Source organism: Paucibacter sp. XJ19-41 (genome assembly GCF_028462495.1).
GTDB lineage: Bacteria > Pseudomonadota > Gammaproteobacteria > Burkholderiales > Burkholderiaceae_C > Roseateles_E.
In genome coordinates, this window is record NZ_JAQOWX010000013.1 from 1 (window position 1) to 52,299 (window position 52,299).

Annotated in this window: 59 protein-coding genes, 1 pseudogene and 1 riboswitch (1 of these 61 only partly in view); of the genes and pseudogenes, 26 read left to right on the plus strand and 34 right to left on the minus strand. The window is 68.3% G+C overall.

What is annotated here, in order from left to right; genetic code table 11:
• Positions 1-182 (plus strand): hypothetical protein (locus PO768_RS05125; protein WP_272645182.1); only part of this gene is annotated, 182 nt, incomplete at its 5' end.
• Positions 183-260: 78 nt separating this feature from the next.
• Positions 261-818, plus strand: a complete 558-nt coding sequence (locus PO768_RS05130) for a DUF7482 domain-containing protein (RefSeq protein ID WP_272645183.1) — start codon at positions 261-263, stop codon at positions 816-818.
• Between the two features lie 7 nt (positions 819-825).
• Here the strand turns inward: PO768_RS05130 and PO768_RS05135 are convergent, their stop codons facing one another.
• Positions 826-1,293, minus strand: a complete 468-nt coding sequence (locus PO768_RS05135) for a tellurite resistance TerB family protein (protein ID WP_272645184.1) — start codon at positions 1,291-1,293, stop codon at positions 826-828.
• 80 nt (positions 1,294-1,373) lie between these two features.
• Between PO768_RS05135 and PO768_RS05140 the strand changes: the two genes are divergently transcribed.
• Positions 1,374-2,000 (plus strand): LysE family translocator, encoded by a 627-nt coding sequence (locus PO768_RS05140; protein ID WP_272645185.1) that lies wholly within the window; start codon positions 1,374-1,376, stop codon positions 1,998-2,000.
• Positions 1,997-2,197: a BBE domain-containing protein gene (locus PO768_RS29260; protein ID WP_442953178.1), complete on the plus strand. Its 201-nt coding sequence runs from the start codon at positions 1,997-1,999 to the stop codon at positions 2,195-2,197. Before PO768_RS05140 ends, PO768_RS29260 begins: the two co-directional genes overlap by 4 nt.
• Here the strand turns inward: PO768_RS29260 and PO768_RS05145 are convergent.
• A complete protein-coding gene (locus tag PO768_RS05145; protein WP_272645186.1) occupies positions 2,124-3,296 on the minus strand; it encodes a Fic family protein in 1,173 nt (390 codons plus the stop codon). The genes PO768_RS29260 and PO768_RS05145 overlap by 74 nt on opposite strands.
• A gap of 138 nt (positions 3,297-3,434) precedes the next feature.
• On the opposite strand from PO768_RS05145, the gene PO768_RS05150 reads away from it, so the two are divergent.
• The gene (locus PO768_RS05150; protein WP_272645187.1) at positions 3,435-3,680 is read left to right on the plus strand and encodes a type II toxin-antitoxin system ParD family antitoxin; all 246 of its coding nucleotides are present in this window, start codon (positions 3,435-3,437) and stop codon (positions 3,678-3,680) included.
• A 13-nt stretch (positions 3,681-3,693) separates the two neighbouring features.
• A complete protein-coding gene (locus PO768_RS05155) occupies positions 3,694-4,032 on the plus strand; it encodes a type II toxin-antitoxin system RelE/ParE family toxin (protein ID WP_272645188.1) in 339 nt (112 codons plus the stop codon).
• A 7-nt stretch (positions 4,033-4,039) separates the two neighbouring features.
• On the opposite strand, the gene PO768_RS05160 is transcribed toward PO768_RS05155, so the two are convergent.
• A complete protein-coding gene (locus PO768_RS05160; RefSeq protein ID WP_272645189.1) occupies positions 4,040-4,519 on the minus strand; it encodes a DUF4124 domain-containing protein in 480 nt (159 codons plus the stop codon).
• A gap of 145 nt (positions 4,520-4,664) precedes the next feature.
• Here PO768_RS05160 and PO768_RS05165 point away from each other — a divergent pair, with 145 nt between their 5' ends.
• From PO768_RS05165 to PO768_RS05175, 3 genes are read left to right on the plus strand one after another with little or no spacing between them, the layout of a single operon-like run.
• Positions 4,665-5,195: an NUDIX hydrolase gene (locus PO768_RS05165; RefSeq protein ID WP_272645190.1), complete on the plus strand. Its 531-nt coding sequence runs from the start codon at positions 4,665-4,667 to the stop codon at positions 5,193-5,195.
• A 20-nt stretch (positions 5,196-5,215) separates the two neighbouring features.
• On the plus strand, positions 5,216-6,280 hold the full coding sequence (locus tag PO768_RS05170; protein WP_272645191.1) for a 2-hydroxyacid dehydrogenase: 1,065 nt from the start codon (positions 5,216-5,218) through the stop codon (positions 6,278-6,280).
• Positions 6,261-6,653, plus strand: coding sequence for a DUF1801 domain-containing protein (locus PO768_RS05175; protein ID WP_262971878.1), 393 nt, complete (start codon positions 6,261-6,263; stop codon positions 6,651-6,653). Before PO768_RS05170 ends, PO768_RS05175 begins: the two co-directional genes overlap by 20 nt.
• Positions 6,654-6,665: 12 nt before the next feature.
• Here PO768_RS05175 and PO768_RS05180 read toward each other — a convergent pair whose 3' ends face one another.
• Entirely contained in the window at positions 6,666-7,691 is a 1,026-nt protein-coding gene (locus PO768_RS05180) for a GGDEF domain-containing protein (RefSeq protein WP_272645192.1), read from the minus strand.
• A 226-nt stretch (positions 7,692-7,917) separates the two neighbouring features.
• On the opposite strand from PO768_RS05180, the gene PO768_RS05185 reads away from it, so the two are divergent.
• Complete coding sequence (locus tag PO768_RS05185) at positions 7,918-8,382, plus strand: GNAT family N-acetyltransferase (protein ID WP_272645193.1); 465 nt, start codon at positions 7,918-7,920, stop codon at positions 8,380-8,382.
• Between the two features lie 16 nt (positions 8,383-8,398).
• On the opposite strand, the gene PO768_RS05190 is transcribed toward PO768_RS05185, so the two are convergent.
• From PO768_RS05190 to glpD, 10 genes are all read right to left on the minus strand, one after another.
• The gene (locus tag PO768_RS05190; RefSeq protein WP_272645194.1) at positions 8,399-9,277 is read right to left on the minus strand and encodes a dienelactone hydrolase family protein; all 879 of its coding nucleotides are present in this window, start codon (positions 9,275-9,277) and stop codon (positions 8,399-8,401) included.
• Between the two features lie 118 nt (positions 9,278-9,395).
• The gene (lepB, locus tag PO768_RS05195; RefSeq protein ID WP_272645195.1) at positions 9,396-10,085 is read right to left on the minus strand and encodes a signal peptidase I; all 690 of its coding nucleotides are present in this window, start codon (positions 10,083-10,085) and stop codon (positions 9,396-9,398) included.
• A 108-nt stretch (positions 10,086-10,193) separates the two neighbouring features.
• A complete protein-coding gene (locus tag PO768_RS05200; RefSeq protein ID WP_272645196.1) occupies positions 10,194-10,640 on the minus strand; it encodes a CAP domain-containing protein in 447 nt (148 codons plus the stop codon).
• Between the two features lie 414 nt (positions 10,641-11,054).
• Positions 11,055-12,791: an ABC transporter substrate-binding protein gene (locus tag PO768_RS05205; RefSeq protein ID WP_442953179.1), complete on the minus strand. Its 1,737-nt coding sequence runs from the start codon at positions 12,789-12,791 to the stop codon at positions 11,055-11,057.
• Positions 12,792-12,954: 163 nt separating this feature from the next.
• The gene (locus PO768_RS05210; protein WP_137943883.1) at positions 12,955-13,263 is read right to left on the minus strand and encodes a DUF2160 domain-containing protein; all 309 of its coding nucleotides are present in this window, start codon (positions 13,261-13,263) and stop codon (positions 12,955-12,957) included.
• Between the two features lie 10 nt (positions 13,264-13,273).
• On the minus strand, positions 13,274-14,086 hold the full coding sequence (locus PO768_RS05215; RefSeq protein ID WP_269839909.1) for a carbohydrate ABC transporter permease: 813 nt from the start codon (positions 14,084-14,086) through the stop codon (positions 13,274-13,276).
• The gene (locus tag PO768_RS05220; RefSeq protein WP_269839908.1) at positions 14,079-14,960 is read right to left on the minus strand and encodes a carbohydrate ABC transporter permease; all 882 of its coding nucleotides are present in this window, start codon (positions 14,958-14,960) and stop codon (positions 14,079-14,081) included. Before PO768_RS05220 ends, PO768_RS05215 begins: the two co-directional genes overlap by 8 nt.
• Positions 14,957-16,078 carry an ABC transporter ATP-binding protein gene (locus PO768_RS05225; protein WP_269839907.1) on the minus strand — a complete coding sequence of 374 codons (1,122 nt, stop codon included), beginning with the start codon at positions 16,076-16,078 and terminating at the stop codon, positions 14,957-14,959. The genes PO768_RS05220 and PO768_RS05225 overlap by 4 nt, the downstream gene beginning before the upstream one ends.
• Complete coding sequence (locus PO768_RS05230) at positions 16,078-17,160, minus strand: ABC transporter ATP-binding protein (protein ID WP_272645198.1); 1,083 nt, start codon at positions 17,158-17,160, stop codon at positions 16,078-16,080. The genes PO768_RS05225 and PO768_RS05230 overlap by 1 nt, the downstream gene beginning before the upstream one ends.
• Before the next feature lie 3 nt (positions 17,161-17,163).
• A complete protein-coding gene (glpD, locus tag PO768_RS05235; RefSeq protein WP_272645244.1) occupies positions 17,164-18,738 on the minus strand; it encodes a glycerol-3-phosphate dehydrogenase in 1,575 nt (524 codons plus the stop codon).
• A 210-nt stretch (positions 18,739-18,948) separates the two neighbouring features.
• Here glpD and PO768_RS05240 point away from each other — a divergent pair, with 210 nt between their 5' ends.
• Both PO768_RS05240 and glpK read left to right on the plus strand, forming a co-directional pair.
• Positions 18,949-19,713 carry a DeoR/GlpR family DNA-binding transcription regulator gene (locus tag PO768_RS05240; RefSeq protein WP_137943878.1) on the plus strand — a complete coding sequence of 255 codons (765 nt, stop codon included), beginning with the start codon at positions 18,949-18,951 and terminating at the stop codon, positions 19,711-19,713.
• Positions 19,714-19,732: 19 nt separating this feature from the next.
• Entirely contained in the window at positions 19,733-21,226 is a 1,494-nt protein-coding gene (gene glpK, locus PO768_RS05245; RefSeq protein ID WP_137943877.1) for a glycerol kinase GlpK, read from the plus strand.
• 15 nt (positions 21,227-21,241) lie between these two features.
• Here the strand turns inward: glpK and PO768_RS05250 are convergent, their stop codons facing one another.
• The 4 genes from PO768_RS05250 to PO768_RS05265 all read right to left on the minus strand — a co-directional run bounded on the left by PO768_RS05250 (position 21,242) and on the right by PO768_RS05265 (position 26,490).
• Complete coding sequence (locus tag PO768_RS05250) at positions 21,242-22,816, minus strand: esterase/lipase family protein (protein WP_272645199.1); 1,575 nt, start codon at positions 22,814-22,816, stop codon at positions 21,242-21,244.
• 72 nt (positions 22,817-22,888) lie between these two features.
• On the minus strand, positions 22,889-23,470 hold the full coding sequence (locus PO768_RS05255) for a TMEM165/GDT1 family protein (protein WP_272645200.1): 582 nt from the start codon (positions 23,468-23,470) through the stop codon (positions 22,889-22,891).
• Between the two features lie 12 nt (positions 23,471-23,482).
• A riboswitch (yybP-ykoY riboswitch) is annotated at positions 23,483-23,659 on the minus strand.
• Between the two features lie 27 nt (positions 23,660-23,686).
• Positions 23,687-25,150 carry a M16 family metallopeptidase gene (locus tag PO768_RS05260; protein WP_272645201.1) on the minus strand — a complete coding sequence of 488 codons (1,464 nt, stop codon included), beginning with the start codon at positions 25,148-25,150 and terminating at the stop codon, positions 23,687-23,689.
• The gene (locus tag PO768_RS05265) at positions 25,147-26,490 is read right to left on the minus strand and encodes a M16 family metallopeptidase (protein WP_272645202.1); all 1,344 of its coding nucleotides are present in this window, start codon (positions 26,488-26,490) and stop codon (positions 25,147-25,149) included. Before PO768_RS05265 ends, PO768_RS05260 begins: the two co-directional genes overlap by 4 nt.
• Positions 26,491-26,580: 90 nt before the next feature.
• On the opposite strand from PO768_RS05265, the gene PO768_RS05270 reads away from it, so the two are divergent.
• Entirely contained in the window at positions 26,581-26,970 is a 390-nt protein-coding gene (locus PO768_RS05270; RefSeq protein ID WP_272645203.1) for a VOC family protein, read from the plus strand.
• A 7-nt stretch (positions 26,971-26,977) separates the two neighbouring features.
• Here the strand turns inward: PO768_RS05270 and PO768_RS05275 are convergent, their stop codons facing one another.
• The 4 genes from PO768_RS05275 to PO768_RS05290 all read right to left on the minus strand — a co-directional run bounded on the left by PO768_RS05275 (position 26,978) and on the right by PO768_RS05290 (position 31,806).
• Positions 26,978-27,640 carry a PEP-CTERM sorting domain-containing protein gene (locus tag PO768_RS05275; RefSeq protein WP_272645204.1) on the minus strand — a complete coding sequence of 221 codons (663 nt, stop codon included), beginning with the start codon at positions 27,638-27,640 and terminating at the stop codon, positions 26,978-26,980.
• 32 nt (positions 27,641-27,672) lie between these two features.
• Complete coding sequence (locus tag PO768_RS05280) at positions 27,673-29,859, minus strand: phosphocholine-specific phospholipase C (RefSeq protein WP_272645205.1); 2,187 nt, start codon at positions 29,857-29,859, stop codon at positions 27,673-27,675.
• A 129-nt stretch (positions 29,860-29,988) separates the two neighbouring features.
• A complete protein-coding gene (locus tag PO768_RS05285) occupies positions 29,989-31,290 on the minus strand; it encodes an NAD(P)/FAD-dependent oxidoreductase (RefSeq protein ID WP_272645206.1) in 1,302 nt (433 codons plus the stop codon).
• A 33-nt stretch (positions 31,291-31,323) separates the two neighbouring features.
• On the minus strand, positions 31,324-31,806 hold the full coding sequence (locus tag PO768_RS05290; RefSeq protein WP_262971897.1) for a GNAT family N-acetyltransferase: 483 nt from the start codon (positions 31,804-31,806) through the stop codon (positions 31,324-31,326).
• Positions 31,807-32,005: 199 nt separating this feature from the next.
• On the opposite strand from PO768_RS05290, the gene PO768_RS05295 reads away from it, so the two are divergent.
• Positions 32,006-32,479, plus strand: a complete 474-nt coding sequence (locus PO768_RS05295; protein ID WP_272645207.1) for a DUF1203 domain-containing protein — start codon at positions 32,006-32,008, stop codon at positions 32,477-32,479.
• A gap of 3 nt (positions 32,480-32,482) precedes the next feature.
• Here the strand turns inward: PO768_RS05295 and PO768_RS05300 are convergent, their stop codons facing one another.
• On the minus strand, positions 32,483-32,965 hold the full coding sequence (locus PO768_RS05300; RefSeq protein ID WP_272645208.1) for a GNAT family N-acetyltransferase: 483 nt from the start codon (positions 32,963-32,965) through the stop codon (positions 32,483-32,485).
• Positions 32,965-33,810, minus strand: a complete 846-nt coding sequence (locus PO768_RS05305) for a 2OG-Fe(II) oxygenase (protein WP_272645209.1) — start codon at positions 33,808-33,810, stop codon at positions 32,965-32,967. The genes PO768_RS05300 and PO768_RS05305 overlap by 1 nt, the downstream gene beginning before the upstream one ends.
• 69 nt (positions 33,811-33,879) lie before the next feature.
• Here PO768_RS05305 and PO768_RS05310 point away from each other — a divergent pair, with 69 nt between their 5' ends.
• The 4 genes from PO768_RS05310 (at position 33,880) to PO768_RS05325 (ending at position 37,219) form a co-directional block, all read left to right on the plus strand.
• Positions 33,880-34,560: a helix-turn-helix transcriptional regulator gene (locus PO768_RS05310; protein WP_262971901.1), complete on the plus strand. Its 681-nt coding sequence runs from the start codon at positions 33,880-33,882 to the stop codon at positions 34,558-34,560.
• Between the two features lie 126 nt (positions 34,561-34,686).
• Positions 34,687-35,679, plus strand: a complete 993-nt coding sequence (locus PO768_RS05315; RefSeq protein ID WP_272645210.1) for a cupin-like domain-containing protein — start codon at positions 34,687-34,689, stop codon at positions 35,677-35,679.
• Positions 35,657-36,637, plus strand: a complete 981-nt coding sequence (locus tag PO768_RS05320; protein WP_137943862.1) for a hypothetical protein — start codon at positions 35,657-35,659, stop codon at positions 36,635-36,637. The genes PO768_RS05315 and PO768_RS05320 overlap by 23 nt, the downstream gene beginning before the upstream one ends.
• A gap of 54 nt (positions 36,638-36,691) precedes the next feature.
• Positions 36,692-37,219 carry a lipocalin family protein gene (locus PO768_RS05325; protein ID WP_269839891.1) on the plus strand — a complete coding sequence of 176 codons (528 nt, stop codon included), beginning with the start codon at positions 36,692-36,694 and terminating at the stop codon, positions 37,217-37,219.
• A 23-nt stretch (positions 37,220-37,242) separates the two neighbouring features.
• Here the strand turns inward: PO768_RS05325 and PO768_RS05330 are convergent, their stop codons facing one another.
• Both PO768_RS05330 and PO768_RS05335 read right to left on the minus strand, forming a co-directional pair.
• Positions 37,243-38,322: an acyltransferase family protein gene (locus PO768_RS05330; protein ID WP_272645211.1), complete on the minus strand. Its 1,080-nt coding sequence runs from the start codon at positions 38,320-38,322 to the stop codon at positions 37,243-37,245.
• A 51-nt stretch (positions 38,323-38,373) separates the two neighbouring features.
• The gene (locus PO768_RS05335) at positions 38,374-39,030 is read right to left on the minus strand and encodes a MerR family transcriptional regulator (protein WP_272645212.1); all 657 of its coding nucleotides are present in this window, start codon (positions 39,028-39,030) and stop codon (positions 38,374-38,376) included.
• Positions 39,031-39,132: 102 nt separating this feature from the next.
• Between PO768_RS05335 and PO768_RS05340 the strand changes: the two genes are divergently transcribed.
• From PO768_RS05340 to PO768_RS05360, 5 genes and pseudogenes are all read left to right on the plus strand, one after another.
• Positions 39,133-39,501 carry a thiol-disulfide oxidoreductase DCC family protein gene (locus PO768_RS05340; RefSeq protein WP_137943858.1) on the plus strand — a complete coding sequence of 123 codons (369 nt, stop codon included), beginning with the start codon at positions 39,133-39,135 and terminating at the stop codon, positions 39,499-39,501.
• 104 nt (positions 39,502-39,605) lie between these two features.
• On the plus strand, positions 39,606-39,941 hold the full coding sequence (locus PO768_RS05345; RefSeq protein ID WP_442953177.1) for a high-potential iron-sulfur protein: 336 nt from the start codon (positions 39,606-39,608) through the stop codon (positions 39,939-39,941).
• A 7-nt stretch (positions 39,942-39,948) separates the two neighbouring features.
• Positions 39,949-40,128, plus strand: a complete 180-nt coding sequence (locus PO768_RS05350; protein WP_272645213.1) for a DUF2256 domain-containing protein — start codon at positions 39,949-39,951, stop codon at positions 40,126-40,128.
• Positions 40,121-41,666: pseudogene (locus PO768_RS05355) on the plus strand (cryptochrome/photolyase family protein). The gene PO768_RS05350 and the pseudogene PO768_RS05355 overlap by 8 nt, the downstream one beginning before the upstream one ends.
• Positions 41,663-42,634, plus strand: a complete 972-nt coding sequence (locus PO768_RS05360; RefSeq protein ID WP_336297746.1) for an FAD-binding domain-containing protein — start codon at positions 41,663-41,665, stop codon at positions 42,632-42,634. The pseudogene PO768_RS05355 and the gene PO768_RS05360 overlap by 4 nt, the downstream one beginning before the upstream one ends.
• Before the next feature lie 187 nt (positions 42,635-42,821).
• Here the strand turns inward: PO768_RS05360 and PO768_RS05365 are convergent, their stop codons facing one another.
• The 6 genes from PO768_RS05365 to PO768_RS05390 all read right to left on the minus strand — a co-directional run bounded on the left by PO768_RS05365 (position 42,822) and on the right by PO768_RS05390 (position 49,202).
• Positions 42,822-43,373 (minus strand): CoxG family protein, encoded by a 552-nt coding sequence (locus PO768_RS05365; protein WP_272645214.1) that lies wholly within the window; start codon positions 43,371-43,373, stop codon positions 42,822-42,824.
• The gene (locus PO768_RS05370) at positions 43,364-44,548 is read right to left on the minus strand and encodes a vWA domain-containing protein (RefSeq protein WP_272645215.1); all 1,185 of its coding nucleotides are present in this window, start codon (positions 44,546-44,548) and stop codon (positions 43,364-43,366) included. Before PO768_RS05370 ends, PO768_RS05365 begins: the two co-directional genes overlap by 10 nt.
• Positions 44,541-45,410: an AAA family ATPase gene (locus PO768_RS05375; protein ID WP_272645216.1), complete on the minus strand. Its 870-nt coding sequence runs from the start codon at positions 45,408-45,410 to the stop codon at positions 44,541-44,543. The genes PO768_RS05370 and PO768_RS05375 overlap by 8 nt, the downstream gene beginning before the upstream one ends.
• Before the next feature lie 146 nt (positions 45,411-45,556).
• Positions 45,557-46,345, minus strand: coding sequence for an FAD binding domain-containing protein (locus PO768_RS05380; protein WP_272645217.1), 789 nt, complete (start codon positions 46,343-46,345; stop codon positions 45,557-45,559).
• Positions 46,346-46,360: 15 nt separating this feature from the next.
• Positions 46,361-48,715, minus strand: coding sequence for a xanthine dehydrogenase family protein molybdopterin-binding subunit (locus PO768_RS05385; protein WP_272645218.1), 2,355 nt, complete (start codon positions 48,713-48,715; stop codon positions 46,361-46,363).
• A gap of 13 nt (positions 48,716-48,728) precedes the next feature.
• Entirely contained in the window at positions 48,729-49,202 is a 474-nt protein-coding gene (locus PO768_RS05390) for a (2Fe-2S)-binding protein (RefSeq protein WP_272645219.1), read from the minus strand.
• A 385-nt stretch (positions 49,203-49,587) separates the two neighbouring features.
• Here PO768_RS05390 and PO768_RS05395 point away from each other — a divergent pair, with 385 nt between their 5' ends.
• A complete protein-coding gene (locus PO768_RS05395) occupies positions 49,588-50,580 on the plus strand; it encodes an XdhC family protein (RefSeq protein WP_272645220.1) in 993 nt (330 codons plus the stop codon).
• A gap of 14 nt (positions 50,581-50,594) precedes the next feature.
• Here the strand turns inward: PO768_RS05395 and PO768_RS05400 are convergent, their stop codons facing one another.
• On the minus strand, positions 50,595-50,717 hold the full coding sequence (locus PO768_RS05400) for a hypothetical protein (RefSeq protein ID WP_262971916.1): 123 nt from the start codon (positions 50,715-50,717) through the stop codon (positions 50,595-50,597).
• Positions 50,718-50,868: 151 nt separating this feature from the next.
• Here PO768_RS05400 and PO768_RS05405 point away from each other — a divergent pair, with 151 nt between their 5' ends.
• Together PO768_RS05405 and PO768_RS05410 are read left to right on the plus strand one after the other, a co-directional pair.
• Positions 50,869-51,516: a glutathione S-transferase family protein gene (locus PO768_RS05405; protein WP_272645221.1), complete on the plus strand. Its 648-nt coding sequence runs from the start codon at positions 50,869-50,871 to the stop codon at positions 51,514-51,516.
• A gap of 4 nt (positions 51,517-51,520) precedes the next feature.
• The gene (locus PO768_RS05410; protein ID WP_272645222.1) at positions 51,521-52,144 is read left to right on the plus strand and encodes a histidine phosphatase family protein; all 624 of its coding nucleotides are present in this window, start codon (positions 51,521-51,523) and stop codon (positions 52,142-52,144) included.
• Here the strand turns inward: PO768_RS05410 and PO768_RS05415 are convergent, their stop codons facing one another.
• Positions 52,145-52,299, minus strand: partial view of a ComEC/Rec2 family competence protein gene (locus tag PO768_RS05415; RefSeq protein WP_272645223.1) — the 3' portion only. It continues 1,324 nt past the right edge of the window; 155 of the gene's 1,479 nt are visible here — the last part of the coding sequence; its start codon lies off the right edge, out of view; the stop codon is at positions 52,145-52,147.

A 52,299-nucleotide genomic window follows, 5' to 3' on the forward strand; every position in this document is an offset into this window, starting at 1 on the left:
TGGAGGTGGTGCGTCGCACCTTGGGCGGCCATGCGCCGGGCCTGCTTGGCCGGGTCTGGGTCGAGGATGGCGGCGCTCGCACCCCGTCCTGCGACGCGGTGCTGCGCACGCTGGACCAGGCGGCCGCGCTGCCGGTGGCGCAGCGCGAGCTGGCCGAGCGGCTGCTGCTGCAGCGGCTCTGAAAGACTCCAGCCCGCAGCCGCGTAAGCTGAGCAGGCGCAGCCACGACCAAGCGGGCTGCGTCATCACCAGGAGCTCCCATGCCCACCCGACCCTTCCGAGGCCTGCCTCTGTCTCTCCCCGCGCTGCGGTTGGGCGCCGCGCTGACGGCCCTGGCCCTGACCGGCTGCGCCCAATGGCCCACCGGCTATGCCGCGCTGCCGCTGCAACAAGCCTGGTTCGAGGGCCAGCGGGTGCAGTACATCAGCACCGACGTGAATGACGCCGCGATGGCCCAAGCCCTGGGCATCAACCATGCGCCTCGCCTGGGCGACGCCCTGCCCGATGAGCCGCGCCGCCCCGGGCAACGCAGCGTGCTGGAGCGGGTGTACAAGTTTGTCGACAAGCAGCAGGCCAGCGTGTTCGCCTCGGTGCCACGTCCGGTAGGCCCGGCCAGCAAGGACAGCAGCTACAGCCCGCTGTGGCGCATCGTCGAGGTGCGCTGGCGCGACGGCCGCACGGTGCGGCTGCTGGATTCCGAGGAGGCCGTACTGGTCGCCGAAGAGCGCGGCGAGGTCAGCCTGACGATGACCCCCATCATCATCAACTGCCCGGTGCTGCGCACCGAACGCGGCGGGGCCTTGCCGGCCCTGCGCTGAGTGGCTCTCAGGCGGCGCCCGCCTCGGCCTGCACCCGCAGCCGCGCGTTGACGTAAGCGCCCTGCGGCACATGCAGCAGATCGGCGATGCGCCACAGCACATGGCGCTCGTGTGCGCTCAGATGGCCGTCGGCATAGGCCACGCGCCACATATGCTCGACCATGCGCAGCTTCTGCGGCATCTCGAAGCGCTCGTTGATGCGCGAGGTGAAGCCGAACAGATCGGTGGCATCCTTGGCCGTGACCTCGGCCAGCTCGGCCAGCCGGGCCGCCTCGTCGGCATCGAGCGCGAACTTGTCGCGCAGCGCCGCCAGCACCGCCTCGCGCTCGCCGGCATGAAAGCTCGGGTCGGCGCGCATCACCTCGACCAGCATCACCGCAGTGGCCAGCTGCAGCGCGTGCTCCGTGGCGGCCGGATCGGCGTTGGCTGTCGGCGGCAGCAGGCTGTCGAACAGGTCTTTGAGGGTTTTCAGCATGGGCCGGATGATGGCATGGCGGCGGGCCGCGCTGCGGGCCGAGGTATAAGCGCGGCGTCGCCCCTCCCCCGATCGCCGCCATGTCACTCAGCGTCCTGACCCTGTACCTGTTCGCCTGTTTCGTGGTGACGCTGACGCCCGGCCCGACCACCCTGCTCGCACTGGCCAATGGCACGACGCGCAACTGGCGGCTGGCCGCGATGGGTATTGCCGGCGCCGCGCTGTCGGACCTGGTGCTGATAGCCGCCGTCGCACTCGGGCTGGGCGCCCTGCTGGCCGCCTCGGAGACCCTGTTCCTCGCGCTGAAGTGGCTGGGCGCGTTCTATCTGCTGTGGCTGGCCGTGCAGCTGTGGCGCAGCCAGCCGGTGGCCCTCGCCAACCGGGCCGCAGCGCCGGCCACCGCACCCCGACAGGCCTTTGTGCGCAGCCTGACGGTGGCCCTGTCCAATCCCAAAGGCCTGCTGTTCTTCTCCGCCTTCCTGCCCCAGTTCATTGATCCGGCCGCCCCGCAGCTGGCCCAATACCTGCTGCTGGCGGCGACCACGATCGCGCTGGATGTGCTGGTGCTGACCCTCTATGCCGCCGGCGGCGCGCAGGTCGCCCGCTATTTGAGCGTCCACGGGATGCGCTGGCTCAACCGGCTATCGGCCGGCACCATGCTGGCGCTGGCCGCATCGCTGGCGGCCTATCGGCGCGCGGATCGCTGAGGCCGCCAAGCAACTACGGCAGCAATCTGGCGCGGCTGCAGCAGATCAAGGCGCATATCGATCCGCAGCGGGTGTTCGGGCAGGCGCAGGGGCTTGTACGGGCTGGCCCTGGCTGCGCAGCATTCAGGGCTGTCGAGCCGGCTCGACCAGGGCCGCCAGCACATAGTGGCTGCTGCGGCCAGCACCCTCGCCCTTGATCAAGACCTGCTGCGCCAGCAACTGGGTGATGTCGCGCAGCGCGGTATCGGCCGAACATTTGCACAGCGCCGCCCATTTCTTGTTGCTCAGATGCCCATCGAAACCGTCTAGCAGACGGTTCAGCACCTTGAGCTGACGCTGGTTGAAAGCCACGCCGGACCAGTGCTGCCAAAAGCGCGCCTTGGTCAGCACCCTGTCCAAGGTCGCGCCTGCGCTGGCAACGGCCTCGCCCAGCTCCTGGAGAAACCAGCACAGCCACGGCGTCACGTCCAGCGTGCCACCTTTCTGGGTGCGCTCCAGCACCTCGTAGTAGTCCTTGCGGCTGCGTTGAATCTGGCCCGACAAGCTGTAGAAGCGCTGGCTGCTGCCATCGGCCCGCGCCAGCATCAGATCGCCGATGGCACGGGCGATACGGCCGTTGCCATCATCAAAGGGGTGCAGAGTCACGAACCATAGATGCGCCAGACCCGCCTTGATCAGCGCAGGCGTGGCGTCCGTCACATCCTCTGCCCAGGCCATGAACTCCGCCATCTCGGCAGCCAGGCGGGCTGCGGGCGGCGCCACGAAATGAACCGTCTCGCGGTAGTCCGGCCCCGAGACCACGCGCATCGGGCCGTCCGCATCGCTGCGCAGGACGCCGACGGCAATCTTCTGCAGGCCGCTGCGCCCGGTCGGGAACAGCGCCGCATGCCAGCCGCACAGCCGCTCCAAGCTCAGCGGGGCCTGGGCCTTGCCGGTAGCATCCAGCACCATGTCCACCACGCCCTCGACATGGTGATCCACCGGCAGCAGCGCACCGACATCGACACCCAGCCGCCGCGCCAGCGAGGAGCGCACGGTCTCCAGGTCCAGCAGCTCGCCCTCGATCTCACTGGTCTTCAACACGTCTTCGGTCAGCGCCGTCAGGCAGGCGCGGTCGCGCAGCCCCAAGCCCACATCGGCCAGCCGGCCCAGCAAATGCCCCTGAGCCTGACTGACCCGGGCCAGCGGTGCCGCCAGTTGGGCCAGGTCGTAACGCCAGTGAGGCCACTGTGGGTGCTGCCAGATATAGGCCCGAGACGCCAAAACCGTCCAGGCCGGGGTTGATTCGCCGCTCATAATGCGGCGATTGTGAGGGTTAATTGCCGCAGCGGCAATTAACACCGCAAATTCTGCGGTCAATCAAGAAGCCAATCCCCGCACAGCCCGTCTTTTTGGTCATTTGCCAAAATTTGCCAATCTCACTATTCTCGGGCCATGAGCACGATGAATATCTCCCTGCCTGACTCGCTCAAGTCCTTTGTGGACGAGCAGGTCAGCGAGCGCGGCTATGGCACCAGCAGCGAATATGTACGCGAGCTGATACGCAAGGATCAGGACCGGCTGCAGTTGCGCGCGCTGCTGCTGGAGGGCGCCAGCTCGGCGCCATCCGACACTGCCGCGGACGGCGCCTACTTTGATCGGCTGCGGGAGCGGGCACGCCAGGCAGCCAAGCCCCGTTAGCCCGCCCGGCCGCATGACAGCCAAGCCCATCATCGCGCGCGCAGCGGCCGAGCGCGATGTCGACGAGGCTTTGAGCCACTATTTGAACGAAGGCGCGGAGTCCGCCGCGCTCGGTTTTGTCGACGCGCTTGAGCAGGCCTATCGCCACATCGCACACTACCCGGCCACCGGCTCGCCGCGCTATGCCCATGAGCTGAACCTGCCCGGGCTGCGCTCATGGCCGCTGACCCGATATCCCTATCTGGTCTTCTACCTTGAGCGCGCCGACTACATCGATGTGTGGCGGGTGCTGCATGGCAAACGGGATGTGCCGGCGTGGATGCAGCCGGCCGATGGCGACGACATCGCCTGACTCGCGACTAGCAGCGCAGATCCTTGAAGGCCTTGCGGGCGCGGAACAGACTTACTTCGGCCTGTGCTTTCGCGGACTCGGTACCGGCGCTCGCCTCGGCGGCCTTGAGCTGCGGCAGCTGCTGATCAAGCTGGCGGCAGGCGCGCTGGGCCTCGGGGCTGAGCGGCTGGCGATGAACCAACTGATCAAAGCGCTTCTCGTCCATGCGCCCATCCAGCGGCTTGAGCGCCTGCACCAGCTGGCGCCGATGCTCGTCGCGCCGCACCTCGGCGCCCTTGCGGCTGACGCCGCTGGACTTGTCCAGGCCCTGGGTCGGCGTGACATCGACCTCCTTGGCACCGACGCAGGGCTCATCGGCATAAGTGATCTTGCCTTGATGCTCGCAGCGGTAGACGATGCGGGACTTGTCGAGCGTCTGGGCTTGGCCGGTGCAGGCCGCGAATGCCAGGGCGGGAAGGCAGTACCGAAGCGTCTTGATGGGGAACATGGGCGACGGCCTCCTTGGGTCCGTGTAGGGACGGCTCTTGTTTGGGTGCTTCAGCGGATTCTGCCCGGCAAATATCGAGATGCACTTGCACCCAAAACAGCAGCACGGGGATGTGTAGCATCCCGACTCGATGACAAACCACTCGATGATCTCCTTCGACGCCGGCCCCTGGCGCTTCCATCTGCGCGCGGCCGCCATCATCCGCGACGGCGAGCGCGTACTGCTTCATCGCGTCGGCGACGATCCGTTCTGGGCCTTGCCAGGCGGCCGGGTCGAGATCGGCGAGACGGCGGAGGCGGCGGTGCGGCGCGAAATGCAGGAAGAACTCAGCAGCGAGGTTCGGGTGGAGCGGCTGGAGTCGGTGGTTGAGAACCTGTTCAGCTATCGCGGGCGGCAACAGCATGGGCTGGAGCTGCATTTCGCGGTCGCCCTGCCGGACGAGTCGGCATTGCTTAGCATGCCCTCGTTCGAGCGCTGGGAAAACAGCGGCGGTCTCAACGGCGACCCCGCCACTGCAGTCCGCCTGAGCTTCCGCTGGTTTCAGCGTCATGAACTGGCCGGCCTGGATCTGCGCCCCGCCTTCCTTGCCGGCCAACTGAGCAAGCCCAGCAGCAACGCCGCCATTCAACACATCGTGCACGACGATCACCCCCCCACCGCACCGACTTCGCACTGAGCCTCGTGCTACGGTGCCGCATGAACCTCACCATCTTCAGCGCCCGCCCCTCCGACCGCGAGTTCCTCGAACGTGCGCGGGTGGCCGCCGATCCGGGGGGTGCGCACTACCAGTTCACCTATCTCGACGCGGGCCTGGACCTGAACACCGTGGCGGCCGCGGCCGGGGCGCAGGGGGTGTGCGCCTTCGTCAATGACCGGCTGGACGCGCCGGTACTGGAGCGGCTGCAACAGCTGGGTGTGCGGCTGATCGTGCTGCGCTGCGCCGGCTTCAATCAGGTGGACCTGGCGGCGGCGGCAAGGCTCGGGCTGCAGGTGGCGCGGGTGCCGGAGTACTCGCCCCATGCGGTGGCCGAGCACACGGTGGCCTTGTTGCTGACGCTGAATCGCAAGATCCACCGGGCACACGCCCGGGTGCGCGAGGGCAATTTCGCACTCGACGGCCTGCTTGGCTTCGATCTGCACGGGCGCACGGTGGGCGTGGTGGGCACCGGCAAGATCGGGGAGTGCTTTGCGCGCATCCTGGGGCCGGGCTTTGGCTGTCAGCTGCTGGGCCTGGACCCGCAGCCGAATCCGGCTTGCGAGGCCATGGGCATGCGTTATGTGGCCTCGCTGGCTGAGCTGCTGGCGGCCAGCGATGTGGTGAGCCTGCACTGCCCGCTGACGCCGCAGACGCGCCACCTGATCGACGCGGCCGCACTGGCCGGCATGAAGCGCGGCGCGCTGCTGCTGAACACCAGCCGGGGCGCGGTGGTCGATGCCGGCGCGGCGATCGCGGCGCTGAAGACCGGGCAGCTGGGCGGGCTGGGGCTGGACGTCTACGAGGAAGAGGGTACGCTGTTCTTCCGCGACCTGTCGGCTGCTGCCTTGCAGGACGATGTGTTCGCGCGGCTGCTGACCTTCCCGAATGTGCTGATCACCGGCCACCAGGGCTTTTTCACCGCCGACGCGCTCAGCGCGATCGCCGCGACGACGCTGGCCAATCTGCAGAGCTTCGAACGCACGGGGCTGCCGCTGCATCCTGTGCCTGTGGTGCAATCGGTACTTGTGCCTGAGTTGCCCCGCGATGAATCCCGAACCCGTTGACGATTTCCTGAACGAACTGCGCCGTGTCGATGCACAGCGCTATGAGCTGGTCGAGCGGGTGCGCAAGCTGATCCACACCGCCGGGCCACGGCTGCGCGAGGAGGTGCGCTACGGCGGCCTGCTGTTCTCGGCGGGCGCGCCGGTCTGTGCGCTGTTCTCCTACGAGCGCCATCTGGCGCTGGAGTTCAGCCAGGGCGCGGCGCTGGCCGACCGGCACCAGGTGCTGGAGGGCGAGGGCAAGCACCGGCGCCACATCAAGCTGGAGAAGATCGGTGATCTGTTCAAGAAGAATGTGCGCGAGTACCTGGAGCTGGCCTTCGCGGCGGCCGAGGCCGGCCAGGCGGCGAAGGCCGCTGCCAAATCGCGACGCTGAGCGGCCGCCCGCTCAGAACAGATCGACGCTGCCCGGGCTGACCTCTTTCAGCGCGCCCTGCTGGATCAGGCTCTCGTAGTGGCAGATGCGGTTGCGGCCGCCCCGCTTGGCTTCGTAGAGCGCGCTGTCGGCGCGGTTGATGACCTCCTGCGGCAGCACCACCGGATCGGCGCCGCTGAAGCCGCCGCTGATCGTGACCTGGCCGACGCGCGGGAACTTGAAGCTCTCGATCTTCTTGCGCGCGCGCTCGAAGGCCAGCGTCGCCGACTCCAGATCATTGGCCGCGATGATGGCGATGAACTCCTCGCCGCCGTAGCGGTAGATCAGATCGGAGCGCCGGAACGCCGCCTTCAGCAGCCGGGACACGACGATCAACACCTCGTCGCCGATCATGTGGCCATAGCCATCGTTGATCTTCTTGAAGTGGTCCACATCCATCACGCCCAGCCAGTAGCGCTGCGGCAGCGGCTCGCGCCGCGCCACGCCGGGCTCGGGCGGCGCAGGCTCGTGCAGGCGGGCGTAGAGCAGGTTCCAGAGGCGGTCGAGATTGAGCTCCAGCGAGTAGCGGTTCAGCAGGCCGGTCAGGCGGTCGCGCTGGCTGGTGTCGAGCAGGGCATAGAAGTTGGTGAACACCTCCAGCACGCCCAGCACGATGGCGTCTTCCATCGGCGTGATCTCGCGCTCGCGCCGCAGCACGAAGTAGCCGCAGATCTCGTCGCCACCATGGATGGGGTAGCAGACGATGAAACCCTCGCCGCCGTCGCTGCGGCTGCAGGACTTGTCCAGCATCCGGACGTTCTCGAACAGGGTCTGCACCTCCTCGGGCAGGCGCTGCTCATTGGTGACCTCTTCCACCTGCTCGGCGACGCGCTGCACGCCGTCCTGCTGCGCCTCGATGCGGCGCGAGTGATGCAGCGCCCGCAGCACCTCGCCATGCTCGTCGACTCGGTACAGCGAGGTCTCGCTGACCCCCAGCAAAGGCCCCAAGGTGCGCAGCAGGCTTTGCTCGACCAGATAGGTGTCACGGATCGCCGTCATCTTCCCCAGCTGCTTGAGCACGCTGGGGAGGCCTGCGGATGTTCGTGTATTGCTCGTCATAGACATCCCAAGGCAGTTCTTCTCTTCTTGCCAGCCCAGTATGACCCAAGGCGGTGCGGCATCAAGGCCCACTGTTGTCCTTGCTTATGGGAGCTTGCCAAAAAGGAATGGCTGAGGCAGTTGCGCGCGACTGCGGCCCGACAATCGCATCCGGAGGAACACAACAATGAACCAGGCAACACGCCCGGACCCGGCCGAGATCAGCCTGCGGCCGGTGACGAAGGACAATTACGAGGCCGTCTGTGATCTGCCGCTGCCGCCCGAGCAGCAGCGCATGCTGGCCGACAACTGCTGGTCCCTGGTCGAGGCGGCCTACAACCCCGGCTATGTCGCACGCGCCATCTACCTCGGCGAGCAGGTCGCCGGCTTCATGATGTGGGTGCCAGAGACGGCCGAGCGCATCTCGATCTGGCGCTTCATGGTCAGCGCAGCGCTGCAGGGCCAGGGGCTGGGCAGCCGGGCGCTGCAACTGGCCATCGCCGAGATCCGCAGCCGACCCGGCCTGCGCGAGATCGAGATCTGCTACCACCCCGGCAACGAGGGCTCACGCCGGCTCTATGCCCGCCACGGCTTTGTCGAGCAGGGGCTGGATGCGGAGGGTGAGGACATGCTGGCGGTGCTGACGGTCTGACGCGGCGGCGGCCGCCCTACAGGCCGAACTGGGTCTTGAAGAACGCCGTCGTGGCGGCGCGTGCCTGCGTGGCGGCCGCCGGGTTGGGCGCCATCAGCACCGGGCCGCCACGGCCCAGATGGGCGAAGGGGTCGTTGATCGTGACCGGGTCTTCCGTGCGGTCGAAGCCGTGGGTGGCGTCGGCATACATCTTGACGCTCAGCAGCCCTGCCGGCACGGTGGCCTGCTCGGCCAGCTTGGGACAGGTGTCGGGCAGGTCGTAGGTATCGAGCCCGCCGCCCTGCAGGAAGACCTTGGCGCCGGTCAGGCTGGCAAAGCCGTAGCCGGGCACACGGTTGTAGACCCAACAGACGGGATAGTTGGGCGCGTGGGCGACGAAGGCCAGGCCGGTGCCGGCCATGTACTGCTCGGTGTAGGGCCGGGTCGCGGTCAGCATCGTCACGACGCCGCCCCAGGAAAAGCCCATGATGCCGATTCGCTTGCTGTCGATGCTGGGCAGGCCGGCCAGGAACTTCAGCGCGCCATAGGCATCGGGCAGGGTCTCGGGCACACCGCTGGGCCGGCCGGCCGCACCGCTGATGCCGCGCGCACCCCACATATCGATCTCCAGGGTCGCGATGCCGGCCGCGTTGAGCTCCTTGGCGTAGGAGACGCCGCGGCTGTCGATGCCGCTGCTGCCATGCACGATGACCACGGCGGGGCGCGGCGGGCCGGGCGGCACACGCAGCTCGGCCGGCACCGCCAGCGGCTTGACCGGATCGAGCGAGAGATAGCTGACGCGGGTGACCAGGGTCTCCTGATCGTCGCCGCCGCCGCAGGCGGTCAGGCTCACGGCGGGCAGCAGCACTGCGGCAAGGCGGATGCGCCAGCTGGCAGCGGTCATCGTGGGGGTCATGTCTTGTCTCCGTCGATGCAGCGCCGGCCTGTCAGGTCAGGTCTTGTGTGCCGCGAGGTAGCGACATGCTCGCACAAACGCCGCCGCCGGAGTCGCCCCCCGGCGCAGCGGACCGCGATCAGCGCAGTGCCGCCGCCACGCGCTCCCAGCGCGGCTGCCAGCGGTCGGTGATGTCGGCCGACAGCAGGATGTGATGCGCCCGGCCCACCAGCAGGCGGCGCGGCACGGCGCCGATGAAGCGCGAGTCCACGCTGTTGTCGCGGTTGTCGCCCAGCATGAAGTAATGCTCGGCCGGCACCCGCAGCGGCCCGAACTGCCCGGCGGCGTACAGGCCCGACAGATGCTGGACGCGCCGGCTGCTGCCCGCCACCGTCTCGGTGCTGCGCGTCACCGCCAGCACCCGGCCGGGCCCCAGGGTTTCGAGCGCCGGCTCCGCAGCGCTGTAATGCGCCGCCTCGCCATTGATCAGCAGGCGGCCGTCGCGCAGCTCGACCGTGTCGCCCGGCAGCGCCACCAGGCGCTTGATCAGCAGCACGCCGGTCGTCGGCGCGGAAAAGGTGACTATGTCGCCGCGCTGCGGCTCGCCGAGCCGGGCCAGGCTGATCTCGCTGAGCGGCAGCTTGGCGTCATAGGCGAGCCGGTTCACCAGCACCACATCGCCCTCCAGGATGCTGGGCCGCATCGAGGCGCTAGGCACCGGGTTCCAGTCGGCGATAGCCGTGCGCAGCAGCCCGAAGCACAGCAGGAAGACGAGGAAGCCCCGGTTGGCCTTTAGCCAGTTGGTGGCCGGCTTGACATCTGCATTCATGGACAGCGCCCGAAGAAGAACATGGCGCCCAGTGTGGCCGGCCCGGGCGGCCGCCGCGAGCCGGCGGCGGCGAGCTGAGGGTTGGCTTGTATGAATGGCCGGCCGGCCCTAGCGCGGCGTTGCCAGCACCTGGGTCCAAGCCCAGTTCACCGTGCTACCGGGATTGCTCTGGCTCTGCCGCGCACAGGCCAGCCCCATCTCGCTGAAGGCCGGGCTCATCAGGTTGCGGCAATGGCCCTCGCTCTTCATCCAGCCGTCGACCACCGCCGCACTACTGCTGTAGCCATATGCAATGTTCTCGCCCCAGCGGCTCCAGGCGTAGCCACTGGCGCTGAGGCGCTGGCCAGCGCTGCTGCCGTCCGAGCCGGTGTGGCTGAAGAAGCTCTTGTCCACCATGTCCTGCGAATGCCGGGCAGCGGCCTGCGCTATCGAGCTCTGCCAGACCAGCGCCGGCGCGGCCACGAATGTCTCTGCGCCGCAGACCGCGCCACGGGCGCGCCTGTCATTGACCAGACGCAGCAACTCGGCCTGGAAGTCGGGCAGCTCGCACTGCACGGCGGCGGCCTGTGCAGGCGCCGCCGGGGCGGATGCGGCAGGGGCTGAAGCCTCAGCTGCGCTGCTCGGGGGCTCGTCATTGCCGCCGCCGCCACAGGCTGCCAGCAGCAGGCTGGAACACAGGGCCAGCACTGACAGGGCGCGGACAAGCGTGGGAGGGAGGATTGGGGGCTGAGGCATGGGGCGCGATTGTCCCGATCGCGATGCCGCCATTCGCCCAAATTTGCCACGGGCGCAACAGCTGCTTACGCCGGCAACACAGGGCTCACAGATTGCCAGCTGGTCTGTTGCGCACCGGCCAGGGAAGGGCCACTCGTTCGTCTTCGTTGAGCTTGTGTCTGCATTGGCGCACCCAGAAAAAAGCGCCGCCCGAGGGCGACGCTTTGCTTCTTGGGTGAGCCGTGCAAGGAGTGCTTAACGCACGCGTCCTTCCTTCCAAGCATTCAGCAGCTTGTCATAGGCGATGGTCTCGCCCTTAGGCTTCTCGTTGGCCAGCTTGGCCCACGGGGCGCCCTTGTCGCTCAGCCACTTGGCGTTGGTTTCCTTCTTGTTGAGCTTGGGCGCGCACTTGGCCATGCCGGCGCGCTCCAGACGGCCCATCACCTGGTCCATTTCCTCGGCCAGCGTGTCCATCGCGCCTTGCGGGGTCTTCTCGCCGGTGACGGCCTGGGCCACGTTCTTCCACCACAGCTGGGCCAGCTTCGGGTAGTCGGGGACGTTGGTGCCGGTGGGCGTCCAGGCCACGCGAGCGGGGCTGCGGTAGAACTCGACCAGGCCACCGAGCTTGGGCGCCATATCGGTCATCGCCTTGGAGCGGATGTCCGATTCGCGGATCGGGGTCAGGCCGACGATGGTCTTCTTCAGGCTGGTGGTCTTGGCGGTGACGAACTGGGCATAGAGCCAGGCGGCGGCCGTCTTGTTGGCGTCGTGGTTGGCGAAGAAGGTCCAGCTGCCCACGTCCTGGTAGCCGTTCTGCATGCCTTCCTTCCAGTACGGGCCGTTCGGGCCGGGCGCCATGCGCCACTTCGGCGTGCCGTCGGCATTGACCACCGGCAGGCCCGGCTTGGTCATGTCGGCGGTGAAGGCGGTGTACCAGAAGATCTGCTGCGCGATCTGGCCCTGGGCGGGCACCGGGCCGGCTTCGCCGAAGGTCATGCCGGTGGCTTCCTTGGGCGCGTACTTCTTCATCCAGTCCACGTACTTGGTCAGCGCGTAGACGGCGGCGGGCGAGTTGGTGGCGCCGCCACGGGCCACCGAGGCGCCCACCGGCGTGCACTTGTCGGCCGCGACTCGGATGCCCCACTCGTCGACCGGCATGCCGTTCGGGATGCCCTTGTCGGCGGTGCCGGCCATCGACAGCCAGGCATCGGTGAAGCGCCAGCCCAGCGACGGGTCCTTCTTGCCGTAGTCCATATGACCGTAGATGGGCTTGCCGTCGATGGTCTTGACGTCTTCGCTGAAGAAGGCCGCGATGTCCTCGTAGGCGCTCCAGTTCAGCGGCACGCCGAGGTCGTAGCCGTACTTGGCCTTGAACTTGTCCTGCAGGTCCTTGCGCGCGAACAGGTCGGCACGGAACCAGTAGAGGTTGGCGAACTGCTGGTCGGGCAGCTGGTAGAGCTTGCCGTCAGGCGCGGTCGTGAAGCTGGTACCGATGAAGTCCTTCAGGTCCAGACCGGGGTTGGTGTATTCCTTGCCCGCACCGGCCATGTAGTCGGTGAGGTTCATGATCTTGCCGTAGCGGTAGTGGGTACCGATCAGGTCGGAGTCGGAGATCCAGCCGTCGTAGATGCTCTTGCCGGACTGCATCGAGGTCTGCAGCTTCTCGACCACATCGCCTTCCTGGATCAGGTCGTGCTTGACCGTGATGCCGGTGATCTCGCTGAAGGCCTTGGCCAGGGTCTTGGCCTCGTACTCGTGGGTGGTGATGGTCTCGGACACCACCGAGATCTCCTTGACGCCCTTGGCCTGCAGCTTCTTGGCCGCTTCGATGAACCACTTCATCTCGGCCATCTGCTGGTCCTTGCTCAGCGTGCTGGGCTGGAACTCGGCGTCGATCCACTTCTTGGCCTCGGGCTCGCCGGCCCAGGCGCCGGACGCCCCAACGGCCAGCGCGGCGGCGACGGCCAGCGCTGAAAACTTCTTGTGCTGCATCATCATTACTCTTGTCTCCTCTGATGAATCCCCCGAACAGCGTGATGCGGCCCCGGGGGAGGAGGGGGCCGAATCCATCAAACCCGTCTAGCTCGAGCGCTTGCAGGCGCCCGATCCTTCGCACGGCGTCGGGCAAGCCGCAGGGCTTGCCCTCGGTCCGCGCTCAGCCCTTGCGCATGATCAGGGCCAGCACCGCCATCGAGATCACGAAGCTGATCCAGATGCTGGGATCGCTCTCCAGCGCCCACCACTCGGCCATGCGGCCGGACAGGCCGACAAAGGCCAGGTTGATATAGGCGGCCGTGAGCAGGCCGATGAAGAGCCGGTCACCGCGCGTGGTCTTCATCGGCAGAAAGCCCTTGCGCATCACGGTGGGCGACTTGAGCTCCCACACCGTCATGCCGGCCAGCATCAGCACGATGCAGACGAAGAACACCGCCACCGGCGTGGTCCAGTACATCCATTCAAACATCAGCGGCTCCTCAAACTCGGCCCATCGCGAAACCCTTCGCGATGTAGTGGCGGACAAACCAGATCACGATGGCGCCCGGCACGATGGTCAGCACGCCGGCGGCGGCCAAGGTGGCCCAGTCCATGCCGGAGGCGCTGACGGTGCGGGTCATGGTCGCGACGATGGGCTTGGCGTTGACGCTGGTCAGGGTGCGGGCCAGCAGCAGTTCCACCCACGAGAACATGAAGCAGAAGAAGGCCGCGACGCCGACGCCGGCCTTGATCAGCGGCAGGAAGATGGTCACGAAGAAGCGCGGGAAGCTGTAGCCGTCGATATAGGCGGTCTCGTCGATCTCGCGCGGGATGCCGCTCATGAAGCCCTCCAGAATCCACACCGCCAGCGGCACATTGAACAGCAGATGCGCCAGCGCCACCGCGATGTGCGTGTCCATCATGCCCATCGTCGTGTAGAGCTGGAAGAAGGGCAAGAGGAACACCGCCGGCGGCGTCATCCGGTTGGTCAGCAGCCAGAAGAACACATGCTTGTCGCCCAGGAAAGAGTAGCGGCTGAAGGCATAGGCGGCCGGCAGCGCCACGCTGATCGAGATCACCGTGTTGATGCCCACATAGATCAGGCTGTTGATATAGCCCGAGTACCAGGAGGGATCGGTGAAGATCGTGACGTAGTTGGCCCAGGTGAAGTTGTCCGGGAAGAAGCTGAAGCTCGAGAGGATTTCCTCATTCGTCTTGAAGCTCATATTGACCATCCAGTAGATGGGCAGCAGAGCGAACAGCAGGTAGGCGATCAGGAAAATCGAGCGCTTCTTGAAACGTTTTTCATCCATGTTGCGGCTCCTTTTCAGCCTGGCCGAGGGCCTGCATCCAGTTGTAGAGAATGAAGCACAGCAGCAGGATGATCAGGAAATAGATCAGCGAGAAGGCGGCGGCCGGGCCGAGGTCGAACTGGCCGACCGCCTTGGTCGTCAGGTACTGGCTCAGGAAGGTGGTCGCATTGCCGGGCCCGCCGCCGGTCAGCACAAAGGGCTCGGTGTAGATCATGAAGCTGTCCATGAAGCGCAACAGCACCGCGATCATCAGCACGCCGCGCATCTTGGGCAGCTGGATGTAGCGGAACACCGCAAACTTGCTCGCCCCGTCGATGCGCGCGGCCTGGTAGTAGGCATCAGGGATCGAGCGCAGGCCGGCGAAGGCCAGCAGGGCCACCAGCGGCGTCCAGTGCCAGACATCCATCAGCAGCACGGTCAGCCAGGCGTCGGTGGCGTTGCCGGTGTAGTTGTAGTCGATGCCCAGCCATTGCAGCGCGGCGCCCATCAGGCCGATGTCGGCACGGCCATAGATCTGCCAGATGGTGCCGACCACGTTCCACGGGATCAGCAGCGACAGCGCCACCATCACCAGCACGGCCGAGGACTTCCAGCCCTGGGCCGGCATGGACAACGCCAGCGCGATGCCCAGCGGGATCTCGACCGCCAGCACCGCCAGCGAGAAGCCGAGCTGGCGCCACAGCGCGGCATGCAGCTCCTCGTCGCGCATCATCGCGGCGAACCACTCGGTGCCGACAAAGACGCGGCGCTCGGGCGAGATGATGTCCTGCACCGAGTAGTTGACGACGGTCATCAGCGGCAGGATGGCCGAGAAGGCCACGCACAGGAACACCGGCAGGACCAGGAACCAGGCTTTTTGATTGATGGGCTTCATTGATGAGCCTCTTGCTTGGGGTGGTGACCGTTGAGCAACTGCTCATCGCGGCCGTAGAAGCAGGTATGCGTTCCCAGCACCTGCAGCCAGACCGCGTCGCCGGCGGCGGGCGGGCGGTCCTGCGCATTCAGGCGCAGCTTGATGTCAACCTCACCGACGCGGGCGCTGATCAGCCAGTAGGTGCCGATGTCCTGCACCTTGCTCACCGTCGCGCGCAGCGCGCCGGCCGCCCCCTCGCCGACCAGCTCCACATACTCGGGCCGCACGCCCAGCGTGAACTCGCCGGCACGCTCCAGCTGCTGGTACAGCACACCGAAGTCCAGGGCCAGGTCTTGCCCGGCGATCTGCAGCACGCCGGCCTTGAAGCGGCCCGGCAGAAAGTTCATGCCCGGCGAGCCGATGAAGTTGCCGACAAACATATGCTGAGGCTTCTCGAACAGCGCATCGGCACTGCCGACCTGGACCGCGCGGCCGCGCGTCATCACAACGATCTGGTCGGCAAAGGTCAGCGCCTCGACCTGGTCGTGGGTCACATAGATCAGGGTCAGCTTCAGCTCGTGGTGGATCTGCTTGAGCTTGCGGCGCAGCTGCCATTTCAGATGCGGGTCGATCACGGTCAGCGGCTCGTCGAACAGCACTGCCGAGACGTCCTCGCGCACCAGGCCGCGGCCCAGCGAGATCTTCTGCTTGGCATCCGCCGTCAGGCCGGCGGCGCGCTGGTTCAGCTGGCCGCTCATCTCCAGCATCTCGGCGATCTTGCCGACCCGCGCCTTGATCTTCTCGGGCGCGACGCCGCGGTTCTTCAGCGGGAAGGCCAGGTTTTCGGCCACCGTCATCGTGTCGTAGATCACCGGGAACTGGAACACCTGGGCGATATTGCGCGCCTGCGGTGACAGCCGGGTGACATCGCGGCCGTCGAAGGTCACCGTGCCATGCGAGGGCTGGACCAGGCCGGAGATGATGTTGAGCATGGTGGTCTTGCCGCAGCCCGAGGGCCCCAGCAAGGCGTAGGCGCCGCCATCATCGAAGCTCATCTTCAGCGGCAGCAGCGCGTAGTCGCTGTCCTGCTGAGGGTTGGGTTTGTAGGCGTGGGCCAGGTCGAGGTCGATGCGTGCCATCAGTGGCCAGCCTTTCTGTCAGGTGCCAGCATCAGCGCACCATCGGCACCGAAGACATAGGCCTGCGCGGCCTGCAGGTACAGCGTGATCGGCGCGCCCAGGTCGAAGTAATGCACGCCGGTCAGCTGAGCGACCAGGGAGCCGAGCTCGCTATGCACATGGACAAAGGTGTCGGAGCCCGATATCTCGGCCAGCTCGACGCTGCCCTGGATCGCGATATCGCCCGGACGGGTCTGCACGCGCAGCGCGCTGGCGCGCACGCCCACCGTCACCGGACCTGAAATCGGCATGTCGGCCGCCAGCTCCAGGGCCAGGCCCGGCATCAAATCAATGCGGCCGCCCTGGCCGGTGGCCGGCAGCAGATTCATCGGCGGATCGCTGAAGGCACGGGCCACGCGCAGCGAGGCCGGGCGGTGGAAGACCTCGGCCGTCGGCCCGTACTGCAGCAGCTCGCCGGCGTCCATCACGGCCGTGTAGCCGCCCAGCAGCAAGGCCTCGGCCGGCTCGGTGGTGGCGTAGACCACGGTGGAGCCGCCGACGGCGAAGAGCTGGCTCAGTTCCTCGCGCAGCTCTTCGCGCAGCTTGTAGTCCAGATTGACCAGAGGCTCGTCGAGCAGCATCAGCGGGGCGGTCTTGGCCCGCGCGCGGGCCAGCGCCACGCGCTGCTGCGGGCCGCCGCTGAGCTGGGCCGGCAGCTTGGCCAGATGCATCTCGATATGCAGGCGCTCGGCCAGTTGGTCGACCTGCTTGGCAATCGCGGCGCGGTCCATTCCACCACGCAGTTTCAGCGGCGAGGCAATGTTGTCGCGCACCGTCATCGACGGGTAGTTGATGAACTGCTGATAGACCATAGCGACATTGCGCTCGCGCACCGCGACGCCGGTCACGTCGACGCCGTCGGCCATCACCCGGCCGACAGTGGGCCGGTCCAGGCCCGCCATCAATCGCATCAAGGTGGTCTTGCCGGCCTGGGTCGCGCCCAGCAGCACGGTGACCGCGCCGGTTTGCAGCTTCAGGTCCAGCGGGTAGAGGTGCGTTGCCGCACCGACCCGGTGGCTGATGCCCTGCATATCGAGTTGCATCGTTCAGTCTTTCCCAACGGTATTGGTCTCGAACCAGGCGGCCACGGCGGCGCGCTGGGCTTCGGTGTAATGCAGGCCCAGCTTGGAACGGCGCCACAGCACGTCGTCGGCGCTGCGGGCCCATTCTTCGCGCTGCAGATAACGCAGCTCGATGTCGAACAGTCCCGGGGCCACCTCTTGCCCCAGCTCGGCCAGGCTGGCCGCGCCGCCCAGCACGCGAGAGATCCGCGCGCCATAGGCCCGGCTCAGGCGGCGCGCCAGCGCCGGCGGCAGATAGGCATGGCGCTTCTGCACCGCCGCCACCAGGCGCTCAAAGTCGGTGTCGGGACGCTGCGCCGCGCCGATCCAGGACGAGAGATCGCCGCCCGGCAAATGGGCGTGCTCGGTCCAGGGCTTGCGCCCGGATGCCGGACCTTGACCGAGCATGCCGCCGACCATATCGGCCGCATCCTCGGCCAGCTTGCGGAAGGTCGTGATCTTGCCGCCCCAGACGGAGAGCAGCGGCGCGCCCTGGGTGTTGGTCTCCAGCAGGTAGTCGCGCGTGACAGCCGAGGGATCGCCCGAGGCGTCGTCGAGCAGCGGGCGCACGCCGGCATAGCTCCAGACCACATCCTCGCGGGTGACGGGCTTGGCGAAGTAGCGGCTGGCCTGCTCGCACAGATAGGCGATCTCGTTCTCGTCGATCCTGGCCTTGCTCAGGCCTGCCAGGGCCTCCTGCGGCAGCTCGACATCGGTGGTGCCGATCAGCGTGTAGTCGCCCTCGTAGGGGATCGCGAAGATGATGCGCTTGTCGGGATTCTGGAAGATGTAGGCGTGGTCGTGCTCGAAGCAGCGCTTGACGATGATGTGGCTGCCCTTGACCAGGCGCAGGCTCTTGGTCGCCAGTGCCTCACCGCGCGCCGGCCGCGCAATGCCGCGCAGAAAGCTCTCGGCCCAGGGGCCGGCGGCGTTGACCAGGGCGCGGGCGCGCACGGTGCGCTCGCCGGTGGGCGTGGCAATCGTCGCGGTCCAGCCCTCCGCGTCGCGCTGCACGGCCGTGACCATGCTGCGCGTCAGCAACTCGGCGCCCTTCTCGCGCGCATCGAGCGCATTCAGCAGCACCAGGCGGGCGTCGTCGACCCAGCCGTCGGAATAGACAAAGCCACGGGTATAGCTCGGCTTCAGCGGCTTGCCGACCGCCGAGGTGCGCAGGTTCACCCCGGTGGAGCCCGGCAGCACCTCGCGACGCGCCAGGTGGTCGTAGAGAAACAGGCCGATGCGTATCATCCAGGCCGGCCGCATCGCCGCGTCATGCGGCATCACGAAGCGCAGCGGCCACATGATGTGGGGGGCGCTCTTCAGCAGCACCTCGCGCTCCTGCAGCGCCTTGCGCACCAGCGAGAACTCGTAGTACTCCAGATAGCGCAGGCCGCCGTGTATCAGCTTGGTCGACGAGGACGAGGTGTGGGCCGCGAAGTCGTCGCGCTCGGCCAGCAGCACCCGCCAGCCGCGCCCGGCCAGGTCGCGGGCAATGCCGGCACCATTGATGCCGCCGCCGACGACGAGCACGTCGTAGCGGTCCGGCGCGGCCTGCGGCATGGCACTCGGGGCGGTCGATGGATTGGCGGTCAAAGCGAGTCTCCTGGCGAACAAAAGCGGGTTCAATGAGTTCGCTATTTTGCTCTTCTTTTTTCTTTTTAGCTCGTTTTGGTGCGTTTCATCTGAGGGAAAACCCCTGTGACGGTTCGTTTTAGTTCGCTTTAGGCTCGCCCACACCCCAAAAAAGTGCGTCGACGCGCTCGCCATCCCATGATTCCGAATCCCCGCCAGAACGATTTGCTGCAGGAAGTGCGCGCACGCGGCTCGGTCAGCGTCGAGGCCCTGGCCGAGAAATTCGGCGTGACCTTGCAGACCGTGCGCCGCGATGTGCAGCGCATGGCCGAGGCCGGCCTGGTGGCGCGTTTCCACGGCGGCGTGCGCGTGCCGGCCTCGACCACCGAGAACATCGCCTACCGCCAGCGCCAGGCCTTGCAGGCCGATGGCAAGGCGCGCATCGCGCGCGCGATCGCGGCGCGCATCCCGGCCGGCTGCTCGCTGATACTGAACCTGGGCACCACCACCGAGGCGGTGGCGCGCGAGCTGCTGCACCACAAGGGCCTGCGGGTGATCACGAACAATCTGAATGTCGCCACCATCCTCAGCGACAACCCCGACTGCGAGCTGGTGATGGTGGGCGGCACGGTGCGCCAGCGCGACCGCGGCGTGGTCGGCGAGGCGGCGGTGGACTTCATCCGCCAGTTCAAGGTCGACATCGGCCTGATCGGCATCTCGGGCATCGAGAGCGACGGCTCGCTGCGCGACTTCGACTACCGCGAGGTGATGGTGGCGCGGACCATCATCGAGCATTCGCGCGAGGTCTGGCTGGCCGCCGACCACAGCAAGTTCAACCGCCCGGCGATGGCCGAGGTGGCACGGCTGCCGCAGATCGATTTACTCTTCACCGACGAGTCGCCGCCCGAGCCCTACCCCACGCTGCTGGCCGATGCCGGCGTCGAACTGGTGCTGGCCGACTGAACGACGGGACAACCAAGCCATGACCTATCTGCTCGCCCTGGACCAGGGCACCTCCAGCTCCCGCTCCATCGTCTTCGACGCCGAGGGCCATATCGTCGCGATGGCGCAGCGCGAGTTCCGCCAGATCTATCCGCAGCCCGGCTGGGTCGAGCACGACGCGCTAGAGATCTGGCACAGCCAGCTGGCCACCGCCCGCGAGGTGCTGGCCAAGGCGGGCCTGAAAGCCGTCGACATCAAGGCTCTGGGCATCACCAATCAGCGCGAGACCACCGTGGTCTGGAACCGCAAGACCGGGCAGCCGATCTATCACGCCATCGTCTGGCAGGACCGCCGCGCCGAGCCGACCTGCGCCGCGTTGCGCGAGCAAGGCCTGACCCCCTTGGTGCAGCGCAAGACCGGCCTGGTGATCGATGCCTACTTCTCCGGCACCAAGCTGAAGTGGATTCTCGACAACGTGGCCGGCGCACGCGAACAGGCCGAGCGAGGCGAGCTGGCCTTCGGCACGATAGACAGCTGGCTGGTCTGGCAGCTGACCGACGGCCGCGTCCATGCGACCGATGTCAGCAATGCGGCCCGCACCATGCTGTTCAATGTGCACAAGAACGAGTGGGACGATGAGCTGCTGGCCCTGCTCGACATCCCGCGCGCGGTGCTGCCCGAGGTCCATCCCTCGGCCTTCGAGTTCGGCCGCGTCAGCGCCGCCCATCTGGGCGCCGAGATCATGATTGGCGGCATCGCCGGCGACCAGCAGAGCGCACTGTTCGGCCAGGCCTGCTTCAAGGCCGGCATGGCCAAGAACACCTATGGCACCGGCTGCTTCATGCTGATGCACACCGGCGCGCAGTTCCAGACCTCGGGCAACGGCCTGATCACGACCAGCGCCGCGCAGGCGAGCACGACACCGGAGTTCGCGCTGGAGGGCAGCGTCTTCATCGGCGGCGCGGTCGTGCAATGGCTGCGCGACGGCTTGCAGGCGATCAAGGGTAGCGGCGAGGTGCAGGGCCTGGCCGAGAGCGTGCCGGATGCCGGCGGCGTGATGTTCGTGCCGGCCTTCACCGGCCTGGGTGCGCCCTACTGGAACGCCGAGGCGCGCGGCGCCATCGTCGGCCTGACACGCGGCTCTACCGTCGCCCATATCGCCCGCGCGGCGCTGGAGAGCATCGCCTTCCAGAGCGCGGCCCTGCTGCTGGCGATGAGCCGCGACGCGGTGGCCGCCGGCGGCGCGCCGGTTTCGGAGCTGCGCGTCGATGGTGGTGCCTGCGTCAACAATCTGCTGATGCAGTTCCAGGCCGATCTGCTGGGCATCCCGGTGGTGCGGCCCAAGGTCATCGAGACCACGGCGCTCGGCGCGGCCTATCTGGCCGGCCTGTCCTCGGGCCTGTACAGCAATCTCGATGCGCTGAGCGGCAACTGGCAGGCCGAGCGGGTGTTCCGCCCGACGATGCCGCGCGAGCGCGCGGCCGAGCTGATGGCGAACTGGGAACGGGCGGTGCGGCAGGCTTGTGCAAGCTGAGGCGCTGCCCCAGCCTCAGGTATTCCACGCCGACACGATCAGCAGCACCTTGCCCGAGATGCCGGGCTTGTTGCTGCCGGCCGGCAGTTCCACCTCGATGCGAATGCCGCCGCCCTTGACCGCCTCATAGGTCAGGGCCTGGGTCGCCACACCGATGCGCTGGCTCTCCCAGCTGTGCAGGATGCGCCAGTCGCCGCCCGCGCTGATCGGCGGCTCCAGCGAGATCAGCAGGCTGTCGCGGAACAGGTGGCTGCCCTCGAAATGCTGGTCGGGCCAGAAGCGCTTGTTGACCTGGTAATCGGGCACGCGCACGCCGACGTCCATCGCATAGGCCAGCGTGCGGTCATGGCTGCTGATCTTGGCGCGGTTGGCCAGGAAGACGCTGGACAGATAGACCATATTGCCACCGCCGGCCTGTTGCTGGCTCAGCTGCTGGTGGGTGCGGCAGGCGGGCGAGTCCTCCTCGGTGGTCCGGCGGCTCAGGAACCAGCGCTTGCCGCGCGGCCGCGCCATCAGCTCGAACTGGTAGAGCGCCTGCACATCGGCCTCGGCCTCGATCTTCTGCGGCAGCCGCACCTCGTCCACCTGCATCCAGATGTCGACCCGCACATCGCCGAACAGAAAGCGCGACAGGTTCTGGTAGGCCTCCTCGCTGTTGACGATGCCGTAGTAGCCCGAGTGGGCGCGGTAGCAATAGGCGGTGGCGCAGGTCTTGGTGACATTGAGCTGCTTGTCGACGCCCCAGACCGAGGCATTCTCGACCTTGACCAGGCCGTCGCTGCCATTGCCGGCAAAGGCGCGCGAGATGCCCATGCCGGCCTCGTAATCATTGCGGTTGGTACCCACCATGCAGAAGATGCGCTCGATCGGGAAGGCCTCCTGCGGCAGGAAGTCGACCCGCTGGTGCCTTTTGTAGACCGCCTGCATATTCAGGTAGTCGGCCATGCGCTCGTGGTTGAAGTTGTTGATGTCGTTGAAGGACAGCCAGCCGGGCACCTTCAGGCCGGCCAGCTGGATGCCGTTGTGCGGGGTCGCATAGGTGAAGATCTTGTCGACCGCATGGCGTGCCTCGTCGCTGCCCAGCGCCGGGTTCTGGATGAAGCCGCGCACCACCAGGCCGCCCATCGAGTGCGCGACCAGATAGCAGCGGAAGTCCTTGGCCGCGATGCCCTCCTGTGCCACCACCAGCTCGCGCACCCGCAGGATCAGCTCGGACAGGCCGCGCGAGTAGTCCTCGATATCGCGCGGCTTGCCGTCACCGAACAGGCTGGAGCCGCTGTCGTAGTAGCGGTAGATGATGACCGAACGGGCCGGCAGGCCGGTGTGGCCGGCGCGCGGCTGCCAGTCGGGGTCGGTGATGCCCAGGCCGTTCTCGTAGACATCGCCATAGCCGAACTCGGCCGCCAGCCGCAGCAGCGGCGACTCGAAGACAAACTTCTTCGGCGGGTCGCGTTTGTCGGTGCTGGCGCGGTAGACGGTGGAGCCGAGATTGAAGCCGCAGAAGGGATCGGCCGCCGTCTCGTCGCGCTCGCCCTCGGTCATCGCATAGCCGCGGACATAGATGATGGGGAAGAAGGGGGCTTCTTGCATGGCGCTTGTCTCCGCAGGTCTTGGGGCCTGCCCGGTTTATAGCCCGCGCGGCTCAGCCCGACCATCCCCTCGTCAGAAGCCGAAACTGGCACCAGCGCCAGCCAAGGTCGCCACCCCGATCACCGCGAAGATCAGCGCCGCGATGCCATGCACCAGGCGCACCGGGATGCGGCCAGCGATGCGGTCGCCCAGCAGCACGGCCGGCACATTGGCGATCATCATGCCCAGCGTCGTGCCGGCCACCACGGCCACAAAGGCCTGGAACTGCGCGGCCAGCGCGACGGTGGCGATCTGGGTCTTGTCGCCCATCTCGGCCAGGAAGAAGGCCACGATGGTGGTGCCCAGCACGCCGAGTTTCAGGCCCTTGCCGCCCTCCTCCTCTTCATCGATCTTGTCGGGGATCAGGGTCCAGATGGCCATCGCCAGAAAGCCCAGGCCCAGGCCCCAGCGCAGCGTCTGCGGGCTCAGCTGGGTGGTGATCCAGGCGCCCAGCGCACCGGCGCCGGCATGGTTGACCGCCGTGGCGATCAGGATGCCCAGGCAGATCGGCAGCGGCTTGCGAAAGCGCGCGGCCAGCAAAAAGGCCAAGAGCTGGGTCTTGTCCCCGATTTCGGCGAGGGCCACGATGCCGGTCGAGACGAGAAAGGCTTCCATTGCGAGAACACTCCACGGCCTGCAAGTGCAGCATTGACCATGCCGCCTCCGGCCGTTACCGAGGGTGCATGGTCAAAGGTCTTGCCAGGTGTGGGCACTGCCCGCGCCATGGTTCTCACGAACCAAGTGTGTTGACGCGGGCCTGCAGCGGGATGGTGGCTACAGCGGCTACTCCCCAATGACAGCGGCTATTCTAGCCGCTGTCATTGGAGGGCCTCAGCGCCCGGCCGGTCGCCGCAGTGACGGATTGCCCAGATCGAGCTGCTCGAACGGGATCACCCAGGCGCCCGGGTCGAGCTGGTGCAGGTCGGCGCCGGCCTCCTTCAGATCGCTGACGACCACGGTGCGCAGGCTGTCGGCGCGCCAGTAGCGCGCCGCGAACTCGCGCAGCGGCTCGGCCCTCAGCGCCGCCAGCTGTTGCGGCAGCTGGGCCAGCGTGGCCAGCTCGCGGCCCTGCTGCAAATGCTCGGACACCAGGCCGGCCAGACCCGCGGTGGTCTCGAGCTGGCGCGCATAGGCGCCGATCAGGCTGGCGCGGCGCGCCGCCAGCTCGGTCTCGCCGACCGGCTCTCGGCCCAGGCGCGCCAGCTCGGCGGCCATCAGCCGGGCCACCTCGGCGGCCCGGCCGTGCTGGGTCTGGGTATAGGCGCTCAGCGTGCCGGCGCCGGGCAGGCTCTCGACCTGGCTGACCGCGCCGTAGCTGAGGCCGCGCTTGATGCGCACCTCATGACTCAGCCGCGCCGAGTAGCCCTGGCCCAGCACCGCATTGGCCAGGATGCCGATGCGCTGGCCGGCTTCATCCTCGCTGCCGGGATAGGGCGCCAGCAGCTGCACCGCGCTCTGGCCGGCCCCGCTCAGATCCAGCAGCACGGTCCGCACCGGCAGCGGCTGCGCGCGAAGCGGCTGCAGCGCCGGACCGGCCGGGCGCAGGCTGCGCCAATCGCCGAAGTGCGACTCGGCCAGCGCGCGCGCCTGGCCCCCATCGAGGTCGCCGGCCAATATCAGTGTGGTGGATTCCGGCCGCAGCTGCTGGCGCTGAAAGGCCAGCAAATCCTCGCGACGCAGCCGCGCCAGGCTGGCCGGCGTCGCGACCTGGCCGGCCGGGCTGTCGCCCCAGAACAGACGCTGGCCCAGCAGCTGGGCCAGCAGGGCCGGATCGGACAGGCTGAGCCGGAAGCTGGCAATCAGCTCGGCGCGGGCCCGTTCGATCTCGGCCGGCGGCAGCGTGGCCCGCTGCAAGAGATCGGCCAGCAGGGCCAGGCCCTCGTCCAGCTGCGGCGTCGCCAGGGTCAGGCCCAGGCTCCCCGAGGCGCTGCCGTCACCGATCTCGAGGCTGGCGCCCAGGCTTTCGGCGGCGAAGGCGATGTCGGCCGCATCGACCGCCTGGCCCTCGCGTCGCGCGCCCTTGCTGAGCATCAGCAGGCCCAGCTGCGACAGCCCGGCCTTGCCCGGCGGATCCAGCAGGCTGCCGGCCTGGCCCAGCAGCAGCTCGACCGTCACCAGCGGCATGCCACGCCGCTGCGCCAGCACCAGGCGCAGGCCGTTGCCCAGGCGCAGCTGCTGCAGCCGGGGCTGGGGCAAGGGCCGCGCCGGACCCGGCGCGGGCATCTGGTCGAAGCGCTGTGCGCCGGCCAGCAGCGGCACCGCCAGTGCGCCACCCAGCAAGGTTCGGCGCCTCATGACCGCTCTCCATACAGCACCGAGACCTTGGCGCCCTGCAAGACATGGCGGCGCAGCGCCCGCTGCACATCGGCGACGCCGACCGCCTGCAGCTGCGCCAGCTCGCGCTCGGCCAGGCTCGCGTCGCCGCGCAGCAGCAAGGCATAGCCCAGGGCCAGCGCGCGGCCCTCGGGCGTCTCGCGCTCGACCAGCAGCTTGTTGAGCAACTGCGCCTTGGCCTTGGCCAACTCCGCGGGCAGCACCGGCTCATGGGCAAGGCGCTCGACCTCGGCCACCAACTGCTTGAGCAACAGCTCGCCGCTCAAGGCGCCGGTCGAGACCGCATAGGCGGCCAGCAGGCCGGCATCGGCATTCAGCAGCGCATCGAAGCCCACGCTCTGTGCGACCCGCTGCCGGTACACCAGGGCCTCGCTCAGCCGCGCCGAATCCCCCTGGGCCAGCAGGGCCTGGGCCACTTGCAGCGCCGGGGCCAGCTCGCTGGCTGCCTTGGGACCCTGCCAGATCACCAGTGCCGCCGGCAGCGGCGCACGGGCCGGCAGATGATGGAACACGTCGCGCGCTCGGCGCGGTTCGGCGCTGGCCGCCTGCGGCACCGGGCTCAGCGGTGCGCGGATGCTGCCGAAGTAGTGGTCGACCCAGCGATCCAGCTGGCTTGCCTCGAACTCGCCGGCGACGATCAGCAGCGCGTTGTCCGGCCGGTAGTAGGCCGTGTGGAAGTCGCGCACATCACGCAGCGTCGCGGCGTCGAGCTCGGCGATATTGCCGATCACCGGGCGCTTGTAGGGGTGCTGCTGATAGCCGTAGCTGGAGATCGCGTTGAAGAGCAGGCCATAGGGATCGGCCAGCACGCGCTGGCGAAACTCCTCCTTGACCACCTCGCGCTCGCTGTCGAGATTGGCCTGGTCCAGGTTCAGGTTGGCCATGCGCTCGGCCTCGGCCCAGAGCACCGGTTCCAGATGGTTGGACGGCACGGTGCAGTGGTAGACCGTCATGTCCTCGGCGGTGAAGGCATTGTTGCTGCCACCCACGTCCTCGGTCATGCGGTCGAACTGCTCGTTGGCCATATGCCGCGTGCTCTTGAACATCAGGTGCTCGAACAGATGGGCCAGGCCGGAGCGGCCCGCCGGATCATGCTTGCTGCCGACCCGGTACCAGAGCTGCACGCTGACGCTGCTGCTGGCCACCGGCAAGGCCAGCACGGTCAGCCCATTGGCCAGCTGCCGGCTTGTGAAGGCCAGCGGCGGCAGCTGCAGACCAGCCGAGCGGACCAGGCCGGCAAGACCTGTCCCCGCCGCCGCGATCAGCAGGCTGCGTCGAGGGAGGCCATGAAGCACTGTCATGGCGCGCAGCATAAGGGCAATGCTGACAGGCACTGTCAGCAGCGGCGGCGCAAGATGTCGCCACCCATCCACACCCAGGAGCCTAGCCCCATGAACTTCGCCTACACCCTCGTCTATGTCGCCGACGTCGCCGCCTCGCTGGACTTCTACGAGCGTGCCTTCGGCCTGCAGCGCCGCTTCCTGCACGAGTCCGGCGCCTATGGCGAACTCGAGACCGGCGCCACCGCGCTGGCCTTTGTCGACCACGCGACCGCGCGCGACAGCGTCGGCGGCGACTATGTCGCGGCCGACGCCAGCCCGCGCCCGCTGGGCATGGAGATCGGCTTCACCACCGGCGATGTGGCAGCGGCCTACGAGCGCGCCCTGGCCGCCGGCGCCACCGGCCTGGCCGCGCCGACGGTCAAGCCCTGGGGCCAGACCGTCGCCTATGTGCGCTGCCCGGACGGCTCGCTGGTGGAGCTGTGCACGCCGATGGGCTGATGGCCCCTCAAGCCTTGCGGCGGCGCACCGACACGCCGACGGCCACCAGGCCCAGGGCCATCAGGCCGTAGGTGGCCGGCTCGGGCACCGGCGCGGCGGTCAGCACAAAGGACAGGTTGTCGGCATAGCCGTCGTTGTCACCGCCGCCCAAGCGCTCCATCGTCAGCCAGAACTGCAAGGTGGCGGTCTGGGTCGGCAGCAGGCCGCTGGCCTCGCGGTAGAACAGGCCGGTCTTGTTGCCGCGATCGGCCGGGCTCAGCGGGCCGATCTCGGTGCTGCCCAGCATCTGGCCGGACAGGTCCAGGAAGGACACGAAGAGCTTGGCGTTGTCGCCCTGGGCCTGCCAGCCGCCCAGCCAGCCGCTGAGCTTGAAGCTGTCGCCGGCACCGGAGAGCTGCTCCAGGTCCAGCGACTGCCAGGCCACCGCGCGCGCGCCCAGGCCGGGGAACATCTTGGCGCCGCGATCCAGCGGACCCGGCTCGCTGGGCTTGACCCAGTTGTTGCCATAGCTGACCGACTGGACGAAGTCGTAGTCATCGAAGCCGTTCCAGCCACTGGTGCCCTGTTCGGCACCACCGTTGAAGATCAGGTTCTGGTCGTAGACGGCGGCTTGGCTGAGGCCGGCGACGAGGCCCAGCAGGGTGCTTGCGATAAGGTTTTTGATTTTCATGATGGGAAGCGTAGGAGTGAGGGAATGGGGATTCAGGGGCGGTACTGGTCGAGCAGGGCCGGGCCGCCCAGGGCCGGGTCGCTGATCGAGGCCTCGCCGGTCTCGATATGGCCGGCCAGGCGGCGGCTGAAGCCGGCCAGCTCGCGCACCTTGACCGAGAGGTCGTACCAGTGGCGGCTCTCGGCCAGCGGCAGGCGCAGCTCCAGCGAGGCGCCGGCGGCCACCTTGTGCAGCTGCACCGGCTCGTCGCTGTACTTCAGCGCGCGCAGCTCGAAGCTGGCCGCCACCGGGCCGCGGTTGTGCAGGCGCAGCAGCAGCTCGCCGTAGACACGGTCGCTGCGGGCCTCGATCTCGGGCCGGGGCTTGTTGGCCACGGCGGTCAGCGAGCCGGTGAAATGGCGATGGAAGCCATTCGGGCCCAGCACCCAGAGGTCGTAGCTGCCGGTGGCCGGCGTCCAGCGGCCCTCCAGCTGCTTGCCGGCCTCCACCGTGTAGCGACGCGGCAGCGCGCCCAGCGCCAGGCGGTCGTAGACATGAAAGACCGCGCCGGCCTCGCCCTCGTTCTCGAAGCGCAGCAGCAGGCTGGCGCCGTCCTGGCGGGCCTGGACCTGCAGCTCGTAAGGCAGGGCCCGGGCCGGGCGCACGCCCTCTTCCTGCAGCGGCGCCACCAGGCTGGACGGGGTCGCCGGGGTCTTGGTCTGGGCTAGCGCGCGGGCGCGCTCGCGCAGCGCGGCGGTAGCGGGCAGCCGGTGGATGAAGGGCTGGTCCTCCGGATTGCGGAAGTCAAAGCAGCTCTGCAGATCGCCACTGACGGCCCGGCGCCAGGGGCTGATCAAGGGCTCCTGCACGCCGAAGCGCGCCTCGATGAAGCGGATCACCGAGCTGTGGTCGGCCACCTGGGAGTTGACCCAGCCGCCCTTGCTCCAGGGCGAGATCACATACATCGGCACGCGCGGGCCCAGGCCGTAGGGGCGGTGGTGATAGAGCGCGTTCGAGCCGTTCAGGTGATGGTGGTACTCGCCCACGGTGTCCACCGTCGAGGCGCCGGCCAGGCGGGCGCGGCTGGCGTCGGCGTCATAGAGCTCGTAGGACGGCACGGCCGGCGGCGGCATATGGTCGAAGAAGCCGTCGTTCTCGTCGAAGTTGATCAGGAACACGGTCTTGCTCCAGACCTCCGGATTGGCCGTCAGCGCGTCCAGCACGCGGGCCGTGTAGTCGGCGCCCGAGGCCGGGCTGGAGGGGCCGGGATGCTCCGAGCCCTCGGCGGTGGCGACGATCCAGCTGACCTGGGGCAGCTTGTCGGCCAGCACGTCGGCCTTGAGCTTGTCGAGGTCGCGGGTGCTGACGCCGCGCTCGCGCAGCACCTGCGAGTAGCCGGGGCGCTGGTACCAGGCGTTGCGGAAGGGCCGGAAGCCTGCCAGCGGGTTGTCGGTGAAGTTGTCCGCCATGTTCTGGTAGACCTGCCAGCTGATGCCCGCATCCTGCAGGCGCTCGACATAGGTGACCCAGGTGTAGTCGGTGGCGGGGTTGGTGTTGAAGCTGTCGCGGCTGTTGTCGGTCGACGGGCCGCCGGCCACGGCCAGCGGGTCGTTATGGCCGGTCCACAGGAACAGGCGGTTGGTGTTGGTACCGGTCTGGGTGGCGCAGTGGTAGTGGTCGCACAGCGTGAAGGCCTCGGCCAGCGCAAACTGGAAGGGCAGGTCCGCGCGGGCATAGTGGCCCATCGAATGGTTCTGCTTGGCCTTGGGCCAGTTGTTCATGCGGCCCAGATCCCAGGCGGCCTGCGAATCGGGCCAGCTGTGCGGCGTGCCGGCCACGCGCATCACCGAGAAATCCTGCTCGGTGTTCAGATGGAAGGGCGCGATCGCGGTGCGGCCACCGCCCCACTCCGGGCGGCCCGGCACCGGCGCGCCACTGCCGATGGGCTGGACGAACACGCTCTTGCGCGTGAACGTGCCCGGGCGGTCCAGCACCGGCACCGGGAAAGGGTCGCTGAAACCGCGCACGCCGGCCAGCGTGCCGAAGTAGTGGTCGAAGCTGCGGTTCTCCTGGGTCAGGATCACGATGTGCTCAACATCGTTGAGTGTGCCGCTGCGGTGGTTGGCTGGGATGGCCAGCGCGCGCTGGATGGCGGGCGGGAAACTGGCCAGGGCGGCCGAGGCACCGGCGCCGGCGGCGAGGCTGCGCAGAAAGCTGCGGCGATCTTGCTGGGACTTCATGATGGGAAGGCTCCTGTGGGACGGCGGTCCCGTTCTGGTTGTCGAACGGGACGCAATCTAGGAGCTATTTATGAAGCTCAACAAAATCCCAATAGGCCGAACGGACCCGTTCGGCCGGCCGCTGTGCGGCTAGTGGCCGGGCTCTGCGGTCGGCGCCTGCTCGGCCACCACGCGCGCATAGCGCTGGAAGCTCCAGTAGGCCCAGGCCCAGTCCATCAGCACGACCAGGCGGTTGCGGAAGCCGATCAGGAAGTAGATATGGACAAACAGCCAGAACAGCCAGGCGAAGTAGCCGCTGAACTGGAAGCGCCCGACATCGGCCACCGCCGCCTTGCGGCCTATCGTGGCCAGCGCGCCGTAGTCCTGATAGCGAAAAGGTGGCAAGGGGGCCAGGTCTTGCCGGCCGGCGATGGCCGCCATGATCTGGCGGGCAGCATGGCGGCCCATCTGCTTGGCGCCCGGGCTGACGCCGGGCACCGGCTTGGTGCTGCCGTCCTTCTCATGGCTTTGCGCGGCGGCCAGGTCGCCGACGACAAAGATATCGCGGTGGCCGGGGATGTTGAGCGCGCCGTCGACGATGACGCGGCCGGCGCGGTCCAGCGGCACGTCCAGGGTCTTGCCCAGCGGCGAGGCCGCCACGCCGGCGGCCCAGACCACGGTGCGTGCCGCGATGCGCCGCCGCTCGCCGCCCTGCTCGACCTCGATGCCGGCCGCGTCGATGCCGACCACGCGGGCGCCGGTCTGCACCTGCACGCCCAGGCCCTCCAGCTGGGCCTGGGCCTTGGCCGAGAGTTCGGGCCTGAAGGCCTGCAGCACCCGCTCAGAGCCCTCGACCAGCAACACCTGGGCGCTGGCCGGGTCGATGCGGCGGAACTCGTTCTTCAGCGTGTGGCGGGCGATCTCGGCCAGGGTGCCGGCCATCTCGACCCCGGTCGGGCCGGCGCCGATCACGATGAAGTTCAGCCAGGGCCGGCGCTGCGCCTCGTCCTGCAAGGTCTCGGCCTGCTCGAAGGCCAGCAGCACCTTGGCGCGCAGCTTGAAGGCATCGGCCAGGGTCTTCAGCCCTGGTGCGTGTGCGGCCCACTCATCGCGGCCGAAATAGCTGTGGGTGGCGCCGCTGGCGACGATCAGATGGTCATAGGGCAGGCGCTGGCCATCGGCCAAGTCCACCAGGCGCGCCGCCTTGTCAACACCTGACACCTCGGCCATCAGCACGGTGACATTGCGCTGGCGCCGCAGCATATGGCGGATCGGTGCGGCAATCGAGGGCGCCGACAGACCGGCGGTGGCCACCTGGTAGAGCAGGGGCTGGAACAGATGGTGGTTGCTGCGATCGATCAGCGTGATATCGACCGGCGCATGGGCCAGCGTGCGCGCGGCCTCCAGGCCGCCGAAGCCACAACCGATGATCAGAACCCGAGGCCTTTGCATTCATGCTCCCGCAGTGTTTCGGGGCATTGTGGATCAGGCGCCGAGCAGCTTCTCCATATAGACGCTGAAGGGGTCGGCACGGTAGCCGCCGAAAGGGCCGCAGCGCCGATAGCCCATGCGCTCATAGAGCCGTATCGCCGGACGCTGGCGCACGCCGGTCTCCAGCCGCAGCAAGGGCCGGCCCGCGCACACGGCCTCCACCTCCAGCGCCGCGATCAGCGCGCCGCCCAGGCCTTGGCCGCGCGCCTCGGGGCGCACCATCATGCGCTTGAGCTCGGCGCAGTCCTCGCGCAGCACGATGGCCCCGCAGCCCTGCACCCGTGCCTGTGCATCGCGCACCACCAGAAAGCGCACCTCGGGCGCCAGCAAGGCCTCGATATCAAGCAGATGGTTGCTGGCGGCCGGGTAGAGCTGGCTCTGGAAGGTGTCCAGCGCATGGATCAGCGCCAGCACCTCGGGCTGATCGGGGCGCTCGCGCGCCAGGCTGGGTTCGAGAGCAAGGGCAGAACTGTTCACGGTGTACGGCTCGGGTGAACACGGGGAGGACAACATGGGCACGATGCCGGCAGCGGCCGGTGGTCAAAAAAGCGGTTGGGATGGGCTGCTGTACGCAAGCGGCGTGCCAGCGCGCCGAATTCCAGGTCCGCTTCCGGCCAGCCAGGCCGGCACGGCGGGTCTAGGCTGCAGACCTTCTCAACCCTTGGACCGCCGCACCATGACGACCCACTACCGCATCACCGGCCTGTCGCCCGAGCCCTTCCGCCCGCTGTTCGGCCTGAGCGACGCCGAACTCGCCGAGCGCCATATCGTGCGCCGCCGCGCCGAGGCCGGCCAGACCCTGCCCGACCGCATCGAGCTGCGCCCGGCCCGGCCCGGCGAAAGCTGCCTGCTGCTGAACCATGTGCATCTGGACATCGACAGCCCCTACCGTGCCAGCCACGCGATCTTTGTGCGGGAGGGCGCCGAGGCCGCCTTCGAGGCGGTGGACAAGCTGCCAGAGATGCTGCGCTACAGCCTGCTGTCGCTGCGCGCTTTCGACGCGCAGGGGCTGATCGTCGATGCCGGCGTCGTCGAGGGCCGCATGGCCGAGAGCCTGATCGGCCACCTGCTGGCTCAGCCCCGCACGGCCTTCATCCATGCCCACTACGCCGGCCATGGCTGCTATGTGGCGCGCATCGAGCGGGCCTGATCGTCAGGCGCTGTGAAAACGCTGGACGATGCCCGTCCAGCGGCCCTGCTCCAGCCGGTGTTCGCTGAAGTGGCCGCGGGCCGCGATCACGCGGCGCCAGAAGGCCTGGGCGGGCCGATTGGCCGGCATCTGCCCGACCTCCCAGTCCCCCGGCAGCGCCTCGAAGACATGGGCGGCCAGCGCCGCGCCGACCCCGGCGCGGCGGTACTTCTTCAGCACGAAGAACTGGTCCATCCACCAGCCCTCGGGCCCGATCTTGACGCGCCGGTCCACCGTTGCAAAGCCGGCGTAGCGGCCAGCCACCGTCGCGATGAAGGCATGGCAGGTGGGCGAGCGCCAGAAGCTCTCCAGGTCGTAGCCGTATTCGCCGTTGGCATCGAGGTCCTGGTCCCAGATATCGGACAGCTCGTACTGGTAGAGCTCCAGCATGCGGTCCAGCGCCGGGCGGTCACGCGTCTCGCAGCGGCGCAGCGCGAGCGCGGCCATCAGATATAGGGCCGCTCGCGCAGCCATTTGGTGGCGATGTACTTGACGCCGGCCAGCACCGGCACGCCGGCGTGCAGCGTGACCGGGTCCTCGACGCCGCGCGCATCGACATCGGCAAAGTACAGCGCCGCGCCGCGCGAGGGCCGCACCTCTAAGCCCAGCTGCGGAAAGCGGGTGCCACCGCCGGCCTCGACCTCGCCCAGGTAGAGGATGCAGGTGCCGACCCGCTGGCCGCCCTGCTGCAGATGACGCTGGCTGCCGGCATGGGTCGGGTTGAAGAAATCATGGTGGGCGCGGTACTCGCCGCCCGGCCCGTAGCGCAGCACCTGCAGGCCCTCGCCGTGATCCACCGGCCAGCGCAGCAGCGCGGCCAGCCGCGCCTCGATGGTGGCGACCAGCGGCGTCTCGCCGCGCTGGAACCAGGCCCCGGCGCTGGTGCGGTGCTCGTGCGCCCGCGCCTCGCCGAGCTGCTCGTCGACCACGGTGGAGCGCGCCAGCCGGGTCTCGGCCAGCGCAATCATCGCCGCGCACTCGGCCTCGCTGAGCAGGTTCTCGAACAGCGCGATCTGCGGCGCATCCAGCACCGCCGCAACACGCACGCTGTGGCCGGCGCAATCGATGCGGTTGGCCTGCAGCTCGGGCGCGGGCCGCTTGCGCAAGGCCTGACCCTGCGCCGCCGGCAGCGCCGGCGTGCCGGCGATGAGCTCGTCCAGCGCCCGCTCGGCCACGGCCTGGGCAAAACCGCCCTGCACCAGCAGCGGCAGCATGGTGTCGCGACTGCAGCCGCGTGCGACGTTCTCGCGCAGCCAGGCTTGCCAGTCAGGGGTCAGCTGTTGAATCGACATGGGCGGATGTTACTGACAGCACGGCGTCAGCAGTATGAAGCGAGCATCGGAAGCCGCCACAATGGAGGGATGCGCCGTGCCGACCGCCTGTTCCAGATCGTCCAGCTCATTCGTGGGCGCCGCCTCTCCACCGCCGAGTTCCTGGCCCAGCGCCTGGAGGTGTCGGTGCGCACCGTCTACCGCGATGTGGCCGCGCTGCAGCAGCAAGGCGTGCCGATCGAGGGCGAGGCCGGGGTCGGCTACCGGATGCGGGCCGGCTTCGACCTGCCGCCGCTGATGTTCACCAAGGACGAGGCCCAGGCCCTGGTGGCCGTGGTGCGGCTGGCGCGGCCGGCGCTGGACGCCGGCCTGATCGCGCCGGCCGAAAGCGCGCTGTCCAAGATCCTGGCCGTGCTGTCGCCGGCGGCGCGGGCGGCGGCCGAGAGCCTGGCGGTCTATGCACCGCTGAGCGGCATGGACGAAGGCCTGAGCCAGCGCCTGATGCGACTGCGTGAAGCCACCGAGAGCCGGCACAAGCTGCGTCTGCAGTATCTGGACCTCGGCGGCGCCAGTACCGAGCGGGTGGTGCGTCCGCTGGCCTGCTTCTTCTGGGGGCCGGTCTGGACCGTCGCGGCCTGGTGCGAAAAGCGCAGCGACTTCCGCAGCTTCCGGGTCGACCGGATACAAGACCTGACCCTGCTGGACGAACGCTTCCGCGACGAACCGGGCAAGACCCTGGCCGACCTGGAGCGGGCGCAGGCCGGGAGCTGAGCGCAGCCCGGCGGGGTGGTCGAGTCCGTCACCGCTGCTTCGTCAGGCTGTCATCAAGGCTGCGCACACTGCAGGCCCACCGCGCGAGTCTGTTTGAGCACATGCATGCAAGTTGACGCAAGGCCCATGGTTGACGCCTGGACCGAATGGATAGCCACCAATCTGCTGCGCGGCTGCAGCGTCGACTCGATGCTGCAGGGCATGGTGGATGCGGGCCTGCCCGCCGATCCGGCGCTGGCCGCCATTGAGCGGGTCGCCCAGGACCCGATCTTCGCGGTGGCCGCGCGCGGCCAGCGCCAGCATCGCAAGCTGCTGTCGGTGGTCGGCAATATGCAGTCGGTCTGGGCCTCGGACCCCGGCTATGCGGAGATCCCGCGGGTCGGCCGGATGGACACGGCCGACTTCCTCGCCCGCCATGTGCACGCCTTCCGGCCCGCCCTGCTAACCGAGCCTGCGCGCGACTGGCCGGCGCTGCAGAACTGGCGCTGGGAGCGGCTCGCCGCCCGCTTCGGCGAGCACATGATCGAGGTCCAGGACGGCCGCAACGACGACCCTCGCTTCGAGGAGAACAGCGTGGCGCACAAGCGCCCGATGCGCTTCGGCGAGTTTCTTGCCTATGTCGAACAGACAGCCTGGGACAACAACGCCTACATCACGGCCAACAACGGCTTGCTGCGCCAGGCCGCTTTTACCGGGCTGCTGGACGATGTCGGCGAACTCCCGCCCTTGGCGGACCGGGCCCGGCTCGCCGCCGCCGCCCATCTCTGGATAGGGCCGGCCGGCACCAAGACACCGCTGCACCACGACACCTGCATGCTGTTCCACACCCAGATCATCGGCAGCAAGCGCTGGCGTCTGGTGTCGCCGCTGGAATGGGCGCGCATGTACAACCACAGCCATGTGTTCAGCCCGGTCGACCTGGACGCGCCGGACCACGGCCGCTATCCGGATGTCGCCGCCGCGCGCGTGCTGGATGTGGTGGTGCGCCCCGGTGAAACCCTGTTCCTGCCACTGGGCTGGTGGCACCAGGTCAGCGCGCTGGAACCCAGCGTCTCGATCAGCTATACGGGGCTGACGATACCGAATAGCTTCGAGTATGCCGATCCGGCTTGCGCATGACGCAGGCCGTCTGTCCTCCATGCCTGATCCGGATTTCCTGATCGAGGACCGCGCGCCGGGCCGGCCCCTGGTCATCAGCTTCGGGTTTGCGCAATGGGAGCGCCCTCCCGCCTTCGACTATCAAGGTCGGCTCAAGAAGGTCGAATGGATTCTTGGCGACAGCTTCCAGAAGATCCATCTGCGCGACACGCGGCTCGCCTGGTACCTGAAGGGGATCCAGGGGCTCGGGCCGGATCTGCCGAGCACGCTGGACAGTCTGCGGGGGCTGATCGATGAGCTCCGCCCCGCACGCACCGTCATGCTCGGTCAGTCGATGGGTGGGTATGGCGCCATCCTCTATGGCCAGGCCCTGGGCGTCGAGCGCGTTGTCGCCTTTGGCCCTCTGTCGACCATGGATCTGGCCTCGGCACTGCGCCTCGGCGACCGCCGCTGGATGTCGGTCATGCAAGCCTTGCAAGACCAGGGCATCCCCGGCGCCTCGACCGATCTGCTCGGTCTGTTGGCGGACAGGGGCGCGGGGCATCCGAAGCTGCGACTTCACTACGGCTGCCTGCCCGATGCGCCGGAACATGGCCCCGAGAACCTCGACCTGTTTCACGCGCGCCGGTTCCAGGCACTCGCAGGCACCTCCGTTCGGCTACATCCCGGAGCGGCACATGCGGTGAGCGAGCATCTGAGGGCCCGGTGCGAACTCGATACCGTCTTGCTGGAGGAGCTGTTCGATGTTGCGGCCGATCTCGTGCATTCGCGCCGGCAGCCGCAGCTGACCGACGACTGGATCCAATGGATCGCCGAGAACCGCATCAGGAACGCGGACATGGCCGGCATGATCCAGGCAATGGCGGCCAACGGCATCGCTGGCATCACGGCACGCTCGGCGATTGCCACCGTGCTCCGCGATCCCATATACCGATGGGCGGCCCGGACCTTCTCCAGCATCGACGTCTCCCGAGCCTAGCCTGCGGTCCCGGGCCGAGCGACGCTCAGCCGCCGCATCAGGTAGGCTCCCGCCATGCTCAAACCCCTGCTGATCGCCGCCGCACTGCTGACCTGCAGCGCCGCCCATGCCGCCGACGCTCCGCTGCCCACGGTGGCCAGCGTCGACCTCGCGCGCTACGCCGGCGCCTGGTACGAGATCGCGCTGCTGCCCAATCGCTTCCAGCGCCAATGCGTGGCCGACACCCAGGCCCGATACCGTCCCGACGGCGAGCGCGTCGAGGTGATCAACCGCTGCCGCACGGCCAGCGGCGAGATCGAGGACGTCAAGGGCCATGCCAAGGTGGTAGACGGCAGTGGCAATGCCAGGCTGCGCGTCACCTTCTTCTGGCCGTTCTACGGCGACTACTGGGTGCTGGATCTGGACGAGAACTATCGCCAGGTGCTGGTCGGCACACCCAACCGCCAATACGCCTGGGTGCTGTCGCGCGAGCCGCAGATGGACGAGGCTCAGTTGCAGCGCCTGCTCGACAAGGCGGCCTCGCTGGGCTTTGACAAGAGCGCCTTCCAGCGCACGCCGCAGACCCGGCCGCTGGAGCGCTGAGCTCAGTCTCTTACTTTCGCTGCTCAGGCCTGTTGGGTGCGCGCGAAACCCAGGCGCAGCCGCCCGGCCGGCGCCTCGATCCAGCGATAGAAAGGCAGCGCGGCCAGATTGCTCAAAGCCCAGGCGGCCGCCATCGCGGCGACGCCGGCCCAGGGGTGCTCGGGGTCTTTGTGCTCGAACAGCGCATTGACCAGCAGGCAGATCGGGAAGTGCACCAGGAACAGCGCATAGGAATGCGTGCCCAGATGGGCGAGCACCGCCGCCGCCCGGCCGCGCAGCAGCCGCAGGCCGCGCTGGTGGCGCTGCTGCAGCCAGGCCAGCAGCAGCGCGGTGGCCAGCGCCAGCGCCAGGCGCTCGCGGAACTCGTAGACCAGGGCCCCGCCGGCCAGCGCGGTCATCAGAGCGAGACCCAGCCTGCGATGGCGGCTCAAGCCCAGCCAGTGCACCAGCGCGCCCAGACCATAGGCACCGAAGAAATACGGTGCCCAGATGTCCTGGCCGGCATCCAGATTGAAGACCCACAGCGAGGCCGCGCTCAGCAGCAAGACCAGGGCCGGGCCCAGCCAGCGCGCTGCCGCGCTGCCGCGCGCCAGCCACAGCAGGGCCAGCAGCAGCGCGAACAGCTGCAGATCGATGGCCACATACCAGGCCCCCACCGTCAGCGCCTCGTGGCCCAGCACATCGTGCAAAAGCAGCGCATGGGCCAGCAGCTGCAGTGCGCTGACCGCGGCCGGCACCAGCTCGGGCAGCAGCGGCGCGACCAGGGCCGAGCAGGCCAGCGTCAGCAGCACGGCCGCCATAAACGGCAGCGCCAGGCGCAGGTAGCGGCGCCACAGCAGGCTCAGCGGCGCACCTTCCAAGGGTCGGCCGGCCGGAGCCAGGCCGCGCGCCGTCAGAAAGCCGCCGACCACCAGAAACACCTGCACCGCCATGCGACCGTAGTCATACAGCCAGGCGATCAGGGCCGGCCACAGCGCCTGAACGGTCTCGGCGACCGGGCCGTAGGCGGCCAGGTGATGCAGCACGATCAGCTGCGCGGCCACTGCCTTCAAGGCATCGAGATGCAGCAGGCGGGAGGAAACGGCGGAAATGGGGACACTCATAAAAAACGCCCGCCCCGGTATCGGGCGGGCGCTGACTTGTTCTTGGGGGGCTCAGTCGCGGGGCGCGGGCGGCGCGCAAGCCCCGGATTGTAAGGCGGGGCCCAGCAACAGGCCTTCGTGGATGGCCACGCGCTCCAGCGCCGTCTCGAAGCTGGCCCGCGCCTGGCCCGCGACCTGCTGCAGATAGGCGTGCAGCTCGGCATCGGCCGGACTGCGCTGGCGGCAGTCGGCGCTGTAGGCCTCGAACTGCGTCAGCCGGATCAGGATCTCGGCCAGATGCTGCGGGCATTCGCAGGCAATCGTCGAGGACAAGCCCGCCACATCGCCGAGCACCGCATCGTCGAAGCGCCGTGGCGGCGGCGTGTCGCTCGGCTGGTCCAGCGGCAGATCCAGTGTCAGAACGGGCAGGCGCAAGGGCTCGGCCACGGTGCTGGCATGGGTGCGGGCCACGGCCTGCAGCTCGTCCATGTCCAGCGCGGCGAGCGCCCCGATGGCATGACCCAGCGTGGTCAGCTGCTTCAGCAGGGCTAGGCGCCGCACATCGGCAGCGCTGTAGAGCCGGTGGCCGGCCGCGCTGGTGGCCGCAGCGCTGACCCGGTAGCGCCGCTCCCAGATGCGCAGCGTCGCCACCGGCATGCGCAGCATGCGGGCCACGGCCGCACTGCGGTAGTGGCGCTGCGCGGCGGCTCCTGCATCGAACTCGGACATGAACACCCCAGTGACTCGGTATTGAATCGGATTATCAGAGACGCGGCGCCGCCCATTGCGCAGGGCACGACTCGGTGTCGGCGATCTGCCTATGCTCGCCCCATGAATACCGCCCCGCCCTCAACGCTGACCGTCTACTTCGACGGCGCCTGCCCGGTCTGCAGCCGCGAAATCGCGCTGTACCAGCGCGAGCGGGGTGCGGAGCAGCTGTGCTGGGTCGATGTCGCGCATTGCCCGCCGGCCCAACTGGGCCTGGGGCTCAGCCGCGAGGCGGCGCTGGCCCGTCTGCATGTACGCGATGCCCAGGGCCGGCTTGTCAGCGGGGCGCGCGGCTTTCTGGCGCTGTGGCGGGTGCTGCCGCGCTGGGCCTGGCTGGCCCGGCTGCTGGACCGGGGCCCGCTGCCCGCGCTGCTGGAAGGTCTGTACCGCGCCTTCTTGCTGGCCCGCCGGCTGTGGAGGCGTCAACCCTGAGCCCCTGCCCGCGTTGAACTCACAGATGCACCGAGCCCGCCGGCCCTCGGTCCACATCTTCCACCCCCAAGGCCTGTGTCCATCGCGAACGAGGAGACAAGACCATGTCCAAAACCCAATCCGTCCCGCAGCAACGCCGTGTTTTCCTGATCGGCCTGGCTGGCGGCGGCCTGATGCTGGGCGCCGGGGTGCATCTGCAGGCACGCGCCCAGGCCAAGCTGGTGGACGAGAAGGACGCCCAGGCGGCCGCACTCGGCTATGTGGCCGACGCCACCAAGACCGACACGAAGAAGTACCCGAAGTACGCTGCCGGCCAGAATTGCGCCAACTGCGCGCTCTATCAGGGCAAGGCCACTGATGCCGCCGGCGGCTGCCCGCTATTCGCCGGCAAGCAGGTGGCCGGCAAGGGCTGGTGCAGCGCCTGGGCCAAGAAGGGCTGAGCGACCGATGCAGAGACAGGGCGGGGCCAGCGCTGCTTTCAAGGGCAACAAGCAATACCTGCCCAGCAAGCCCTGCCAGGCCTGCGGCCGGACGATGAGCTGGCGCAAGCGCTGGGCCAGGGTCTGGGACGAGCTGCGTTACTGCTCCGACGCCTGCCGCAGCGCCAGGACGGTCCGACATGGCTGAGGGCCTGCGCAATCTGGTGCTGGTGCTGGGCGACCAACTTGACCTGGAAGCCGCCGCCTTCGATGACTTCGATCCGGCCCGGGACGCGGTCTGGATGGCCGAGGTGGCCGAGGAGTCCACCCATGTCTGGTCGGGCAAACCGCGCATCGCGCTGTTCCTGGCCGCGATGCGGCATTTCGCCGCCGCGCTGCGGGCAGCCGGCCGGCCGCTGCACTACCGGCGGCTCGACGATGCGGGCAATCTCGGCACGCTGGCGGCTGAGCTGGGCGCCAGCATTGCCGAGTTGCGCCCGCAGCGCCTGCTGCTGACCGCGCCAGGGGATTGGCGGGTGCTGCAGGCGCTGAAGGCGGTGGCCAGCGAGGCCGGGCTGCCGCTGGCGCTGCGCGAGGACCGGCATTTCTACGCGACGGTGCGCGAGTTCGCGGCCCACGCCAAGGGCCGCAAGCAGCTGCGACTGGAGTACTACTACCGCGAGCTGCGCAGCCGGCACGGCGTGCTGATGCAGGCCGATGGCCAGCCGGCGGGCGGGCAGTGGAATTTCGATGCCGAGAACCGCGAGGCCTTCGGCGCCAACGGCCCCGGCCTGCGAGCGCCGCGCGCGGAGTTCGCGCCCGACGCGATCACCCGCGAGGTCATCGCGCTGGTCAACAGCCGCTTTGCCGATCATCCGGGCTCGCTGGCGCAGTTCGCCTGGCCGGTGACGCGCGCCGACGCGCTGCGGGCGCTGCAGGACTTCATCAGCGAGCGTCTGCCGCTGTTCGGCCGCTACCAAGACGCGCTCTGGCCCGACGAGCCCTGGCTCTACCACTCGCAGCTGGCCGCCGCGCTGAACCTGAAGCTGCTGAACCCGCGCGAGGTGGTCGCTGCGGCCGAGGCGGCCTGGCGGGACGGCCAGGCGCCGCTGGCCAGCGTCGAGGGCTTCATCCGCCAGATCCTCGGCTGGCGCGAGTACGTGCGCGGCATCTACTGGACCCAGATGCCCGGCTATCTGGAGCGCAATGCGCTGGACGCCCGCCAGCCCCTGCCCGCCTGCTACTGGACCGGCAACACCGAGATGGCCTTGCCTGCGCGACGCGCTGAAGCAGACCCTGGAACACGGCTATGCCCACCACATCCAACGCCTGATGGTCACCGGTCTCTATGCACTGCTGCTGGGCGTGGACCCGAAGCAGCTGCATGCCTGGTATCTGAGCGTCTACGTCGATGCGGTCGAATGGGTGGAGCTGCCCAACACCCTGGGCATGAGCCAGTTCGCCGATGACGGCCTGATGGCCAGCAAGCCCTATATCGCCAGCGGCAAATACCTGCAGCGCATGGGCCCCTACTGCCGCGGCTGCCGCTACGACCCGGCCGAGCGCGTGGGCGAGCGCGCCTGCCCTTACACCAGCCTGTACTGGGACTTTCTGCTGCGCCACGAGGGCTGGCTGGCGGAGCAGCCGCGCATGCAGATGCAGCTCAGGAATCTGGCGCGGCTGGACGATGCGCAGCGGCAGGCCATCCGCGCGCACGCCGAGGCCTTGCGAGCCGCTGCAGCATGAGCAAGCCCGGCTTCCCGCCCACGCTGGCCGCCGCCCGGGCACGGCTGGCCGCGATCGACCCGCACGAGTACGCGCGCAGCCGCAATGCGCTGGACGGTGCGGTGACGCGGCTCTCGCCCTATCTGAGCCATGGCCTGTTGGACCTGCCTGCGGTGATGGCCGCACTGTCCGAACGGCACGGGCCGCTGGGCCCGCAGCACAAACTGGTCTACGAGTTCGGCTGGCGCGAGTACTTCCACCACGTCTGGCAGCGCCGTGGCGACGCGATCTTCCGCTCCCTGCATGCCGGTCCGCTGCCCGACCGTGCCTATGCCCGCGAGCTGCCGGCCGACATCCGCGAGGCGCGCAGCGGCGTGCCGGTGATCGACCGGGCGGTGCGCATGCTCTATGCCGAAGGCTATCTGCACAACCATCTGCGCCTTTGGCTGGCCAGCTACATCGTCCATCTGCGCAAGATCCACTGGCGCAGCGGTGCCGACTGGATGTATGGCCATCTGCTGGACGGTGATCTGGCCAGCAACCACCTGAGCTGGCAGTGGGTGGCCGGCACCGGCAGTCACAAGCCCTATCTCTTCAATGCCGGCAATGTCGCCCGCCACGCGCCGCCGGACTGGCACAGTCCGGGCACGGTGATCGACACCAGCTACGAGGCCCTCGACGTGATCGCTCGCGGCGCCGAGCCGGTCGGCGCCGAAGCGCTGCAAGCGCCAGGCATCGACGCGCCGGCCTTGCACGAGCGGCCGCCCGCCGCCTGGAGCGTGCCCGATGCCCAGGCGGTGGCGGGGCGCGATATCTGGCTGGTCCACGCCTGGGCCTTCGCCGACCCGCCATCCGATCTGCCGGACGGCATCGTCAGCGTGGCCGTCTTCGAGGCCGGCCATCTGCATGCGCGCTGGCCCTGGAGCGCGGCACGCTGGACCTTTGTCGGCCAGCGCATGAGCGAGCTGGCCGCGCTGCTGGTGGGGTGATGCGGCCACGCTGGCGACGGCGCTGGCGGGCGCCCGCTCGGTGCAGATGGTGGCCAACCCGCATCTCTCGCCCGCCCTGCACGGCCTGGCCCGCTGCCGGCCGAGGCCGCAGCTGTTCGCGCCGGTGGCGCGGCACTGCGATTCGTTCTCGCAGTGGTGGAAGCGGGCCAGCGCGGCGCTCTGACCCTCAACGCCCGCTCTTGAAGATCCGCCCCAGCCAGCCCAGGTACCAGTCCAGAAAGCGCTGGAAGGCGCTCTTGGGCGGAGCCGGTGGCTCGGCCGGCGCCACCCCATAGCGCTCGGCCAGCGCCGCGTTGAAAGCGGCGAAGAAGTCGCCGGCCATCTTCTGCGCGGCCATATCGACCAGGCGCGAACCGATCTGCGCGATCTTGCCGCCGACGCTGGCCACCACCGTGTAGTGCAGCAGGGTCTGGGCCGGGCCCAGCGTCTCCAGCCGCACCTGGGCTGTGCCCTTGCCATGCCCGGCCGCGCCGCCCGAGCCCTCGAAGGCAAGCTGGTAGCTGGTCGGCGGCTGCAGGTCGGAGAGCTTCAACTTGCCCTTGAATTTCGCCTTGACGGGGCCGATCGCGACAGACAGCAGGACCTCGTATTCGTTCTCTCCAGTGGGCGTCAGCGCTTCGCAGCCGGTGATGGCGGCCTTCAGCATCTCGGTGTCGTTGAGCGCGGCCCAGGCCTGGGCCTGGGCGACGGGGAGTGTTTCTTGTCCGGTCAGTTGCATAGCGTGTTCACCAGGTCTTCAAGACTGGCGAGATTGTGGGCGGGAAGATGGGCACTGACCTCGGGGAGCAATGCCTTGATGCCGGCGGCCTTCGGTTCGAAACCCTCGAAGCGCAGCAGCGGATTCAACCAGATCAGGCGGCGGCAGGACAGGCGCAGGCGGCGCGCCTCGAAGGCCAAGGCCTCCGCACTGTCACCCTGCTCCAGGCCGTCGGTGATCAGGAGCACCGTCGTGTCGCTGCTCAGCACGCGGCGGGCCCAATCATGGTTGAACTGGTGCAGGCAGGCGCTGATGCGAGTGCCACCCGACCAGTCGGCTACCGTGCGTGCGACGGCGGCCACCGCGATATCGGGATCGCGCTGCTGCATCAATCGCGTGATCGGGGTCAGTCGCGTGCCGAAGACAAAGCTCGTCACCCTGGGCGCATGACGGCGCTCGGCCGGATTCGCCAGCCCGTGGGCCAGGTGCAAGAGCATGCGCGAGTAGCGGCTCATCGAGCCGGAGATGTCGGCCAGGATCAGCAGCGGCGCGACCTTGACGCGCGGCCGGCGCCAGCGCGGCGGCGCCAGCTCCTCGCGGGTCTGCGCGCGCAGCGTGGCACGCCAGTCAAAGCGGCCCTGGGCCGAAGGCCGGAAGCGGCGCGTGGGCCGCGTCTCGACGAAGGGCCTCAGCCGCACCAGCAGGCGCTTGGCGGCGGCCCACTCCTCGGCCGTCATCGTCTCGAAATCGCGCTGGCGCAAGAGCTCCTGCTCACTCCAGCTCAACCGCGCATCGATCTCGATCTCTTCCTCGGGTTCTCGCGGCGGCTTCTTGCCCTGCTGCCCTTGCGGAAACAGCGCATCGGCCAGGCGCCGGTTCTCCGGCGGTGGCGGGGTGCCGGGTTTTGCCTGGGTGCGCGGCAGCATCATCGCCATCACCCGGCCCAGCAGATCGGGGTCGCGCCAGAACAGATAGAAAGCCTGCTCGAACAGCGGCCGGTGCGCCGCGCGATCGATCAGGCAGGCAGCCAGCGTGGCCTTGAAATCGGCACGCGATTCGAGCCCAGCCACCTGCAGCGCCTGCAGGCACAGCTGCACCCGGTCCGTGCCCACGGCCATGCCGGACTGGCGCAGCACGCGGGCGAAGTGCATCACATTGGCCGCCAGGTGTGCCGGCAGATCGGGCGACTCAGCCATGGTGCGTGGCCACCCTCACCTGCTCCAGCAGCCGCGCCGCCTCCGAGCCCTGCACCTTGGCGATGTCGTCCTGGTATTTCAAGAGCACGCCCAGCGTGTTGCTGACCGTCTCCGGGTCCAGCACCAGCGCATTGAGTTCCAGCAGCGCGCGCGACCATTCGATGGTCTCGGCCACACCGGGCAGTTTGTACAGGTCCAGCGTGCGCAGGCCCCGGATGAAGGCGACGATCTGGCGCGACAGCGCCTCGCCGGCACCGGGCACCTTGAGCCGCAGGATCTGCAGCTCGCGCTGCGCATCGGGGAAATCGACCCAGTGGTAGAGGCAGCGCCGCTTGACCGCATCATGGATCTCGCGGGTGCGGTTGCTGGTCAGCACCACGATGGGCGGCTCGGCGGCCTTGATCACACCCAGCTCGGGAATGCTGAGCTGGAAGTCGCTCAGCACCTCCAGCAGAAAGGCCTCGAAGGGCTCGTCCGCACGATCGAGCTCGTCGATCAGCAGCACCCCCGGCTGTTCCAGGGCCTGCAGCAGCGGCCGCGCGATCAGGAAGCGGCGCGCGAACAACTCATCGCCGCTCAGGCCGCCGCTCTTGATCTCCAGCATCTGCCGCGCATGGTTCCACTCATAGGCCGCGCTGGCCAGATCCAGGCCCTCGTAGCACTGCAGCCGTATCAGCGGCCGCCCCAGCATCGCGGCCAGGGCCTTGGCGATCTCGGTCTTGCCGGTGCCCGGTTCGCCCTCCAGGAACAGCGGGCGCTGCAGGCGCAGGGCCAGGAAGACGGCGGTGGCCAGTTCGCGCTGGGCGACATAGCCTTGCGTCAGCAGAGCTTGAACGGTTGTATCGATGGAGCTTGGCGTCATGGGTGGTCTTGCAAACATGGGGCGGGCTGCGGGCCTGGGGTACGCGGCTTGGCTCCTGTCCCCCGCCCTCGCTTCGCTCGGTCTCCTCCTTGACCTCGCCAAGCCGCGCACCCCAGACCCTTGCTGAGTGGCGCTGGGTTTTGCGCTCAGGCGCCGGCCACGGCCCTTCCTGCAAGCACCGGGATCAGCGCGGCCCGGTAGGCCGCCGAGCCATGCAGATCGTTGTTCAGGCCCTCCTCGCTGATGCTGACCGTCATCGTCGCCGCCTGGCTCCAGCTGGCGCTCAGCGCCTGCTCCAGCGCCGTGGCGCGGAACACGCAAGACCCGGCACCGGTCACGGCCACACGCACGCCGCCGGCCGTCTTCGCGACGAACACGCCGACGATGGAGAAGCGCGAGGCCGGTTGCTTGAACTTCTGCCAGCCGGCCTTCTCCGGGACGGGGAAGCTCACCGAGCTGATGATCTCGCCCTCGGCCAGCGCGGTCTCGTACAGGCCCTTGAAGAAATCATCGGCCGCAATCGAGCGCCGGTCGGTATGGATGGTGGCGTTCAAGGCCAGCACCGCCGCCGGATAGCAGGCGGCCGGGTCGTTATTGGCCAGGCTGCCGCCGATCGTGCCGCGGTTGCGCACCTGGCGGTCGCCGATGCGGCCGGCCAGATCGGCCAGCGCCGGTATCGCGCCGGCCAGCTCCCTGGACGCAGCGACCACCGCGTGCGTGCTCATCGCACCGATCGTGACCTTGCCGGCCTCGACCTTGATGCCCTTCAGATCGGCCAGGCCGGACAGATCGATCAAGGCCTCGGGCGCGGCCAGGCCCTGCTTGATCGCAGCGAGCAGCGACTGCCCGCCGGCCAGGATCTTGGCCTCGCTATTGGCCCGCACGGCCTGGGCCGCGTCGGCGACGCTGGTGGCTTGTTGGTAGGCAAATGTCATGCTGTGCTCCCCGGTTCAACGGTTGGCCTGGATGGCTTGCCAGACGGTGTGCGGCGTCGCCGGCATCGGCAGATCCTTGATGCCCAGCGCATCGCAGATCGCATTGATCACCGCTGGCGGCGAGCCGATGGCCCCGGCCTCGCCGCAGCCCTTGACGCCCAGCGGGTTGTGCGTGCAAGGCGTGCCCTTGGACGTGCGGATATTGAAGCTGGGCAGGTCGTCGGCGCGCGGCATCGCATAGTCCATATAGCTGCCGGTCAAGAGCTGGCCGCTCTCCTTGTCATAGATGCCATGCTCCAGCAGCGCCTGGCCTATGCCCTGCGCGATGCCGCCCTGCACCTGGCCCTCGACAATCATCGGGTTGACGATATTGCCGAAGTCATCGACCGCGCTGAAACGGTCCACCCGCACGACGCCGGTGGCCGGATCGACCTCGACCTCGCAGACATAGGACCCGGCCGGATAGGTGAAATTGGTCGGGTCGTAGAAGGCGTTCTCATTCAGGCCGGGCTCCAGCTTGTCGAGCGGGTAGTTGTGCGGCACATAGGCGGTCAGCGAGACGGAGGCGAAGGGCACGCTCTTGTCGGTGCCGGCCACCTTGAAGACACCGTTCTCGAACTCGATGTCGGTGTCGGCCGCTTCCAGCAGATGGGCGGCGATCTTCTTGCCCTTGGCAATCACCTTGTCGACCGCCTTGATGATGGCCGTGCCGCCGACCGAGAGGGACCGGCTGCCGTAGGTGCCCATGCCGAACAGCACCTTGGCGGTGTCGCCGTGCTCGATGCTCACATCATCGATCGGAATCCCGAGCCGGTCCGCGACCACCTGGGCAAACGTCGTCTCATGGCCCTGGCCATGCGAATGGCTGCCGGTGAAGATGGTCACCTTGCCGGTCGGGTGCACCCGCACCTCGCCGGCCTCGAACAGGCCGGCCCGTGCGCCCAGAGCGCCGGCGATGTTCGAGGGCGCCAGGCCGCAGGCCGCGATATAGGTCGAGTAGCCGATGCCGCGCTTCAGGCCCTTGGCCTCGGACACCGCCTTGCGCGCGGCGAAGCCGGCCACATCGGCCAGCTCGACGACTTCCTTGAGCGTCGCGTCGTAGTCGCCGGTGTCGTAGGTCAGGCCCACCGGCGTCGCGTAGGGGAAGCTGTGGATGAAGTTGCGGCGGCGGATCTCGGCCGGGTTCAGGCCCAGTTCCTTGGCCGCCGTCTCGACCAGACGCTCGACCACATAGGTGGCCTCGGGCCGGCCGGCGCCGCGGTAGGCATCGACCGGCGCGGTATTGCTGAACACGCCGGTGACCTCGGCATAGATCTTGGGCGTCGTGTACTGGCCGGCCAGGAGCGTGGCGTAGAGGATGGTCGGCACACTGGACGCGAAGGTCGACAGATAGGCACCCAGGTTCGCGGTCGTGTGGACCCGCATCGCCAGGAACTTGCCGCCAGCGTCCAGCGCCAGCTCGGCCACGGTCGCATGGTCGCGGCCATGGGCGTCGCTCAGAAAGGCCTCGGAGCGGTCCGCCGTCCACTTGATCGGCCGGCCAACCTGCTTGCTGGCCCAGGTCAGCGCGGTCTCCTCGGTGTAGAGGAAGATCTTGGAGCCGAAGCCGCCGCCGACATCGGGCGCGACCACGCGCAGCTTGTGCTCCGGAATGCCCAGCACGAAGGCGCACATCAGCAGGCGCGCGACATGGGGGTTCTGGCTGGTCGTGTAGAGCGTGTAGCTGTCGTCGCTGGCGTTATAGGCGGCGTTGGCCGCGCGCGGCTCGATGGCATTGGGGATCAGCCGGTTGTTGCGGAACTCCAGCCGCGTCACATGGGCGGCGCCGACAAAGGCCGCATCGGCGCCGGCCTTGTCGCCGCAGCCCCAGGTGTAGCAGACGTTGTCGGGCGCTTCCTCATGCACCTGGCCCGCATGGCCCTTGGCGGCGGCGGTGTCGACCGCCGGTACCAGCTCTTCGTAATCGATCGCTATCAGCTGGGCGGCGGCCTTGGCCTCGGCATAGCTCTCGGCCACCACCAGGGCCACCGGATCGCCGACATAGCGGACCTTGCCGTCGGCCAGGATCGGGTGCTTGGGCTCCTTCATCGGGCTGCCGTCCAGGCTGTTGATCAGCCAGCCGCAGGGCAGGCCGCCGATCGCGCGGAAGTGCTCGCCGGTGTAGATGCCCAGCACGCCCTCGGCCGCCGCCGCGCTGGCCGTGTCCACGCTCTTGATGCGCGCATGGGCATAGGGCGAGCGCAGGAAGTAAGCGTAAGTCTGGCGCGGCAGCACGATGTCATCGGTGTACTGCCCCCGCCCGGTCAGAAAGCGCGCGTCCTCGCGGCGCTTGACGCTCTGGCCGATGAAACCTTCTTTGGGTGCATTCATGGTCGTGTGCTCCTTAGACCTTCATGTTCTGAGCGCCCATCTGGACGGCCCGCACGATGTTCTGGTAGCCGGTACAGCGGCAGATATTGCCCTCCAGCCCCTCGCGGATCTCGGTCTCTGAGCTGCAGCGGTGGTGCTGCACCAGGTCGACTGCGCTCATCACCATGCCGGGCGTGCAGAAGCCGCATTGCAGGCCGTGGCACTCCTTGAACGCCGCCTGCATCGGGTGCATCTCCCCGCCGGCCGGTGACAGGCCCTCGATGGTGGTGATCTCGGCGCCGACCGCCTGCACGGCCAGCAGCGAACAGCTCTTCACCGCGCGCCCGTCCAGGTGCACGGGGCAGGCCCCGCACTGGCTGGTGTCGCTGCCCACATGGGTGCCGGTCAGCGCGAGGTCCTCGCGCAGGAATTGCACCAGCAGGCGGTCCGGCGCGATCTCGCGCGTGACCGGCTTGCCGTTGACCTTGAGCGTGATCTTGTGGCTCATTGGCTTGTCTCCTTGTTGTCGTCAGCGATCCATCAGCGACCATCGTCGCGGCAGCCCGCCGCGGGCGCTATCTACCGTTTACCCGCATGTATGCCCATACATGGGGCGTTTCAGCCCGGGCTTGCTGCCCCGGCTTGGCACAGCTGTGCCAGCTTGGTGCCCACTTGCACCAGAGCTGCGGGTCAACCCGGATTCACCGCGGCTCAGGCAAGGCCGGCCGCTATCGGGTATGTTCGACGCCTGTATCGCCCGAGCGCCGGGCTAGAGTCTCAAAGAACGCTTATGGACAATGTTGATCTGAATGTGCTGCGCCAGGTATCGAGCTGGATGAGCGAGGGCCGGCGCGTCGTGCTGGGCACCATNGCTAGAGTCTCAAAGAACGCTTATGGACAATGTTGATCTGAATGTGCTGCGCCAGGTATCGAGCTGGATGAGCGAGGGCCGGCGCGTCGTGCTGGGCACCATCACCCGCACCTGGGGCTCGGCGCCCCGGCCGGTGGGCTCGGTGGTGGCGGTGCGCGACGACGGCCTGATCGCCGGCTCGGTCTCGGGCGGCTGCATCGAGGACGATCTGATCGCCAAGGTGCGCGAGGGCGCGCTGACCCTGAGCAGACCCGATCTGATCCGCTACGGCGTCGGCGCCGAAGAGGCCACCCGCTTCGGCCTGCCCTGCGGCGGCACGCTGGAGCTGGTGCTGGAGCCGCTGAGCGCGTCCTCGCAGATCCCGGCCCTGCTGGCCCGTCTGGCGGCCGGCGAGCGGGTGCAACGCGAGCTGGACCTGGCCAGCGGCGCGGTGCGCCTGCTGGCCCCGCAGGCCCATGCCGATGTGGTGCGCCTGAGCGAGACGCAACTGATCACCCATCACGGCCCGCAATGGCGCTTGCTGATCATCGGCGCCGGCCAGCTGACCCAGTACCTGGCCAGCATGGCGCTGGCGCTGGACTACCAGGTGCTGGTCTGCGACCCGCGCGACGAGTACCAGCCCGACATCCCTGGCGCCACCCTGACGCGCGAGATGCCGGACGACGTGGTGCAGCGCTTTGCCCCCGATGGCCACAGCGCCATCGTCGCGCTGACCCACGACCCCAAGCTCGACGACCTGGCCCTGATGGAAGCGCTGGGCAGCCCGGCCTTTTATGTCGGCGCGATCGGCTCGCGTGTCAACCAGGCCAAACGCAAGGCCCGCCTGGCAGAGCATTTCGGCATGAGCGAGGCCCAGCTGGCGCGACTGCACGGCCCGGTCGGCCTGAACATCGGCGCCCGCACGCCACCCGAGATCGCGCTGTCCATCCTGGCCCATATGACGGCCGAGCGTTATGGCGTGAGCCTGGCGAGCTCGCAGCAGGGCTCGGGCAGCGAGGCCGGCTGCGTGGTCTGAACACCAGCCCTCGCCTACTTCTTGCGCCCCCGCTCCGCCACCGGCGGCGCCAAGGCGCCCGGGTCGGCGGGCTTGCTAATCGGCGGGTCCTTCTTCGGTTTCTTGGCTTCCTTGTTGCCGCGCTGGCCCTTGGACATGGCTGATCTCTCCTGCAATGACGGAATTCCGCCGGTGAGCCAGCTTGCATGAAACCGATCGCATCGTCCGTGCGCTGGCGCACCCCGCCGCCCCCACGTCGTCACAAGCTGGCGCTACGATGCCGACCATCGATCACGCCCGGCCCACCCCATGATCCAGCTGCACTACCACCCGAGCAATGCCAGCTTCGCGCCCCACATCGTCCTGAACGAACTGGCCGTGCCTTTCGAGCTGAAGCTGGTCGACCGCGCCGCCGGCGAGCACAAGTCGGCCGACTATCTGAAGCTCAACCCCAACGGGCTGATTCCGGTGCTGGTCGAGGGCGAGTTGGTGCTGTATGAGACCGCCGCCATCCTTTTGCACCTGGCCGACACCCATCCCGAGGCCGGCCTCGTGCCGCCGCTGGCCACGGCCGAGCGGGCCCAGTTCTACAAATGGCTGATCTGGCTGACCAATACCTTCCAGCCGCTGCTCCTGGCCTACTTCTACCCCGAACGCTGGGTGGCCGAGGGCAATGCGGAGGGCGTGGCCCAGGTCAAGGCCCAGGGCGAGGCGCGCATCGCGCCGCTGCTGGACCAGCTGGAAGCCCAGCTGGCCAGCCATGACGGCCCCTGGCTGCTGGGCCAACGCTACAGCGTGGCCGACGCGCTGGCCTTCATGCTGTGCCGCTGGACCCGCAGCTTCGCGCGGCCGGCGCGCAGCCTGCCGCTGCTGGGCGTCTATCTGCAGCGCATGCTGGAACGCCCGGCGGTGCAGCAGGCCATCGCGACCGAGCAGCTGCCCCAGCCCTGGATCTGAAGCCATGACCGAACTGATACTGATACGCCATGGCGAGACCGACTGGAATCGCCGTCAGTGCTTCCAGGGCCATCTCGATGTGCCGCTCAACGAGCGCGGCCTGGCCCAGGCCGAACGCCTGGGCGCCCGGCTGGCGGCCGAGCGCATCGACGCGCTGGTGGTCAGCGATCTGATGCGCACCCGCCAGACCGCCGCGCCGCTGGCCGGCCAGACCAAGCTGGTGCCCAGCTACACGCCGACCTTGCGCGAGCAGGCCTTCGGCATCCTCGAAGGCCTGACCTTCGAGGACATCCGCATCCAGCACCCGGCCGAGTTCGCCCTCTGGGCCAAGCACGAGCCCGACTACGCGCTGCCCGGCGGCGCCGAGAGCCGCACGCTGTTCCACCGCCGCGTGATCGGCGCGCTGCAGCAGCTGGCCATCCAGCACAGCGGCCAGCGCCTGGCCGTCGTGACCCATGGCGGCGTGCTCGACATGGTCTGGCGCACGGCCAAGGGCCTGAGCCTGCATGGCGCGCGCGAATGTGCGATTCCGAACACCGGCATCAACCGCGTGCAGCTCAAGGACGGCGGCGGCTTCGAGATCCTCGGCTGGGCCGATGACGAGCATGCGCGGGATCTGGCGGGCTAGCTAGAACCTCGACCTGATCTTGCGCACGCTCCAGCTGTGGTCCTTCTCGTTGAGCGTCGCGCAGATGATGGTCTCGCCATCCGTGCGGATATTGACCAGGCCATAAACCAGACCGGCCACCACCAGGGTGCTGGCCAGCGTGCGCGTGGTCTTGC

Bases quoted from the DNA above. Each gene is read 5' to 3' on its own strand.
- PO768_RS05130 (WP_272645183.1), top strand. From the start codon at position 261: ATGCCCACCCGACCCTTCCGAGGCCTGCCTCTGTCTCTCCCCGCGCTG.
- PO768_RS05135 (WP_272645184.1), bottom strand. From the start codon at position 1,293: ATGCTGAAAACCCTCAAAGACCTGTTCGACAGCCTGCTGCCGCCGACA.
- PO768_RS05140 (WP_272645185.1), top strand. From the start codon at position 1,374: ATGTCACTCAGCGTCCTGACCCTGTACCTGTTCGCCTGTTTCGTGGTG.
- PO768_RS05145 (WP_272645186.1), bottom strand. From the start codon at position 3,296: ATGAGCGGCGAATCAACCCCGGCCTGGACGGTTTTGGCGTCTCGGGCC.
- PO768_RS05150 (WP_272645187.1), top strand. From the start codon at position 3,435: ATGAGCACGATGAATATCTCCCTGCCTGACTCGCTCAAGTCCTTTGTG.
- PO768_RS05155 (WP_272645188.1), top strand. From the start codon at position 3,694: ATGACAGCCAAGCCCATCATCGCGCGCGCAGCGGCCGAGCGCGATGTC.
- PO768_RS05160 (WP_272645189.1), bottom strand. From the start codon at position 4,519: ATGTTCCCCATCAAGACGCTTCGGTACTGCCTTCCCGCCCTGGCATTC.
- PO768_RS05165 (WP_272645190.1), top strand. From the start codon at position 4,665: ATGATCTCCTTCGACGCCGGCCCCTGGCGCTTCCATCTGCGCGCGGCC.
- PO768_RS05170 (WP_272645191.1), top strand. From the start codon at position 5,216: ATGAACCTCACCATCTTCAGCGCCCGCCCCTCCGACCGCGAGTTCCTC.
- PO768_RS05175 (WP_262971878.1), top strand. From the start codon at position 6,261: ATGAATCCCGAACCCGTTGACGATTTCCTGAACGAACTGCGCCGTGTC.
- PO768_RS05180 (WP_272645192.1), bottom strand. From the start codon at position 7,691: ATGACGGCGATCCGTGACACCTATCTGGTCGAGCAAAGCCTGCTGCGC.
- PO768_RS05185 (WP_272645193.1), top strand. From the start codon at position 7,918: ATGAACCAGGCAACACGCCCGGACCCGGCCGAGATCAGCCTGCGGCCG.
- PO768_RS05190 (WP_272645194.1), bottom strand. From the start codon at position 9,277: ATGACCCCCACGATGACCGCTGCCAGCTGGCGCATCCGCCTTGCCGCA.
- lepB (WP_272645195.1), bottom strand. From the start codon at position 10,085: ATGAATGCAGATGTCAAGCCGGCCACCAACTGGCTAAAGGCCAACCGG.
- PO768_RS05205 (WP_442953179.1), bottom strand. From the start codon at position 12,791: ATGCAGCACAAGAAGTTTTCAGCGCTGGCCGTCGCCGCCGCGCTGGCC.
- PO768_RS05210 (WP_137943883.1), bottom strand. From the start codon at position 13,263: ATGTTTGAATGGATGTACTGGACCACGCCGGTGGCGGTGTTCTTCGTC.
- PO768_RS05215 (WP_269839909.1), bottom strand. From the start codon at position 14,086: ATGGATGAAAAACGTTTCAAGAAGCGCTCGATTTTCCTGATCGCCTAC.
- PO768_RS05220 (WP_269839908.1), bottom strand. From the start codon at position 14,960: ATGAAGCCCATCAATCAAAAAGCCTGGTTCCTGGTCCTGCCGGTGTTC.
- PO768_RS05225 (WP_269839907.1), bottom strand. From the start codon at position 16,078: ATGGCACGCATCGACCTCGACCTGGCCCACGCCTACAAACCCAACCCT.
- PO768_RS05230 (WP_272645198.1), bottom strand. From the start codon at position 17,160: ATGCAACTCGATATGCAGGGCATCAGCCACCGGGTCGGTGCGGCAACG.
- glpD (WP_272645244.1), bottom strand. From the start codon at position 18,738: ATGCCGCAGGCCGCGCCGGACCGCTACGACGTGCTCGTCGTCGGCGGC.
- PO768_RS05240 (WP_137943878.1), top strand. From the start codon at position 18,949: ATGATTCCGAATCCCCGCCAGAACGATTTGCTGCAGGAAGTGCGCGCA.
- glpK (WP_137943877.1), top strand. From the start codon at position 19,733: ATGACCTATCTGCTCGCCCTGGACCAGGGCACCTCCAGCTCCCGCTCC.
- PO768_RS05250 (WP_272645199.1), bottom strand. From the start codon at position 22,816: ATGCAAGAAGCCCCCTTCTTCCCCATCATCTATGTCCGCGGCTATGCG.
- PO768_RS05255 (WP_272645200.1), bottom strand. From the start codon at position 23,470: ATGGAAGCCTTTCTCGTCTCGACCGGCATCGTGGCCCTCGCCGAAATC.
- PO768_RS05260 (WP_272645201.1), bottom strand. From the start codon at position 25,150: ATGAGGCGCCGAACCTTGCTGGGTGGCGCACTGGCGGTGCCGCTGCTG.
- PO768_RS05265 (WP_272645202.1), bottom strand. From the start codon at position 26,490: ATGACAGTGCTTCATGGCCTCCCTCGACGCAGCCTGCTGATCGCGGCG.
- PO768_RS05270 (WP_272645203.1), top strand. From the start codon at position 26,581: ATGAACTTCGCCTACACCCTCGTCTATGTCGCCGACGTCGCCGCCTCG.
- PO768_RS05275 (WP_272645204.1), bottom strand. From the start codon at position 27,640: ATGAAAATCAAAAACCTTATCGCAAGCACCCTGCTGGGCCTCGTCGCC.
- PO768_RS05280 (WP_272645205.1), bottom strand. From the start codon at position 29,859: ATGAAGTCCCAGCAAGATCGCCGCAGCTTTCTGCGCAGCCTCGCCGCC.
- PO768_RS05285 (WP_272645206.1), bottom strand. From the start codon at position 31,290: ATGCAAAGGCCTCGGGTTCTGATCATCGGTTGTGGCTTCGGCGGCCTG.
- PO768_RS05295 (WP_272645207.1), top strand. From the start codon at position 32,006: ATGACGACCCACTACCGCATCACCGGCCTGTCGCCCGAGCCCTTCCGC.
- PO768_RS05300 (WP_272645208.1), bottom strand. From the start codon at position 32,965: ATGGCCGCGCTCGCGCTGCGCCGCTGCGAGACGCGTGACCGCCCGGCG.
- PO768_RS05305 (WP_272645209.1), bottom strand. From the start codon at position 33,810: ATGTCGATTCAACAGCTGACCCCTGACTGGCAAGCCTGGCTGCGCGAG.
- PO768_RS05310 (WP_262971901.1), top strand. From the start codon at position 33,880: ATGCGCCGTGCCGACCGCCTGTTCCAGATCGTCCAGCTCATTCGTGGG.
- PO768_RS05315 (WP_272645210.1), top strand. From the start codon at position 34,687: ATGGTTGACGCCTGGACCGAATGGATAGCCACCAATCTGCTGCGCGGC.
- PO768_RS05320 (WP_137943862.1), top strand. From the start codon at position 35,657: ATGCCGATCCGGCTTGCGCATGACGCAGGCCGTCTGTCCTCCATGCCT.
- PO768_RS05325 (WP_269839891.1), top strand. From the start codon at position 36,692: ATGCTCAAACCCCTGCTGATCGCCGCCGCACTGCTGACCTGCAGCGCC.
- PO768_RS05330 (WP_272645211.1), bottom strand. From the start codon at position 38,322: ATGAGTGTCCCCATTTCCGCCGTTTCCTCCCGCCTGCTGCATCTCGAT.
- PO768_RS05335 (WP_272645212.1), bottom strand. From the start codon at position 39,030: ATGTCCGAGTTCGATGCAGGAGCCGCCGCGCAGCGCCACTACCGCAGT.
- PO768_RS05340 (WP_137943858.1), top strand. From the start codon at position 39,133: ATGAATACCGCCCCGCCCTCAACGCTGACCGTCTACTTCGACGGCGCC.
- PO768_RS05345 (WP_442953177.1), top strand. From the start codon at position 39,606: ATGTCCAAAACCCAATCCGTCCCGCAGCAACGCCGTGTTTTCCTGATC.
- PO768_RS05350 (WP_272645213.1), top strand. From the start codon at position 39,949: ATGCAGAGACAGGGCGGGGCCAGCGCTGCTTTCAAGGGCAACAAGCAA.
- PO768_RS05360 (WP_336297746.1), top strand. From the start codon at position 41,663: ATGAGCAAGCCCGGCTTCCCGCCCACGCTGGCCGCCGCCCGGGCACGG.
- PO768_RS05365 (WP_272645214.1), bottom strand. From the start codon at position 43,373: ATGCAACTGACCGGACAAGAAACACTCCCCGTCGCCCAGGCCCAGGCC.
- PO768_RS05370 (WP_272645215.1), bottom strand. From the start codon at position 44,548: ATGGCTGAGTCGCCCGATCTGCCGGCACACCTGGCGGCCAATGTGATG.
- PO768_RS05375 (WP_272645216.1), bottom strand. From the start codon at position 45,410: ATGACGCCAAGCTCCATCGATACAACCGTTCAAGCTCTGCTGACGCAA.
- PO768_RS05380 (WP_272645217.1), bottom strand. From the start codon at position 46,345: ATGACATTTGCCTACCAACAAGCCACCAGCGTCGCCGACGCGGCCCAG.
- PO768_RS05385 (WP_272645218.1), bottom strand. From the start codon at position 48,715: ATGAATGCACCCAAAGAAGGTTTCATCGGCCAGAGCGTCAAGCGCCGC.
- PO768_RS05390 (WP_272645219.1), bottom strand. From the start codon at position 49,202: ATGAGCCACAAGATCACGCTCAAGGTCAACGGCAAGCCGGTCACGCGC.
- PO768_RS05395 (WP_272645220.1), top strand. From the start codon at position 49,588: ATGGACAATGTTGATCTGAATGTGCTGCGCCAGGTATCGAGCTGGATG.
- PO768_RS05400 (WP_262971916.1), bottom strand. From the start codon at position 50,717: ATGTCCAAGGGCCAGCGCGGCAACAAGGAAGCCAAGAAACCGAAGAAG.
- PO768_RS05405 (WP_272645221.1), top strand. From the start codon at position 50,869: ATGATCCAGCTGCACTACCACCCGAGCAATGCCAGCTTCGCGCCCCAC.
- PO768_RS05410 (WP_272645222.1), top strand. From the start codon at position 51,521: ATGACCGAACTGATACTGATACGCCATGGCGAGACCGACTGGAATCGC.